General features: G+C 51.6%; 56 protein-coding genes and 1 riboswitch (2 of these 57 cut by a window edge). Of the genes, 25 read left to right on the top strand and 31 right to left on the bottom strand.

The genetic code is table 11. The features are described from left to right. Positions 1-833 carry the 5' portion of a cytosine deaminase gene (locus ACF8OF_RS06460; protein WP_392496082.1) on the bottom strand. The gene continues 472 nt to the left of window position 1, outside the view, so only the first 833 of its 1,305 coding nucleotides appear in the window; it begins with the start codon at positions 831-833; its stop codon lies beyond the left edge, outside the window. Beyond that, positions 826-2,073 carry a cytosine permease gene (gene codB, locus ACF8OF_RS06455; protein ID WP_004241678.1) on the bottom strand — a complete coding sequence of 416 codons (1,248 nt, stop codon included), beginning with the start codon at positions 2,071-2,073 and terminating at the stop codon, positions 826-828. The genes ACF8OF_RS06460 and codB overlap by 8 nt, the downstream gene beginning before the upstream one ends. Positions 2,074-2,764: 691 nt before the next feature. Between codB and ACF8OF_RS06450 the strand changes: the two genes are divergently transcribed. From ACF8OF_RS06450 to ACF8OF_RS06440, 3 genes are all read left to right on the top strand, one after another. Further along, the gene (locus tag ACF8OF_RS06450) at positions 2,765-4,117 is read left to right on the top strand and encodes an APC family permease (protein WP_262860836.1); all 1,353 of its coding nucleotides are present in this window, start codon (positions 2,765-2,767) and stop codon (positions 4,115-4,117) included. A gap of 27 nt (positions 4,118-4,144) precedes the next feature. After that, entirely contained in the window at positions 4,145-5,866 is a 1,722-nt protein-coding gene (locus ACF8OF_RS06445) for an amidohydrolase (RefSeq protein ID WP_392496081.1), read from the top strand. 68 nt (positions 5,867-5,934) lie between these two features. Continuing rightward, positions 5,935-6,417, top strand: coding sequence for a hypothetical protein (locus ACF8OF_RS06440; RefSeq protein ID WP_354621366.1), 483 nt, complete (start codon positions 5,935-5,937; stop codon positions 6,415-6,417). 20 nt (positions 6,418-6,437) lie between these two features. On the opposite strand, the gene ACF8OF_RS06435 is transcribed toward ACF8OF_RS06440, so the two are convergent. Continuing rightward, positions 6,438-6,899: a GNAT family N-acetyltransferase gene (locus ACF8OF_RS06435; RefSeq protein ID WP_392496079.1), complete on the bottom strand. Its 462-nt coding sequence runs from the start codon at positions 6,897-6,899 to the stop codon at positions 6,438-6,440. A gap of 12 nt (positions 6,900-6,911) precedes the next feature. Next, positions 6,912-7,487 (bottom strand): TIGR00730 family Rossman fold protein, encoded by a 576-nt coding sequence (locus ACF8OF_RS06430; RefSeq protein WP_072871103.1) that lies wholly within the window; start codon positions 7,485-7,487, stop codon positions 6,912-6,914. A 248-nt stretch (positions 7,488-7,735) separates the two neighbouring features. On the opposite strand from ACF8OF_RS06430, the gene rhtA reads away from it, so the two are divergent. The 5 genes from rhtA to ACF8OF_RS06405 all read left to right on the top strand — a co-directional run bounded on the left by rhtA (position 7,736) and on the right by ACF8OF_RS06405 (position 12,855). Beyond that, entirely contained in the window at positions 7,736-8,635 is a 900-nt protein-coding gene (gene rhtA, locus ACF8OF_RS06425; protein ID WP_262862753.1) for a threonine/homoserine exporter RhtA, read from the top strand. A gap of 157 nt (positions 8,636-8,792) precedes the next feature. Further along, positions 8,793-9,296, top strand: coding sequence for a DNA starvation/stationary phase protection protein Dps (dps, locus tag ACF8OF_RS06420; protein ID WP_046024221.1), 504 nt, complete (start codon positions 8,793-8,795; stop codon positions 9,294-9,296). A gap of 388 nt (positions 9,297-9,684) precedes the next feature. Then, a complete protein-coding gene (locus tag ACF8OF_RS06415) occupies positions 9,685-11,328 on the top strand; it encodes a colicin E5-related ribonuclease (protein WP_392496078.1) in 1,644 nt (547 codons plus the stop codon). Beyond that, positions 11,328-11,663 (top strand): colicin transporter, encoded by a 336-nt coding sequence (locus ACF8OF_RS06410; protein WP_392496076.1) that lies wholly within the window; start codon positions 11,328-11,330, stop codon positions 11,661-11,663. The genes ACF8OF_RS06415 and ACF8OF_RS06410 overlap by 1 nt, the downstream gene beginning before the upstream one ends. A gap of 487 nt (positions 11,664-12,150) precedes the next feature. Beyond that, on the top strand, positions 12,151-12,855 hold the full coding sequence (locus ACF8OF_RS06405; protein ID WP_392496075.1) for a molecular chaperone: 705 nt from the start codon (positions 12,151-12,153) through the stop codon (positions 12,853-12,855). Positions 12,856-12,871: 16 nt separating this feature from the next. Here the strand turns inward: ACF8OF_RS06405 and dinG are convergent, their stop codons facing one another. After that, complete coding sequence (gene dinG, locus ACF8OF_RS06400) at positions 12,872-14,980, bottom strand: ATP-dependent DNA helicase DinG (RefSeq protein WP_392496074.1); 2,109 nt, start codon at positions 14,978-14,980, stop codon at positions 12,872-12,874. A 187-nt stretch (positions 14,981-15,167) separates the two neighbouring features. On the opposite strand from dinG, the gene ACF8OF_RS06395 reads away from it, so the two are divergent. Both ACF8OF_RS06395 and sseA read left to right on the top strand, forming a co-directional pair. After that, on the top strand, positions 15,168-15,317 hold the full coding sequence (locus ACF8OF_RS06395) for a hypothetical protein (RefSeq protein ID WP_004235712.1): 150 nt from the start codon (positions 15,168-15,170) through the stop codon (positions 15,315-15,317). A gap of 32 nt (positions 15,318-15,349) precedes the next feature. After that, positions 15,350-16,189: a 3-mercaptopyruvate sulfurtransferase gene (sseA, locus tag ACF8OF_RS06390; protein WP_262862755.1), complete on the top strand. Its 840-nt coding sequence runs from the start codon at positions 15,350-15,352 to the stop codon at positions 16,187-16,189. Positions 16,190-16,245: 56 nt separating this feature from the next. Here the strand turns inward: sseA and ACF8OF_RS06385 are convergent, their stop codons facing one another. The 3 genes from ACF8OF_RS06385 to rhlE all read right to left on the bottom strand — a co-directional run bounded on the left by ACF8OF_RS06385 (position 16,246) and on the right by rhlE (position 18,882). Then, on the bottom strand, positions 16,246-16,494 hold the full coding sequence (locus ACF8OF_RS06385; RefSeq protein WP_045138128.1) for a GlsB/YeaQ/YmgE family stress response membrane protein: 249 nt from the start codon (positions 16,492-16,494) through the stop codon (positions 16,246-16,248). 84 nt (positions 16,495-16,578) lie between these two features. Then, the gene (gene dusC / locus ACF8OF_RS06380; RefSeq protein WP_392496073.1) at positions 16,579-17,523 is read right to left on the bottom strand and encodes a tRNA dihydrouridine(16) synthase DusC; all 945 of its coding nucleotides are present in this window, start codon (positions 17,521-17,523) and stop codon (positions 16,579-16,581) included. Positions 17,524-17,535: 12 nt separating this feature from the next. Next, the gene (rhlE, locus tag ACF8OF_RS06375) at positions 17,536-18,882 is read right to left on the bottom strand and encodes an ATP-dependent RNA helicase RhlE (RefSeq protein WP_392496071.1); all 1,347 of its coding nucleotides are present in this window, start codon (positions 18,880-18,882) and stop codon (positions 17,536-17,538) included. 214 nt (positions 18,883-19,096) lie between these two features. Here rhlE and cecR point away from each other — a divergent pair, with 214 nt between their 5' ends. From cecR to ACF8OF_RS06340, 7 genes are all read left to right on the top strand, one after another. Then, entirely contained in the window at positions 19,097-19,783 is a 687-nt protein-coding gene (gene cecR / locus ACF8OF_RS06370; protein ID WP_279798217.1) for a transcriptional regulator CecR, read from the top strand. A 38-nt stretch (positions 19,784-19,821) separates the two neighbouring features. Beyond that, a complete protein-coding gene (gene hlyD / locus ACF8OF_RS06365; RefSeq protein WP_349467873.1) occupies positions 19,822-20,820 on the top strand; it encodes a secretion protein HlyD in 999 nt (332 codons plus the stop codon). Between the two features lie 9 nt (positions 20,821-20,829). After that, on the top strand, positions 20,830-22,575 hold the full coding sequence (locus ACF8OF_RS06360; RefSeq protein WP_392496069.1) for an ATP-binding cassette domain-containing protein: 1,746 nt from the start codon (positions 20,830-20,832) through the stop codon (positions 22,573-22,575). Continuing rightward, positions 22,572-23,708 carry an ABC transporter permease gene (locus ACF8OF_RS06355; protein WP_392496067.1) on the top strand — a complete coding sequence of 379 codons (1,137 nt, stop codon included), beginning with the start codon at positions 22,572-22,574 and terminating at the stop codon, positions 23,706-23,708. The genes ACF8OF_RS06360 and ACF8OF_RS06355 overlap by 4 nt, the downstream gene beginning before the upstream one ends. Positions 23,709-23,718: 10 nt before the next feature. Continuing rightward, entirely contained in the window at positions 23,719-24,816 is a 1,098-nt protein-coding gene (locus tag ACF8OF_RS06350; protein ID WP_392496066.1) for an ABC transporter permease, read from the top strand. Between the two features lie 156 nt (positions 24,817-24,972). Then, positions 24,973-25,701 (top strand): hypothetical protein, encoded by a 729-nt coding sequence (locus ACF8OF_RS06345; RefSeq protein ID WP_392496064.1) that lies wholly within the window; start codon positions 24,973-24,975, stop codon positions 25,699-25,701. Between the two features lie 85 nt (positions 25,702-25,786). Next, positions 25,787-26,662, top strand: a complete 876-nt coding sequence (locus ACF8OF_RS06340; protein WP_392496063.1) for an aminoglycoside phosphotransferase family protein — start codon at positions 25,787-25,789, stop codon at positions 26,660-26,662. Between the two features lie 57 nt (positions 26,663-26,719). Here the strand turns inward: ACF8OF_RS06340 and ACF8OF_RS06335 are convergent, their stop codons facing one another. From ACF8OF_RS06335 to ACF8OF_RS06310, 6 genes are all read right to left on the bottom strand, one after another. After that, positions 26,720-27,430: a Bax inhibitor-1/YccA family protein gene (locus tag ACF8OF_RS06335; RefSeq protein WP_262860820.1), complete on the bottom strand. Its 711-nt coding sequence runs from the start codon at positions 27,428-27,430 to the stop codon at positions 26,720-26,722. A gap of 200 nt (positions 27,431-27,630) precedes the next feature. Beyond that, a complete protein-coding gene (moaE, locus tag ACF8OF_RS06330; RefSeq protein WP_262860819.1) occupies positions 27,631-28,086 on the bottom strand; it encodes a molybdopterin synthase catalytic subunit MoaE in 456 nt (151 codons plus the stop codon). A 3-nt stretch (positions 28,087-28,089) separates the two neighbouring features. Then, positions 28,090-28,335 (bottom strand): molybdopterin synthase sulfur carrier subunit, encoded by a 246-nt coding sequence (gene moaD / locus ACF8OF_RS06325; protein ID WP_046893745.1) that lies wholly within the window; start codon positions 28,333-28,335, stop codon positions 28,090-28,092. Next, the gene (gene moaC / locus ACF8OF_RS06320; protein ID WP_004235693.1) at positions 28,332-28,811 is read right to left on the bottom strand and encodes a cyclic pyranopterin monophosphate synthase MoaC; all 480 of its coding nucleotides are present in this window, start codon (positions 28,809-28,811) and stop codon (positions 28,332-28,334) included. Before moaC ends, moaD begins: the two co-directional genes overlap by 4 nt. A 25-nt stretch (positions 28,812-28,836) precedes the next feature. Further along, positions 28,837-29,820, bottom strand: a complete 984-nt coding sequence (gene moaA, locus ACF8OF_RS06315) for a GTP 3',8-cyclase MoaA (RefSeq protein WP_392496062.1) — start codon at positions 29,818-29,820, stop codon at positions 28,837-28,839. Continuing rightward, a riboswitch (molybdenum cofactor riboswitch) is annotated at positions 29,808-29,957 on the bottom strand. Its footprint overlaps the gene before it by 13 nt. 301 nt (positions 29,958-30,258) lie before the next feature. Next, the gene (locus ACF8OF_RS06310) at positions 30,259-30,801 is read right to left on the bottom strand and encodes a GNAT family N-acetyltransferase (RefSeq protein ID WP_279798205.1); all 543 of its coding nucleotides are present in this window, start codon (positions 30,799-30,801) and stop codon (positions 30,259-30,261) included. Between the two features lie 256 nt (positions 30,802-31,057). Here ACF8OF_RS06310 and yvcK point away from each other — a divergent pair, with 256 nt between their 5' ends. After that, positions 31,058-31,966: a uridine diphosphate-N-acetylglucosamine-binding protein YvcK gene (gene yvcK, locus ACF8OF_RS06305; RefSeq protein ID WP_392496060.1), complete on the top strand. Its 909-nt coding sequence runs from the start codon at positions 31,058-31,060 to the stop codon at positions 31,964-31,966. A gap of 5 nt (positions 31,967-31,971) precedes the next feature. On the opposite strand, the gene uvrB is transcribed toward yvcK, so the two are convergent. After that, entirely contained in the window at positions 31,972-33,984 is a 2,013-nt protein-coding gene (gene uvrB / locus ACF8OF_RS06300; protein WP_262860816.1) for an excinuclease ABC subunit UvrB, read from the bottom strand. A gap of 27 nt (positions 33,985-34,011) precedes the next feature. Here uvrB and ACF8OF_RS06295 point away from each other — a divergent pair, with 27 nt between their 5' ends. Beyond that, entirely contained in the window at positions 34,012-34,164 is a 153-nt protein-coding gene (locus ACF8OF_RS06295; RefSeq protein WP_153641938.1) for a hypothetical protein, read from the top strand. Between the two features lie 349 nt (positions 34,165-34,513). Here ACF8OF_RS06295 and bioD read toward each other — a convergent pair whose 3' ends face one another. The 4 genes from bioD to bioB are packed head-to-tail and all read right to left on the bottom strand — an operon-like array spanning position 34,514 to position 38,162. Beyond that, complete coding sequence (bioD, locus tag ACF8OF_RS06290; protein WP_392496059.1) at positions 34,514-35,197, bottom strand: dethiobiotin synthase; 684 nt, start codon at positions 35,195-35,197, stop codon at positions 34,514-34,516. Beyond that, a complete protein-coding gene (gene bioC / locus ACF8OF_RS06285) occupies positions 35,184-35,978 on the bottom strand; it encodes a malonyl-ACP O-methyltransferase BioC (RefSeq protein ID WP_392496058.1) in 795 nt (264 codons plus the stop codon). Before bioC ends, bioD begins: the two co-directional genes overlap by 14 nt. Beyond that, positions 35,944-37,116, bottom strand: a complete 1,173-nt coding sequence (gene bioF, locus ACF8OF_RS06280; protein WP_392496281.1) for an 8-amino-7-oxononanoate synthase — start codon at positions 37,114-37,116, stop codon at positions 35,944-35,946. The genes bioC and bioF overlap by 35 nt, the downstream gene beginning before the upstream one ends. A gap of 8 nt (positions 37,117-37,124) precedes the next feature. Further along, positions 37,125-38,162, bottom strand: a complete 1,038-nt coding sequence (gene bioB, locus ACF8OF_RS06275) for a biotin synthase BioB (protein ID WP_279798197.1) — start codon at positions 38,160-38,162, stop codon at positions 37,125-37,127. Positions 38,163-38,248: 86 nt separating this feature from the next. On the opposite strand from bioB, the gene bioA reads away from it, so the two are divergent. Then, positions 38,249-39,553 carry an adenosylmethionine--8-amino-7-oxononanoate transaminase gene (gene bioA, locus ACF8OF_RS06270; RefSeq protein ID WP_392496057.1) on the top strand — a complete coding sequence of 435 codons (1,305 nt, stop codon included), beginning with the start codon at positions 38,249-38,251 and terminating at the stop codon, positions 39,551-39,553. Between the two features lie 178 nt (positions 39,554-39,731). On the opposite strand, the gene pgl is transcribed toward bioA, so the two are convergent. Beyond that, on the bottom strand, positions 39,732-40,721 hold the full coding sequence (pgl, locus tag ACF8OF_RS06265) for a 6-phosphogluconolactonase (RefSeq protein WP_392496055.1): 990 nt from the start codon (positions 40,719-40,721) through the stop codon (positions 39,732-39,734). 222 nt (positions 40,722-40,943) lie between these two features. Here pgl and ACF8OF_RS06260 point away from each other — a divergent pair, with 222 nt between their 5' ends. After that, a complete protein-coding gene (locus ACF8OF_RS06260) occupies positions 40,944-41,765 on the top strand; it encodes a pyridoxal phosphatase (protein WP_045139041.1) in 822 nt (273 codons plus the stop codon). 86 nt (positions 41,766-41,851) lie between these two features. Here the strand turns inward: ACF8OF_RS06260 and ACF8OF_RS06255 are convergent, their stop codons facing one another. The 6 genes from ACF8OF_RS06255 to ACF8OF_RS06230 form a co-directional block, all read right to left on the bottom strand. Continuing rightward, positions 41,852-42,208, bottom strand: coding sequence for a hypothetical protein (locus tag ACF8OF_RS06255; protein WP_108655106.1), 357 nt, complete (start codon positions 42,206-42,208; stop codon positions 41,852-41,854). Positions 42,209-42,406: 198 nt separating this feature from the next. After that, positions 42,407-43,474: a molybdenum ABC transporter ATP-binding protein ModC gene (gene modC / locus ACF8OF_RS06250; protein ID WP_392496053.1), complete on the bottom strand. Its 1,068-nt coding sequence runs from the start codon at positions 43,472-43,474 to the stop codon at positions 42,407-42,409. Continuing rightward, a complete protein-coding gene (gene modB / locus ACF8OF_RS06245) occupies positions 43,468-44,163 on the bottom strand; it encodes a molybdate ABC transporter permease subunit (protein WP_025153428.1) in 696 nt (231 codons plus the stop codon). Before modB ends, modC begins: the two co-directional genes overlap by 7 nt. Before the next feature lie 23 nt (positions 44,164-44,186). Then, complete coding sequence (gene modA, locus ACF8OF_RS06240) at positions 44,187-44,957, bottom strand: molybdate ABC transporter substrate-binding protein (RefSeq protein WP_262860809.1); 771 nt, start codon at positions 44,955-44,957, stop codon at positions 44,187-44,189. A 196-nt stretch (positions 44,958-45,153) separates the two neighbouring features. Then, positions 45,154-45,294 carry an AcrZ family multidrug efflux pump-associated protein gene (locus ACF8OF_RS06235; protein WP_025153430.1) on the bottom strand — a complete coding sequence of 47 codons (141 nt, stop codon included), beginning with the start codon at positions 45,292-45,294 and terminating at the stop codon, positions 45,154-45,156. 114 nt (positions 45,295-45,408) lie between these two features. Then, positions 45,409-45,993, bottom strand: a complete 585-nt coding sequence (locus ACF8OF_RS06230) for a hypothetical protein (RefSeq protein WP_279798191.1) — start codon at positions 45,991-45,993, stop codon at positions 45,409-45,411. A 200-nt stretch (positions 45,994-46,193) separates the two neighbouring features. On the opposite strand from ACF8OF_RS06230, the gene modE reads away from it, so the two are divergent. Then, positions 46,194-46,979, top strand: a complete 786-nt coding sequence (gene modE, locus ACF8OF_RS06225) for a molybdenum-dependent transcriptional regulator (RefSeq protein ID WP_279798190.1) — start codon at positions 46,194-46,196, stop codon at positions 46,977-46,979. 51 nt (positions 46,980-47,030) lie between these two features. Here the strand turns inward: modE and ACF8OF_RS06220 are convergent, their stop codons facing one another. Both ACF8OF_RS06220 and ACF8OF_RS06215 read right to left on the bottom strand, forming a co-directional pair. After that, the gene (locus ACF8OF_RS06220; protein WP_392496049.1) at positions 47,031-48,980 is read right to left on the bottom strand and encodes a bifunctional 2',3'-cyclic-nucleotide 2'-phosphodiesterase/3'-nucleotidase; all 1,950 of its coding nucleotides are present in this window, start codon (positions 48,978-48,980) and stop codon (positions 47,031-47,033) included. Between the two features lie 18 nt (positions 48,981-48,998). Then, the gene (locus tag ACF8OF_RS06215) at positions 48,999-50,927 is read right to left on the bottom strand and encodes a WG repeat-containing protein (RefSeq protein ID WP_392496048.1); all 1,929 of its coding nucleotides are present in this window, start codon (positions 50,925-50,927) and stop codon (positions 48,999-49,001) included. 206 nt (positions 50,928-51,133) lie between these two features. On the opposite strand from ACF8OF_RS06215, the gene modF reads away from it, so the two are divergent. The 3 genes from modF (at position 51,134) to gpmA (ending at position 54,581) form a co-directional block, all read left to right on the top strand. After that, positions 51,134-52,585, top strand: a complete 1,452-nt coding sequence (modF, locus tag ACF8OF_RS06210) for a molybdate ABC transporter ATP-binding protein ModF (RefSeq protein ID WP_392496046.1) — start codon at positions 51,134-51,136, stop codon at positions 52,583-52,585. 186 nt (positions 52,586-52,771) lie between these two features. Further along, on the top strand, positions 52,772-53,590 hold the full coding sequence (locus ACF8OF_RS06205) for a CPBP family intramembrane glutamic endopeptidase (protein WP_392496045.1): 819 nt from the start codon (positions 52,772-52,774) through the stop codon (positions 53,588-53,590). A gap of 238 nt (positions 53,591-53,828) precedes the next feature. Continuing rightward, a complete protein-coding gene (gene gpmA, locus ACF8OF_RS06200) occupies positions 53,829-54,581 on the top strand; it encodes a 2,3-diphosphoglycerate-dependent phosphoglycerate mutase (RefSeq protein WP_004235668.1) in 753 nt (250 codons plus the stop codon). A gap of 80 nt (positions 54,582-54,661) precedes the next feature. On the opposite strand, the gene aroG is transcribed toward gpmA, so the two are convergent. From aroG to pnuC, 3 genes are all read right to left on the bottom strand, one after another. Continuing rightward, positions 54,662-55,714 (bottom strand): 3-deoxy-7-phosphoheptulonate synthase AroG, encoded by a 1,053-nt coding sequence (gene aroG / locus ACF8OF_RS06195; RefSeq protein WP_349467858.1) that lies wholly within the window; start codon positions 55,712-55,714, stop codon positions 54,662-54,664. A 198-nt stretch (positions 55,715-55,912) separates the two neighbouring features. Further along, entirely contained in the window at positions 55,913-56,842 is a 930-nt protein-coding gene (locus ACF8OF_RS06190) for a DUF808 domain-containing protein (protein ID WP_392496043.1), read from the bottom strand. Positions 56,843-56,930: 88 nt separating this feature from the next. After that, positions 56,931-57,513: the 3' portion of a nicotinamide riboside transporter PnuC gene (gene pnuC / locus ACF8OF_RS06185; RefSeq protein WP_392496042.1), read on the bottom strand. It continues 119 nt past the right edge of the window; the window shows 583 of its 702 coding nt (coding positions 120-702); its start codon lies off the right edge, out of view; the stop codon is at positions 56,931-56,933.

The following is a 57,513-nucleotide window of genomic DNA, read 5'->3' as shown; positions in this document are numbered from 1 at the left end:
ACCAGCGGGTTCGCCACAAAGTTAATACCGGACATTTTCAGCAGACGGAACAGACGGGAGGTATAAGCCCCGTTATACGAGTGCATCGCCGTGGTGTGGCTGGCGGTAACACGTGCCCCCATTCCCTCGCGGTGTGCCAGCGCGGCAACCGTTTCCACGAAACGGGACTGTTCATCATCGATTTCATCACAGTGTACGTCGATCAGGCGGTCATATTTCTGTGCCAGCGCAAAGGTTTTGTGCAGGGATTCCACCCCGTATTCACGGGTAAATTCAAAATGCGGGATAGCCCCCGCCACATCCGCGCCCAGACGCAGCGCCTCTTCCAGCAGAGCCTCACCGTTCGGATAGGACATAATCCCTTCCTGCGGGAACGCAACAATCTGTAAATCCACCCACGGCGCAACTTCCTGCTTCACTTCCAGCATCGCTTTCAGCGCGGTCAGGGTGGCATCGGAGACATCAACGTGGGTGCGGACATGCTGGATGCCATTGGCAATCTGCCATTTCAGGGTCTGCCAGGCACGGGTTTTCACATCGTCGTGCGTCAGCATCGCTTTGCGTTCTGCCCAGCGTTCAATGCCTTCAAATAAGGTACCGGACTGGTTCCACGCCGGTTCCCCGGCGGTCTGGGTGGTATCGAGGTGAATATGCGGCTCGACAAACGGCGCGGTGACCAGGCCGCCTTCGGCGTTCAGGCTCTCCGGCAGTGCTTCACCCTCCGGCTGCGGCACAATCGCAGTAATGCGCTGATTATCGATATCGATACGCCACAGGCCAGCACGATCCGGCAGACGGGCATTAAAAATATGTTTTACGGTTTGATTAAGCACGGGTCATCTCCGGGTTGGTTGTACGACGACGGTTAAGTAACGGATTGAGGACAGCATAGCTTAATGCCCCGCCGAGAACTGCGTTCACCGGCACAATCCCCGGCAGCCAGTGCCCGGCAATCACACCTGCCGCCACCGCCAGCAGTGCGCTGACATTCACATCACGCATTTTGCTGCGGTCAAAGGTTTCATAACGGTGACGGTACATCAGGTAATCGGCAATAATAATGCCCCCGATTGGCGGGATAGCAGCGGATAAGAAGGTCAGCCAGCCGACAAAATTATTGTAGAGCCACAGGGCGCACAGTGTGCCGATAAGCCCGTTGACGATAGATAAGGTTTTGCTGGAAAGCCCGGTAATATTGGCAAACCCCAGGCCGGAGGCATAAAGCGCGTTATCATTGGTGGTCCAGATATTCAGACCGAGAACGATAATTGCCGGTAATAACAGCCCCTGAGCAATCATCACATCAGAGATATCCGCCATACCAAGAGATGCCGCCCCGGCGGCACCGAAGATAAACATCAGTGAGTTACCGAGGAAGAACGCGATAATCGCCACCAGCACCGCAATTTTCGGTTTGCGACCGAAGCGGACAAAATCCGCTGTCAGCGTACCGGCACTGACAAACGAACCGACCACCATGGCAAGCGCCAGATTAAAATCAATCGGCTGTGCCGGGATCACATCACGCAGTGCGCTCATGCCGCCCATCCCGGTTACCGCGAGGTAAACCGAGTAACTGCCGAGAATGGCAATCGCCGGCACTGCAATCACCGACAGTACGGTCAGCGCAGAGATGCCGAAGAAAACGGTAATAGTCATCAGCACCCCGGAGATGCCGATCAGCCAGTTGATATCCCAGCCCGTTGCTTTGCCGACCGGAATGGCAAACATGGCCACGCCGACACCGAACCAGCCGACCTGTGTGCCGCCGAGTAAGAATGAAGGGAGCCAGGAGCCTTTAATACCGAAGGAGTAACGCGCGAGAAGATGGGTTGTTAAGCCGGTTTTGGAACCAATGAAACCAAGAAAAGCGGTGTAGACACCAAGAAGAAGATTACCGATAAGAACTGCGAGGAAGAAATCATTAAAACTGAGACCGGTACCGAGAGCACCTCCGGTCCACATACTGGCGGAAAAGAAGGTCAAACCCAGCATTACAAAGGTTAATGCCAGCCCGCCTTTCCGCGCGGATATGGGCACAGGCCCATGACTGTAATTTTTATCCCCGGACACAATTGCCTCCTGTTGCTTTTCTCAGGCCAAAAAAATCTGACGAATTCTATAGCCGCCAAAAACAAAAGCAAACGATTTCGTTCACACTTTAAGAGAATTAACGCATCGTTAATATCCCGGTAAAAACGCATTTTGACCAAACGAACAGGACAAACATGCAGAGAAATCGTTCCTGATTGCTGTACCCGTTATTGTCAGACAGAGAGGCCACACCCGTTATCATGACAGGAACACGACGTGTGATTACTTTATCTTTATTTATCGGTTATCCGCCGTTTATTACGTTATGTCACGTAATGTATTGCCAATAACATTAATTTATTAAATGAAACAGGTATTGCATTGAATTTATTGAAAAATATACCCGATACCAATGTTTTCGGTATCGCTGATAACAGGCCGGAAAAGCACGACCGGTAAGGAGGGTTTATCCTTGTCATTATCCTGTTCAACTTTTATTGCCAAATACAGATAACTCATATATTGTACGCCGCCTGCATTTACCCCAGCGTGTGGTGATGGCCCGTTTATCACTGACGTTTCAGTAAAGTGCGCACGATGCAGACGCAAGGTGCGAGGTTTATTGAAAATAAATGCAGACTGACCGTCATCCGCTGACGGCCGGAGATATGTATTGTGCCCGGATGCGATATCCGCGGCATGTTTCAGGCTATTGGGAAGGGCTGTAAAAATGCAACAGAATACTGTGCAGATGAAACGCGTCTTAAATACCCCCGCGTTGGTTTTCTTCGGGCTCGCCTATATGGTGCCCCTTGGTATCTTCACAACTTACGGACAGGTTACCGTCCTCAGTGAAGGTCATTTACCGGTTGCTTATATTATTACGTTGACAGCCGTCCTGTTTACCGCACTCAGCTATTGTAAAATGACCAGCACACTGCCGCTGGCCGGCTCTGCGTATTCCTATGTCCAGAAAGTCTTCGGCGGGAATACCGGGTTTCTGGTCGGCTGGGCGCAATTGCTGGATTATCTGTTTCTGCCGATTATCAACTATATCGCCATCGGTATTTTTGTGCATGAAGCCCTGCCGTCGGTGCCGATGGAGCTGATTATCGTCTCCACCATTGTGATTGTCTCTGTGCTGAATATTCTCGGGATCAAACTGGTCACGTCGATGAATATGCTGATCATTGTGATGCAGCTGATATTTATCGCGCTGTTCCTGTATCTCAGCTTCAGTTCCGCATTCACCCCGGATAAAGAGGCGCTGCTCGCCCCGCTGACGGTGATGTCCGATCAGGTGTCCGGGCTGTTTGCCGGGGCGGCCGTTCTGTGTCTCGCATTCCTCGGGTTTGATGCCATCTCCACCATGGCGGAAGAGACCAAAGACGCCAAACGGGCGCTGCCGAAAGCGATCCTCTATACCGTGTTTATCGCCGGTACGTTGTTTATCGTTATCTCTTACGCCGCACATCTGAGCTATCCGGCGTGGCGTGATTTCCTGCCGAACACCGACATCGCCAGTATTCAGGTGATGGAAAAAGTCGGCGGCGCACTGATGGCATCCTCCTTTATTACTGCCTATGTGATCGGCGTGTTTGCCTCCGCAATGACATCCCAGGCCAGTATTGTGCGGATTTTCTATGCCATGGGCCGTGAAGGAGTGCTGCCGCGCTCTGTGTTTGCCCGTCTGCATGCCCGGTTCAACACGCCGGTACTGTCGATCCTGTTTGTCGCCCTCGCCTCTCTGATGGCGCTGGTGCTCTCCCTGAGCCTGGTGGCGTCCATGATAAGCTTCGGCGCACTGATTGCGTTTACCTTTGTAAATCTGTGTGTTATCAAACACTTTATTATTGACCGGAAAGAACCGCTGACGGCTGCCGTGATCCTGCGCTGTCTGGTGGTGCCGGCGATCGGGGTGCTGCTGACCCTGTGGCTGTGGACCAGCCTGGATGCTCAGGCACTGACTGTCGGCCTGATCTGGCTGGGGATCGGTGTGGTATACCTCGGTGTGATCACCCGCTTCTTTACCCGCCGTCCGCCGTCAATCACGGAAGAAGAAACTCACTTAATTATCAATTAACTCTGTTGATGAGGATTGGAGAGCATAATGAAAATGACTGCCGCTGATATTATTTATCACAACGGTTATATCTATACTGCGGATGCGGAAAACCGCGTCGCCGGGGCCATCGCCATTGCTGATGGTCGTATTCTTGCCTGTGGTGATAATGATGACATGGCAGCATTCCGTGGTGAGCATACGCAGTTTATCGATCTCGATGGCAAAATGATGATGCCGGGGATTATTGATGGTCATATGCACCCGTTCTGGGGCGGTATTCAGCTGTTCGGCTGCCATCTGAATTATGAATCCCTGACCATTGATGAGATCCTCGCCCGTGTGCAGGCGCATCTGGATAATGATCCGCGCATCGGCGAAAACGACTGGCTGAAAGTGACCGCCTGGCTGCGTCAGGGCATGTTACCGGCCGGTATTGATATGTACCGTGAAGATATGGACAAACTCAATACCCGCCGCCCTGTCGTGCTGTTCTCCAATGACTGCCACACACTGCTTGCCAACAGCCGTGCCCTGGAACTGTTCGGGATCACCAAAGAGACCCCGGCACCGAGTGACGGTAAAATCGGCAAACACGCCAATGGTGAACTGAACGGTATCCTTGAGGATGCCCCGGCCATGCGTGCGGCGGACAGTATTCCGTCCATTCAGGCCGACCGCGCGGTAGATGTTGCCCGTCTGGTACAGAAAGTCCTCAATGAACAGGGCGTCACCATGGTCATGGATGCCCGTGTGGCGGAATTACAGCTGGATGCGTTCCGTGCATTACAGGAACAGGGTGAACTGACACTGCGTGTGCAGGCTGCCCGTGAAATCACGCCGGATGATGCGCCGGATGTGGCATCCGTGCCGCAGGCCGTAAAAAACGCGGTTGCCTTTGCAGAGCGTTATCATCAGCCGGACTGGGGCCCGGAGCCGGGCATTGCGGTAAAAAACATCAAAATGTTTGTCGATGGTGTGCTTCAGTTCCCGACCATGACCGCCTCCCTGCTGAAACCGTACCGCATCAATCACGGCACTCCGGCACAGCCGGACTGGCGTGAGACAGAAAATTACGGTGATCTCTATTTCACCTCAGAGGTGATCGATGCCCTGCTCGAACGCATTGCCGCAGCCGGGTACGATCCGCATCTGCACACTGTTGGTGAAGGTGCGGTTGATATGGTACTCAACGGCATCGAAAAAATGCGGGCTGCGCATCCGGGCAAAGATATCCGTCCGGGACTGGCTCACAATGAGCTGGTGGATGCCAAAGATTACGCGCGTTTCGCCAGACTCGGCACCATTGCCTGTCTCTCTTTCCAGTGGGCGGCACCGACTGCGGAACTGGCAGAATTCACCCGCAATATGATCGGTGAAACCCGTTTTCAGCAACTGGAGCCTATCGGTAAATTTATTGATGCCGGTGCGGTCGTTGCGTTCGGCAGTGACTGGCCGATTGATGATTTTGATGAATGGTATGATCTGAAAGTGGCCGCCACCCGCCGTGGTCATCCGGTTAACGGTCAGCCTGCACCGCGTCTGGACACTGACCGTGACCTGACTGTCACGGAAGTGCTGCGTGCCGCCACGATTGATTCGGCGTATGCCCAGCACCGGGAAGATATTCTCGGCTCCCTGGAACCGGGCAAACTGGCGGACATGATTGTGCTGGATCGCAATGTGTTTCAGATACCTGCGGATGATATCGCCAATGTGAAAGTACTGCGCACCATTGTCGGCGGTAAAACCGTTCATCTGACCAACTGACAAAAACGTCCTTTCGGTATACAGTTAAAGAGCCTCTGTCAGAGGCTCTTTTTATAAGGATATTCACCATGAAACGGATTATCAGAAAAAACCCGTTCAGTTTTTCCGGTATGTTACTCGGCCTGCTCGCCATAGCCGCCTTCTTTTTTGCGCAATATCAGACCGATAAATATATTGAAAGCCGTCCGCCTGCCGAACAGGTGGTTTATAACAAAATCAGTGCAATGAAACAGGCTGCCAAAGCGGCTCTCCGCGGAGATGAATTTCACGCAAAAACCACCCCGGAAGATGAAAAACGGCGTGCGTTATCGGCTTCAGCCCGCAATGCGGGTTATACCGGAACCGCACTGGCACTGCTGGCGCTGTTTTTTGCCGGTGCCGGTTTTATCCGCAAAGAGAATAAAATCACCGCCCGTATTGCCCTGCTGTGCGGCGGTGGCGTGATTGCGGCAGAACTGTTTCTGTTTGCCCTGTCCGGCATAGCGCTTATTGCAGTAATCGTGATTCTGGCAGCGGTAATACTTTCCGCTGATTTTTTCTCACTATGCTGACGCTGCACCAGTCCTGATTATCAGTGCTTAATCGCCAGGGTGTGGATCACCGGCTGATAACCTTCGCGTTCATATAAACGCATGGCACCGGTATTTTCCGGCAGTACGGATAACTCCAGATGCGTATGGCCCTGTGCCTTTGACCAATCTTTAACGGCATCCAGTAATTTTTTCCCCGTGCCCTGCCCGCGTATCGCCGGATCAACCACAATATCAAAGATATAACCGAAACGGCGCGGCACTACACAGGTATAAGGTGAGGTATCCTGCGTCTGCGCAAAGGCGAACCCGGCGATATGCCCTTCCGTTTCCGCCACCCGCAGACAGAATTTTTCATCTGTCATGGCGTTTTCGATAAATCCGCGATCCTGCTCTGCCGGACGCCAGCGATCCGGCTGATATTCCGCCATCAGCAAAAATAGCTGCTGATAAAGTTCAGCAATACGGTCAGTGTCATTCAGTGTTGCAGGACGGATTATCATACTGTTCTCCGGTTAATCGTAAGTTTTGACCGCCGGTGCCTCATAGTCGCGGAAGCGGCGGATAAGTGCGTTACCGTCGGTTTCGACGATGGCCATATGGCGGTATTTTTCCTGCATAAACTGTTCATCGGTCATTTTGCTGATCAGCGACAGCAGCGGGTCATAATAATTATTGATATTCATCAGCCCGACCGGCTTCTGATGCAGCCCGATCTGGCTCCAGGTAAAGACCTCGGCAAACTCTTCCAGGGTGCCGAAGCCGCCCGGCAGTGCGACAAAGCCGTCTGCCAGTTCAATCATTTTGCTTTTGCGTTCGTGCATGGTGCTGACGCGGTGAAGCTCCGTCAGGTTTTTATGGGCAATCTCCCGCCCTTCCAGCAATGCCGGGATCACCCCGATGGCCTTCCCGCCTTCGCGGAGTACGGTATCCGCCACCGTCCCCATGATCCCCACACTGGCACCGCCGTAAACCAAGGTAATTCCCTGCTCAACCAGAATCCGGGCAAATTTCACGGCCTCAAGGCGGTAAATCTCTGATGCACCCGCTGCTGATCCGCAATAGACCGCAATTCGTTTAATATCCCGCATATCTGCCCTGTCCTTATCGTGATGAAATGAAAAACCGGCAGTCAGTATACGCAAGCGGTCTGAAGATAGCACTCGTCAGATTTTGTTATGTTACCCGGCAATCGCTGTCCGCGGATTAATATCCTCTTAAATCAGTAATTGCTATCCGTCAGCCGCCCCGCTAAGATTGCATGACGAGTGCTGCCTTTTGCATGCAATTCAATATAACTAATTGTTTCACCGCATTTTTATTGCTCCCGAGGTTTTTCATGTCTGCGTCTCCCCGCCAGCAAAATGGTTCTCCGTGGTTACCGATCGGCTTATTGCTGCTGTCGATGATCTCTATTCAGAGCGGCGCCTCACTGGCGAAAACCCTGTTTCCGGTTATCGGCGCCCCGGGGGTGACCGCCCTGCGTTTACTGCTGGGGACGGCGATTCTGCTGGTGATTTTTAAACCCTGGCGGCTGCGTTTTACCCGGGAATCACTGCTGCCGATGCTGGGGTACGGCCTCTCGCTCGGGGTAATGAACTATCTGTTCTATCTGGCGCTGTCCACCATTCCGCTCGGGATTGCGGTCGCTCTGGAATTTACCGGGCCGCTGGCGGTCGCCATGTTCGGGGCACGTAAAATAACGGATTATCTCTGGATTATTCTGGTGATTGCCGGTCTGGCCTTTTTGCTGCCGCTCGGTGAGCAGATCGGGGATCTTGAGCAACTGGATCCGATCGGGATGCTGTATGCCCTGGGTGCCGGGGCGGGCTGGGCACTCTATATTATCTTCGGCCAGCGGGCCGGGCGGTTTTACGGCGCAGCCACCGTTTCGGTCGGTTCGCTTATCGCCGCGCTGATTTTTTTCCCGATAGGGGCCTATCACAGTGATCTGAGTGTGATGTTCAGCTGGGCGGTACTGCCGGTCGGGGTGGCGGTGGCCATCTTATCGACGGCCTTTCCGTATTCACTGGAAATGGTGGCACTGACCCGTCTGCCGACACGGACATTCGGCATCCTGATGAGCCTTGAGCCGGTGATTGGGGCAATGGTCGGGATTATTTTCCTGCATGAGCATCTGTCATTCGCACAATGGCTGGCGCTGAGCTGCATTGTCATCGCCTCCATGGGCGCGGCACTGACTATCAAACCAAAGTCAAAAATCAAAGCTGTTGAGTAATCACCCGCCATACTGAAACCGGCCTTGTGCCGGTTTGCCTATCGATTCTATAGTTTTAATCGAATTTAACTATTATCTGTGCTGCCCTATAGTAACCCCATCGAAACAGAAATGTTTAACTGAATAATGTTTAACGGAATAAATAAGGGGAACAATAATGAGCACCGCAAAATTAGTGAAAACCACCGCTTCTCACTTAGTGTACACCCGTAACGATGTCACTGATGATATTAAGCAGGAAACCATTGATGAACTGAATCATCAGGTTCTGCAGTTTATCGACCTGTCGCTGATGACCAAACAGGCACACTGGAATTTGCGCGGACGCAATTTCATTGCTGTACATGAAATGCTGGACGGCTTCCGCGACAGCCTTAACAGCCACCTGGATACTTTTGCCGAACGCGCTGTTCAGCTCGGCGGTGTGGCACTCGGTACCTCGCAGGCGATCAGTAAAGCCTCTGCTTTACCGGCTTATCCGACTGATATCCACACTGTGCAGGATCACCTGAAAGCACTGGCCGACCGTTATGCTATCGTCGCCAACGATATCCGCCGTGCCGTCAGCCGCGTTGAGGATGAAAATACCGCAGATATGTTTACTGCCGCCTCCCGCGACCTCGACCAGTACCTGTGGTTTATTGAAGCCAATATCGAATAAATATCAGAAATACAGCACCGTAACCGGCAGGTTGCGGTCTGAAATTAACATCTCGTGTGTGAGTATGTGTCGCAGACAATAAAAACAGTAAGACTTAGTGAGTCAATCCTACCCTTTATACCGCCTCCGGGCGGTTTTTTTTTGTGTGCTGATTTCGTTCAAAACGAAGAACTGCCTCTGTCATACAAAAAAGGTCCCGTTGGTTTTCCTGATAACGAATCCGTTATCATAATGCCTGCCTTTTTCAAAAAAACACAATTGATTGATTTTATTTAAAAATTATTACAATAGTATGTTTTGATATTTTGGGTTGTGGAATTTTCACCACCAGGAGCCGTGTAAAAACACGGTTTTTTTGGAAAACCTAAAACCCAAAAGGAAATTTACGATGAGTGGCGGAGACGGTAATGGTTATAACAGCGGGGCTCATGATACCGGTGGTAATATCAACGGCGGACCGACCGGTATCGGTGGTAACGGCGGTTCAACAAGTGGTGGCGCAGGTTCCGGCAGTGGTTGGGGAACAACACAACTACCGGACGGAAGAAATATTCGTCATTATGACCCGGATAAATTTGGTAGCCATCGTGATAGCAATAGTGACAATAATAGCTATACAGATTTGAATAATACTCCTGAATCTCTGAATTATATTGATATACCGGGAGCACCGAAAACAGTCTATGTTTCCGCAGATACTATCGGATTAACGTTCAGCTTTGCTCTGTCGGCTTATTACGCCTCACTAAATGAGGCTCAGCTTGCTGCATTAAAAGCATTCTTAACGACTTCCGCAGTTATTGCAGGCCGGGTTCTGGGAATTCTGGGATTATTCTATCCCTCTCAGATAGCACCTGACCCGAAAGTGAATATTTACGTTAAAGATTTCGATATTGATAATCCCTATAATACTGTCATGCTACCTGCCGGAGTGGTAACTTCTGTTCCGCCGGAAGATATCCCCGAAAAGACAAGTGTTCCGGCCAGCGTGATTGCACAGGCAGTGATTGATGAGCTGGCTGAAACCCGGCCTGTCGCCGTCACAGCGGTAAACCCCACTCAGGTGCCGGTTGTCAAAGCACAAAAGACAAACAAGCCGAATGTATACACCGCTCAGGTGGTACCCGGCATGAAACCAATACGAATCAGTGTGAATGATACCGGACTGGTAAAACCAAACACGGCTCCACGGGGACTGAATACCACACCGGAGATAAAACACTACCTGCCGGCGCCGGAAAAAAAAGAAAATGTTTCACATCATGCAATTATCGACTTCGGCGGTGACCATGCTCCGGTTTATATTTCTGTCACAAAACAGGTAAAACCGGAAGAAGCGAAAAAACAGGCTGAACAGGCTAAAAAAGACCGTGCGGCTTTGTATCCGTTGGAAGCTGCACAGGAGCAACTGGATGTTGCGAACAGCGATCTGGCAAAAGCTGCTTCTGACCTGGAAAGCGCACAGAAAAATTACGATACGGTAAAAAATACGGATGTAAACAAACTAAGAGAAGAACTGACCAAAGCCCAAAAGGGATTTGCGTATTTTGAAGCCCGTAATGCAACCAACGAAGCTGGTGCTTATAAAGCACAGATGGGGCACATCGAAGATACTATCCAAAAATACACTCAGGCAAAATATGCAGTGGCAATAGCTGTTGAAAACAGGAAAAATACGGAAGACAGAAAAAAAGCTGCTGAGGATAAGGTTAAAGAAGAAAAAGACAAAAAAGGAAAAACGCCTGAACTCAAATTTGATGAAAAAATTAAAGATCAAATGAATGGCCGGGGCTGGACCGAACAAGATGCCAAAGATACGGTAGCAAAAGGTCCGAAAGGGAAATCTTTTGATAAACGTAGTCCGAAAAAAACACCGCCTGATCACCTTGGGCGTAATGACACGGCTACTGTATACGGTAAACAAGGTGAATATGTTGTAGTTAACGATCGCACAGGCGAAGTCGTTCAGGTCAGTGATAAGACAGATCCTCAATGGATCGATGACTCACGAATTCAATGGGAGAAGAAATAATGGAAGAAAAATTATTTGATCACGGTGTACTATATAACAAAGGTGAAGATTTCTTTAAATTAAAAGGGAATGCTTCAATGAAATTATCACCAAAAGCAGCAATTGAGGTTTGCCAGGAAGCTGCTAAACGAAATTTATGGATTTCAGGTATAGATGGAGGCCACTGGTTTAATCCCGGTTTCAGACCTGATGGTGATGTATCGTGGACATATAATAAACCCAATGACTATAAATCAAAGCTTACTGAAAATAATAAGCTGGCAATTGAGAATATCAAAGATGATGAAGCAGCTGGGTATACAGCATTCCTGGTGACAATAAGTGACCTGAAATAATCTCGATCATCAGAGATGAAATGAATATGCCCCCCGTTGCTTATGCATGAGCAGCAGGGGGTCGTGCACAACAACTGAGAGAGTATATGAGTGTATTCGTCATATTATTATTCACAGAGGAGAATCAACATGGAACTGAAAAATAATATCAGTAATTATATGTAAGATAACTTTTTGAATTTGTTACAAGTGATTTGTAACGCGGAAGCCTCCGGCAAGGATACCATGTCAAAAAATCAGTAAGTCTGATACCCCTTTACCATATTTTTTATAAACTATTCCAATGAATCTATACCTTCATGTTATCAATAAATTCTGCCTTACTACGTAATAAACAAAACCAAGAAAACATACGTATTTCAAAAATAAAAAAAACGCATAAAATCAAATGAAATAAAGGGAATACGTTAATACGTAATCATGGCAGGCGATTATCTCAGTAATAATACCTGTCCGTGTATTCCTTCGTGTGCAACGGGGAAATAGAATGAAATCATATCTGTTATTAATTGTGTATTTTATCAGTGCCTTTTCTTTTGCTGACGGTATCAGTGCGAACAGTACACGGTATATTTATCCGGAAGGTGCTCACGACATTACGGCACGGATAAATAATGAATCCGCCACTGCGGCATTTGTTCAGTACTGGCTTGACCCGGGAGATTCCGACGCTCTTCCCGCGAACCTGCCGGTCACGCCATTTGAACTGACTCCGCCGGTTTCACGTATTAATCCGGGAGCGATACAAAATTTACGTATTCGGCTGACAGATAAAAGCAGTATGCCGTCTGACAGAGAAAGTCTGTGGTGGCTGAATGTTCTGGATATTCCGCCGGTCAGTAAAACGGCTTCACCAGAGGCAAAAGATTCCATACAACTTGCCGTCCGTTCACGGTTTAAAGTCTTTTACCGCCCTGCCGGATTAAGTGACAGAAATGCCGCCACACAGCAGGTTACATTTCAGTCCGGCAGTCATTCAATACGGGTCAATAATAATTCGCCGTACCACATTACCATTACGGAAATAACGCTGGCGGATAAAAAACAAATACTGCATAAATCCTTTATGCTGACACCGAAAAGCCGTTCGGAAATTTCGGTAAAAAGAGCGGTTAAACGCGGTGACCATCTGATTGTCAGTAATATCAATGATTACGGCGGTAATGTGACCTTTACCGCCACGGCAGAATAACCGTTATCCGTTTATATTATTTTTCCGGTTCAATATCCGGACGCACAATCGGAAAGACCGGTAATGCATTAAGCAACCTGCTGCCGTACCGTTTGGTCAGCAGGCGCTGGTCATAAATCACGACATCCCCGTGACACTGATGGCTGCGGATCAGCCGCCCGACCTGCTGGATCAGCGTAAATGACGCGCCCGGCAGGCTCTGTATTTCAAACGGATAGCGGTTCAGGGATTTCAGCCAGTCGTTTTCCGTGATAATCACCGGGTTGGTGACCGGCGGAAACGCGATTTTATGGATATGCACCTGAGTCAGGTAATCCCCTTTCAGATCAAGCCCCTCGGCAAAAGAGTGCAGGCCGATCAGCACACTGTTCTGCCCGTCCCGGATCCGCTGACAATGCGTTTCCACCAGCCGGTAACGGGGCTGATCACCCTGTACCAGCAGTTGCAGACGCAAATCCGTCACATGGGTGAGAAACAGATCCATTGCCCGCTGACTGTTAAACAGCACCAGCATACCGCGGTGTTCACCGGACGCCAGCTGTGAACGGAAATAACGCGCCATTTCTCCGATATGTGCGGCTTCATCTGCCGGTGTCGGCTCATAATGCATTTTCGGGATCACCAGCCGCCCCTGACGGCAGTGATCAAACGGGGAATCGAGTGCCACAAAGCGGTCATCGGCCTTTTCACTCAGCCCGGTCATTTCCTGCAACCGGCTGAAACTGTTGAGTGAACGCAGGGTTGCCGAGGTCACCACAATATTCGGCACATTGCGCCATAACAGGTGACCGAGCTGTTCGCTGACGCGGATCCCCGCACAGTGGAGCCAAAGGTGAGATTGATTTTTTTCATAGCGGCGGCTGAGCCACTTCGAGACCGGCGCGTGTGAAATTTCCGACAGCGCCGCCAGACGCCACAGTTTGGCGCTGTTTTCCAGTGCGCCGAGGAATTTTCCGGCTGTGAGGATAGCCTTGTGCAGACGGACAATATCCTGTTTTGCCGTCTGTTCGTTCAGATCACTGAGTATCCCCTCCACCATGCTGTGCAGGGCATCCGTCTGTTTTGACAGCTGCTGAGCCGCCGCCGTCAGCGGCTCCGGCAGTTCCCCGAGCGGAAACAGATAATGCGGATCCGCCGCCTGCTCCGGCAGCAGCGCCTGTGTGTACATCGCAACATCGCGGTACACATCTGACATCGCATCCAGATGTTTCTGCAGACGGGCACTGTCCGCCAGTTTTGGTGGTTTTACCGGGCGGAACTGTTGCAGATACTGCGTGACAAAGCGGGAAAGGTTATCCAGCTGTGCCTGAAGTGACACCAGCGTGATATCGCCTTCCACTTCCAGAGAATCACGGGCCACATCAGCGATATGGTGACCTTCATCCAGCACCAGCAGCAGTTTTTTGCTTTCCGGCAGAACCGATTCATTTTCCATTGCCGCCATCACCAGCGCATGGTTGGCGACCACCACATCCACACTTTCAATTTCACGCCGCGCCAGGAAAAACGGGCAGCGCGAGTAATACTGGCAATTGCGCCCGAGGCAGCTGAGTTTGTCGGTGCTGATTTTGCGCCACAGACTGTCCGGAATGGAGGTTTTGTGGTGATCGCGCAGGCCGTCCCAGCCGAAAGAAGTAAAATCATTCTGCAGCTGGCGCACGGTATCACGTTCAGAGGCCGTTGCCACATCCGCCTTATCTTCGAGCAGCAGCATCAGGTCAATTTGTTCCCCTTCCGCTGCACCGATCACCGCCATATTGCGCGGACAGACATAGCGCCCGCGCCCGAATACACCGGTAAAACGCAGATCAGGGATAATTTTTGCCAGCAGCGGCAGATCTTTGCTGTAGATCTGATCCTGTAACGCGACATTGGCGGTGCTGATCACCAGCAGCTTTTGCTGTTCCCGGGCCACTGCAATGCCCGGGATCAAATAAGAGAGGGTTTTTCCCACCCCGGTCGGGGCTTCAATCACCAGATGCCGCCCTTCATCACCCGCCATCGTCCGGGCGACTTCCGCAATCATTTCCCGCTGCGGGGCACGCGGAACAAAGCCGTCAATCTGCGCCGGCAGGGCTTTGTACCAGGCGCTGATTTGTTGTTTGACGGTGGCGGACAGGGGCATCTGAAAAACCTATGGATAAATAAACAGGGGGCTATTGTTTCACACTACAGAAAAAAAATCAGCATATCCGGGCCGTTAGCGCTCATTTTCTGCATACGGTTGCTTCAATAGTTTGTTACAATTAATCAACATGGCCCCCGGATTTGTCCGGAAGACAGGCTCCATCAGATAAGACCAGAATACATCTATGAAGAAATTATTGATTATTTTCATTTTTATTTTTGCCTTCGGCTCCCTCGGCGGCGTTTTTCTTGCCGGAATGAATATGTATAATCGTTCGGTTGCCCCTGAGACTCCATCCACGGCGCAGGAAACGACCACCGGTGAAACCCGGTAGCGCTCTGCGTCCTGCTAACGAGGTTAATTGCGATGTACCGAGACTATTTTGTGACCGCAGACTGGCTGCACACGCACCTGAATGACGACAATCTTGTTGTGCTCGATGTCAGCAAAGCGCCGCCCGGTCAGCCCGCCGATTGCCATCAGTTATGGCTTGAGCGCCATATTCCGGGCGCACACTATTTTGATCTGGACAAAGTCGCTGATCTCTCCTCGCCGCTGCCGCATATGCTGCCGTCACCGGAGGTGTTCGCACAGGCTGCCGGTGAATTCGGAATCGATAATGACACCATGGTGATTATTTATGATCAGGGTAACCTGTTCTCCGCCCCGCGTGCCTGGTGGACACTGAAAACCTTCGGTGTGAAAAATCTGCGCATTTTACAGGGTGGTCTGAATGCCTGGGCCGGTGCCGGTTATACCACCGAAAGCGGTGAGCTGCCACTGCCGCAGGCGAAAACCTTTGTGCCGGAGTTTCAGCGTCATAATGCGGTAAATAAAGATGATGTGCTGCTGGCGATTACGGACCCGGAAATTCAGATTGTTGATGCCCGTTCTGCCGACCGTTTTCAGGCACTGGCACCGGATCCGCGTCCCGGCGTACGTTCCGGTCATATTCCCGGCAGTTACAATGTGCCGTGGAATACCCTGGTGGAAAACGGGATCTTCAAATCCCCGACGCAGATTCAGCAGATATTCCGTGATGCAGGCGTGGATTTAAGTAAATACCTTGTGGTGTCCTGCGGCTCCGGTATGACAGCAGCCATACTGCTGCTGGCGCTGACGCTCACCGGCCATCAGAATGTCCGTCTGTATGACGGTTCCTGGGCGGAATGGGGCGGTTCAGACACCCTGCCGATTGAACCATAAAAAAATGCCGGAGCGCGTCAGCTGCTCCGGCATTTTTTAAATCTGTTATGCGGCTGTCAGCCCGCAAACTTCCCGGCGAGAAACAGCACCACCATCGCACCGATCACAGCGACCACAAAGCTGCCGAAATTAAACCCGTCGACACGCCCCTTACCGAAGAAAACACTGATATATCCCCCGACAACAGCACCGACAACACCCAGCACAATCGTCATAATAATGCCAATATTATAGGTTCCGGGCATGATCCATTTCGCCAGCACACCGGCGATCAGGCCAAAAATAATCCAGGACAGAAAATTCATCAGCACCTCCTGCTGTATTAACGGGTTAAGAAAAAATCCGGCTCACCTGTCAATTAAAGTGCGATATGGTAAAAAAAGCAAATTTTATACGCTCTGAGCCCGGGCAATAGCCTGTGCAATGGCGGCAGACTCTTTCAGCGGACGGATCACGGAAAAAAGTTCATCCGCTTCCTGCGGATAGGCTTTATGCAGATAGCTGAACCACTGTTTGATACGTGCCACATGGTAGAGCCCGGTATCTCCCTGCTTTTCCAGCTGTGTGTAGCGGTGCAGTAATGCCACCACGTCCGGCCACGGCATAAAGGGCGCATTGTGTTTAACCACCCGGCTCAGGTTCGGCACATTGAGTGCCCCGCGCCCGAGCATCACTGCATCACAGCCGGTCACGGTCAGACATTGCTGCGCACTCTGCCAGTCCCGGACCTCGCCGTTGGCAATCACCGGAATGGCGAGCCGCTGACGGATAGCCGCGATCGCAGGCCAGTCAATCAGATCCGCGCGATAGCCTGCTTCTTTGGTGCGCCCGTGTACCGTGATCTCGGTTGCCCCGCCCTGTGCCACTGCATCGGCAATTTCAAACTGATGCGCATTACTGCTCCAGCCGAGCCGCACTTTCACCGATACCGGCAGGTGCGCCGGTACCGCCTCACGGATGGCTTTGGTACCCTGATAAATTAGTTCCGGGTCTTTAAGAAGCGTCGCCCCGCCGCCGCTGCCGTTCACTGTTTTGGACGGACAGCCGCAGTTGAGATCCACCCCGTGCGAACCGAGTTCCGCCGCCCGCGCGGCATTTTCCGCCAGCCATTGCGGGAACTGCCCCAGCAGCTGGATCCGCACCGGCGTGCCGGATTCGGTCAGACCGCCGTGTTCCAGCTCCGGACAGAGACGGAAAAACAGTTTCTCCGGCAGCAGCATATCCACCACACGGACAAATTCGGTGATACAGAGATCATAGTCATTCACCGCCGTCAGCAGATGACGGACGAGGGGGTCAAGGACCCCCTGCATCGGTGCTAAAAGAACACGCATGAGCCGGTTCCGTTATTTACCCCGGTTACCCCACGGGCTGCCGGAGTCGCTGTTGCCGGAACGCGGTTTGTGCTGACGCGGACGTGACGGGCGTTTGTCGCCGCCACCACTGTTACCGCGGCCTTCGGCGCTGCGCCCTTGTCCGCCCTGACGTCCGCCGCCGGAACGGCCGCTGCCGCCGCGACCCTGCTTCGCTTTCTGGATAGGCTCGGCTTTGATGGACGGATCCGGATCGTAACCCGGTTCAGCCATCCGCTCGATTTGCTTTTTCAGCAGTTTTTCAATATCGCGTAATAAATCATGCTCATCGACACATACCAGTGATAATGCCAGGCCGGTAGCCTCCGCACGCCCGGTACGACCGATACGGTGGACATAATCTTCCGCCACATTCGGCAGTTCATAGTTCACCACATACGGCAGCTGCTCGATATCCAGGCCGCGCGCCGCGATATCCGTCGCGACCAGTGCGCGGATAGCGCCGCTTTTGAAATCCGCCAGTGCGCGGGTACGTGCGCCCTGGGATTTGTTACCGTGGATAGCGGCAGCTTTGATGCCGCTGCCGTTAAGGAATTCCGCCAGACGGTTGGCACCGTGTTTAGTGCGGGTAAAAATCAGTACCTGCTCCCAGTTATCACGACCAATCAGGTGTGCCAGCAGTTCTGCTTTGCGTTTTTTATCCACCAGGTGAACAAACTGCGTGACCTGCTGTGAGGCACTGTTGCGCGGGGAGACTTCCACCGTCACCGGATTATTGAGAATAGTATTCGCCAGAGATTTGATCCCGTTGGAGAATGTCGCGGAAAACAGTAAATTCTGACGTTTCACCGGTAATTTTTTAATAACACGGCGGATATCATGGATAAAGCCCATATCCAGCATGCGGTCGGCTTCATCCAGCACCAGAATTTCGACTTTAGATAAATCCACGGCATTCTGATGTTCCAGATCCAGCAGACGGCCCGGGGTGGCAATCAGGATGTCCACGCCGCCGCGCAGTTTCATCATCTGCGGGTTGATACTCACCCCGCCGAAGACGACCAGCGAACGGGTGCGCAGATGGCGGCTGTACTCGCGGACGTTTTCGCCGATCTGAGCAGCCAGTTCGCGGGTCGGGGACAGGATCAGCGCGCGTACCGGGCGTCCGCCGCCTTTGCGCGGATTATCCTGTAAATATTGCAGGATAGGTAAGGTAAAACCGGCGGTTTTTCCCGTACCGGTTTGTGCGCTGGCTAATAAGTCATGTCCGGCAAGAACCTGCGGAATGGCCTGCATCTGAATCGGGGTTGGTTGTTCGTAGCCCATCTCTGCGACGGCCTTCTGAATTTCCGGGCATAATGGTAATGATGAAAAACTCATGAATTGTTAAGACTCCGCCCCGGTCTGTTGTCTGCGGGGCCTGCTGATAATTGAATGTCGAAAATTAATCCGTCACTCCGGAAGAAATATCGATAAAATACGTCTGTGATCAATCCGTTGCTTACTGCTCATTTACAACAGATACTGATGAGCATACAGTTAATCATATGATTGATCTCTCGTTTATGCCGACACACCTATAAGGATATACGCCATGTCAGTCAATACGACTAATACGCCGCGAGGCGAACAAGCCAAACTCGCTTTACTGGAAGCCGCTATTGAGATTTTCGGACTGAACGGCCCAAATAGTGCCACTACTCGCCAGATTGCACAACGTGCGGATCAAAATATCGCAGCTATTGCTTATTATTTCGGCTCAAAAGACGGGTTGTATCTGGCCGTTGCACAGCATATTGCCGACATTATCCGTGATGAATTCCGTCCTGTCATTGAAGAAATTGATCTGTTTCTGAAAAACGGGACTGACGAACAGGATGAAAACCGCTGTCTGCAACTGATTGAGCTGAGTTTTCTCGCCTATAATGAACTGGTACTGAAGAAAAGTAACATCAATATCAGCCGGATTATGTCACGCGAACAGTTAATTCCGACCAAAGCTTACACGCTTATCCATGAACAGGCGCTGTCCGCGATTTTTACCCGCCAGGCCAGATTAGTTGCCCGTTATACCGGGTTGCCGGACGGACATATCAATACCCTTATCCACACACACGCCCTGATGGGCGAAATATTGTCTTTCCGTCTGGCACGGGAAAATCTGCTGCGCCAGACCGGCTGGGATAATATCGGACCGAAAGAGTATGACATGATCAACGAGGTGCTGCGGGAACATATCCGGCTGCTGCTCAGCGGATTACAGCAGCATTACCGGAACTGATACACCACTGTCTCTGATAACTCACCAGGAATCCATTCATGAAGCCAATGAAAAAAACCGGGATACTTATCATTATTCTGCTCCTGCTGGCCGGTGCCGGCAGCTGGTACTGGTGGGAGTCGCGCCCGTCGGGGCCTGCTCTGCTGTACGGTAATGTGGATATCCGGACGGTCAATCTTGGTTTTCGTGTCGGCGGTAAACTGCAATCCCTGAATGCGGATGAAGGGGCGGCGGTTCAGCCCGGTGAGCTGCTCGGTATGCTGGATGATACGCCGTACCGTCACGCCCTGCTGAAAGCGGAAGGGGTGCGGGACAGCGCGCAGGCCGCATTACTGATGATGGAAACCGGCTACCGGCCGGAAGAAATCGCGCAGGCAAAAGCCGATGTTGCCCGTAATACGGCAGCGGCGGAATTTGCCCGTCAGTTTTATCAGCGCCAGGCCGGACTGATGAAAAGCCGTGCTATCTCTGCCAATGACCTGGAAAATGCCCGCAATCAGCGTAATCAGGCCGATGCGGCACTGAAAGCCTCACAGGACAAACTGAACCAGCTGGAAAACGGTTACCGCAAAGAAGAGATTGCCGAAGCGCGCGGGCAGCTGAAACAGGCCGAAGCCGCCGTGGAGCAGGCGCAGCTTGACCTGGAGGATACCCGGCTGACCGCACCGGCAGAAGGCACTATTCTGACCCGTGCCATCGAACCCGGCACGATTTTACCGGCAGGCAGTACCGTGTTCACCCTGACACTGACCAATCCGGTATGGGTGCGGGCGTATGTCAGTGAAAGTGAGCTGGGACAGGCACAGCCCGGCCGTAAAGTATTACTGGAAACCGACAGCCGCCCCGGCAAGCCGTATCACGGGCATGTCGGCTTTGTCTCCCCGACCGCCGAGTTTACCCCGAAATCCGTTGAAACCCCGGCACTGCGGACAGATCTCGTCTATCGTCTGCGCATTGTGGTGACGGATGCCGACCCGCTGCTGCGTCAGGGGATGCCGGTCACCGTCCGCTTTGATAATGAAGAACCGCAGCCGTAAGGAGAGACGATGTCAGACATCACTATCTCCCTCAGTGCCGTCGAAAAATGCTTTCCCGGCCTTGATAATCCGGCGGTTAACCGGCTGACCACCACAATTCAGGGCGGCGGTGTGACCGGGCTTGCCGGGCCGGACGGCGCAGGGAAAACTACCCTCATCCGCATGCTGGCCGGCTTACTGAAACCAAACAGCGGGGAAATCCGCGTCGCCGGGTTTGATCCGATTGAAGACAGTGTGGCTTTGCGCGCACAGCTCGGCTATATGCCGCAGAAATTCGGGCTGTATGAAGATCTGTCCGTGATGGAAAACCTCCGTTTATATGCTGAACTGCGCGGCCTGCCGCACCATGAACAACAGGCGGTTTTTGACCGCCTGCTGACCTTTACCGATCTGACCCGTTTTACCACCCGCATGGCAGGCAAACTCTCCGGTGGTATGAAACAGAAACTCGGACTGGCCTGTACGCTGCTCGGGCAGCCGCAGGTGCTGTTGCTCGATGAGCCGGGTGTGGGGGTCGATCCTATCGCCCGCCGCGAACTGTGGCGGATGGTACATTCTCTTGCCGATGACGGCATGCTGATCCTCTGGAGTACCTCTTATCTGGATGAAGCGGAGCAGTGCCGTGATGTACTGCTGCTCAATCAGGGAAAAGTGATTTATGAAGGCAAACCGGCACAGCTGACAGAAACCATGGAGGGCCGCTCTTTTCTGCTCTCCGCAGCACCCGGTGAACGCCGCCGCATCTTACAGGAAGCATTGATTCAGCCACAGGTATCTGACGGTGTTATTCAGGGACGTTATGTCCGGCTGATTGTGAAACCGCAGGCCGATACCCGCGCCCTGCTTAGCGCGCTGAAATATCCGGATACCGAACTGCTGCCCGCTAAACCCCGTTTTGAGGATGCATTTATTGATCTGCTCGGCGGCGGCCCGTCACACCGCTCACAACTGGCGCAGATTATGCCGCAGATCCCGGCGGCACCCGATGAAACCGTGATTGAAGCCGTCAGCCTGACCAAAAAATTCGGCGATTTCGCCGCAACCGATCATGTGGATTTTCAGGTCAAACGCGGGGAGATTTTCGGCCTGCTCGGCCCGAACGGCGCGGGCAAATCCACCACCTTCAAAATGATGTGCGGCCTGATGATCCCCAGCAGCGGCCGCGCCCTGGTGCTGGGACTGGATCTGAAAACCAGCTCAGCCAAAGCCCGCAGCCGCCTGGGCTATATGGCGCAGAAGTTTTCCCTCTACGGCAATCTGACGGTCGCCCAGAACCTGACATTTTTCTCCGGCGTTTACGGGCTGCGCGGCAAAGCACAGCAGCAAAAAATCGGTGATATGGTGAATGCCTTTAATTTCACCCCGATCCTGCGCCAGACCACCGAAGATTTACCCCTCGGCTTCAAACAGCGGCTGGCGCTGGCCTGCGCCCTGATGCATGAGCCGGATATTCTCTTTCTCGACGAACCCACCTCCGGGGTTGACCCGCTCACCCGCCGTGAATTCTGGCTGCATATTAACGGCATGGTGGATAAAGGCGTGACCGTGATGGTGACCACTCACTTTATGGATGAGGCGGAATATTGTGACCGCATCGGGCTGGTCTATCACGGCAAAATCATTGCCGCCGGTACCCCCGATGAGCTGAAAGCCTCGGTGGCGGATGACACCCATCCGGATCCGTCAATGGAAGATGCCTTTATCGGGCTGGTCGAAGAGTATGACAAAAAAAGTGCACAGGAGGCGGCATCATGAGCACACCTTCCGGTTTTTCATGGCGCCGTCTGCGGGCGCTGTGCATCAAAGAGAGCAAACAGATTGTCCGCGATCCGTCGAGTGCTCTGATCGCCATTGTGATCCCGCTGATTCTGTTATTTATTTTCGGTTATGGTATCAATCTGGATTCATCAAAACTGCGCCTCGGGATCCTGGTAAATCAACAGAGTGAACCGGCACGGGAGCTGATCCACGCCTTTACCGGCTCTCCGTTTATTGATGCCACCCTCAGTGATAATCGCCGTGAATTAATCGATAAACTCCAGGCGGGGCATATCCGCGGTATTGTGGTGATCCCGGCGGATTTTGACAAACGTCTGGCCCGTCAGGGCGATATCGCACAGATTCAGGTGATTACGGATGGCAGTGAACCCAATACCGCCAATTTTGTGCAGGGTTACACTAATGGTATCTGGCAGATCTGGCAGCAGCAACGGGCACAGGATCGGGGGATCAGCAGTGAACCACCCATTGATGTCCGGCTGCGCTACTGGTTTAACCCCGCAGCCATCAGCCAGCATTTTATTATTCCGGGGGCTATCAGCATCATTATTACCGTGGTCGGCGCTATCCTGACCTCACTGGTGGTGGCGCGGGAATGGGAGCGCGGCACCATGGAAGCCCTGCTTTCCACACAGGTGACCAAAACGGAATTGTTGCTCTCCAAACTGCTGCCCTATCAGGTGCTCGGCAGTTTTGTCATGGTGTTGTGTATGGTGGTAACCGTGTATGTGCTGGATGTGCCGTATCACGGCTCGCTGTGGCTGCTGGCCCTGGTGACCTCCCTCTATCTCGCCACCGCGCTCGGTATGGGGCTGCTGATTTCCACCGTAACCCGCAATCAGTTTAATGCCGCCATGATCTCCCTGAATGCCGCATTTCTGCCCGCGATTATGCTGTCCGGATTTGTGTTTGAAATCGACAGTATGCCGGTGGCGGTAAAGGTGGTGACCTATGTGATCCCGGCGCGTTACTTTGTGGAAAGCCTGCAGACACTGTTCCTGGCGGGTAATATTATGCCGGTGATTATCAGTAACCTGGTGTTGCTGATCCTGTCAGCGATTGTGTTTATCGGCCTGACCGCCCTGAAAACCCGCCGCCGGCTTGATTAAGGAGACTGCCATGTTTCACCGGATATTCACCTTAATTATCAAAGAACTGCAATTACTTCTCCGTGAGCGGCAGACCCGCACGATCCTGATCGTACCGGTAATTTTTCAGATGATTTTGTTCCCGCTGGCGGCAACGCTGGAAGTCACCAACGCGACTATCGCGATTTATGATGAAGACAAGGGCCCCGCATCCATTGAGCTGACCCAGCAGTTTGCCAAAGCCAGTGCGTTTTCTGATGTGCTGCTGATCCAAAACCGGCATGACGTACAGGATGTGATTGATAACCGCAAAGCCCTGCTGCTGGTGCATTTTCCGCAAAATTTCAGTGCGCAGCTCGCCGCACAGAAACCGGCACAGCTGCAAATCCTGCTCGACGGACGAAACTCCAACAGTGCGCAGATTGCCGCCAATTACGTTCAGCAAATCACCGCACATTATCAGCAGGAACGGATGCCGCAGGCGGTCACCAGTGAGCTGGTGGTGCGCAACTGGTATAACCCGAATCTGGATTATAAATGGTTTATCGTGCCGTCGCTGGTGGCGCTGATCACCACTATCGGCGTAATGATTGTCACTTCACTGTCGGTTGCCCGTGAACGGGAACAGGGTACGCTGGATCAACTGCTGGTTTCACCGCTGACCACCGGTGAAATCTTTGTCGGCAAGGCCGTTCCGGCACTGATTGTGGCCACGGTACAGGCCAGTATTGTGCTTATAATCGGGATTTTTGCTTACCGTATCCCCTTCTCCGGTTCACTGCTTCTGTTCTATTTCACCATGGTAATATACGGGCTGTCGCTGGTCGGGTTCGGTCTGTTAATCTCCGCCCTTTCCGCCACTCAGCAGCAGGCCTTTATCGGCGTGTTTGTTTTTATGATGCCTGCCGTGCTGCTGTCCGGTTATATTGCCCCGGTGGAAAATATGCCGGTCTGGCTGCAACATATCACCTGGGTCAATCCTATCCGCCATTTCAATGAAATCACCAAACAGATTTACCTCAAAGATGCGGATTTCAGTGTTATCCGCCAAAGCCTCTGGCCATTACAGGTGATCGCCGTGACCACAGGAACCGCCGCCTATGCGTTATTCCGGCGAAAAATTGCGTAAATAATAATAAAACTTGAAATTAATATAATTGATTATTTTGACATCTTTATAAAAAAGGTCAATATTAGTCCGGCCAGATATAACAATTATTATAAAAAATAAAAACTATCCTTTTAAAAGACACAACAATCACACCCTATTTATTCGGATAAAAAAATGTATAAAAAATTAATATTTCTGATGTTATTACCCGGTTTCAGTCTCTGTGCTTACTCAGAAAATCAGTGGAATAACAACATTACTGTGTATGAATACAACCCAATTGAACTACGCTATGATCCGGCATTACCAGAATATGCCCCCTATCCAAAAAATAAAAATGAGCTTGCCTCTCTGATTAATAGCACAGAAAGGGGTAATTTAACAAGTCGTTATACATTATTCTCTTTTTATTATAATAACTGCTACCACCTGCAGCAATTAAGTGGTAACACGGGCATTTCAGCACATTGTAATACCGCTGTTTACTATCTGGAAGCGTTACTCTCTTCAGATCCTGAAAACCCACTTGCTTTATTCCACTATGGTTTTATTTTATCCCATGGTTACGGGAAAGAAAAAGATATGAAGAACGCTATAACTTACTATGAAAAAGCGTGTCACATTGGCAGAAACAGATTGATTTCTGCCTGTGATTTTGTATTTTCAGCATTTTTAAATGGTGAGGAAAACATAGATAAAGATATCGATAAAGCAAGAGAACATGTTGCCACCGTCGCTGGCTACGGAAATAAAAAATATCAGAAATATATTGATAATTGGGATTACATCCTATTCAGAATAAATACAGAAAAGGAAGTAAATAATTGTATAGAATCCGGGGGAAATACCGCTGAGTGCATAAAGTCAGGAAATAATAAGATGAAAAGCTATTATATAAAATAAGGACGACAAAAAATAATCATCTCTGCATAGGCTACTGGCTTTGCTATAATATTCCTTATTATAATCTTACAGGAAAGCGATTTCTTTGAATATTGATACACACCTTGCCGCTGCGCTGATAGCGGAACAATTCCCGCAGTGGGCACATCTGCCGGTGATACCGGTCGCGACCAGCGGCTGGGATAACCGGACATTTCACCTGGGTGAAGAAATGCTGATCCGTCTGCCGTCTTCACCGGATTATGCCGGTCAGGTACTGAAAGAACAGCAGTGGTTACCGCGTCTGGCAACAGGACTGAGCGTTCAGATCCCCGCCCCGCTCGGTACGGGTAAACCATCAGAGAGATTTCCGCTGCCGTGGTCTGTGTACCGCTGGATCCCGGGAGAAACGGTTGCGGCACACCCGCCGTCAGATAAAACGGTTTTTGCCCGTGATCTCGCAGATTTTCTGACGGCGTTTCAGCGTATCGATGCCACCGGCGGCCCGGCCGCCGGTGCGCAGAATTTTCACCGGGGCGGTAATTTAGCAGTTTATGACAGTGAAACCTGTCAGGCGCTGGCGAATCTGAAAGATAAAACCTGTGTCCCGCTGTTTCTGCGGGTATGGGAAAACGCCCTGCACGCCCGGCGGACAGCTGAGCCGGTCTGGGTTCACGGTGATATCAGTGCGGGCAATCTGCTCACCACGAACAGTCGTCTGACCGCTGTGATTGACTTCGGGCAACTCGGTACCGGAGATCCGGCCTGTGACCTGGTAATTGCCTGGACCTTCTTTGACAGGGAAAGCCGTGACGTTTTCTTTGAACGACTGCGGTGTGACGCCGGAACCCGCGCAAGGGCAATGGGCTGGGCGCTGTGGAAGGCTCTGATTGTCAGTGCTGCCCCGCAGAATACCAATGTGACGGAAGCCGGGCAAGCCGCCCGGACACTGGAACAGATTATTACAGATTCAGAACAGTAAACGTAAAAAGGCCGGTTTTCACCGGCCTTTCATTGTTACATCCTGTTCTGTCTGTGATTAGCGGCGGTCGCCCATCAGGCGCAGCAGCATCAGGAACAGGTTGATGAAGTCCAGGTACAGCGACAGCGCACCCACGATCGCATAGCGGCGCATGGTGTCTTTATTGTTGCTGTCAATCTGCTCACCCAGTTCACGCAGTTTTTGGGTGTCATACGCAGTCAGGCCGGCAAACACAATCACACCGATATAGGTGATGATCAGAGTCATACCTTCGCTTTTCAGCCAGATATTGACCAGAGATGCGATGACAATACCAATCAGTCCCATAAACAGGAAGTTCCCCATCCCGGACAGGCTGCGTTTGGTGGTGTAGCCGTAGATACTCAGCGCACCGAACATCCCTGCCGTGATAAAGAAGGTACTGACGATAGACGCGTCCGTATACACGATAAAGATACTGGAGAGCGTCAGCCCTGTCAGTGCGGAATAGAGCATAAACAGCCCGGTCGCCATGGACGCACTCAGGCGCTCAACCATGCCGGAGATAACCCAGACCAGTGCCAGCTGAGCAATAATCAGGCCGAAGAAGGTGATTTTGCTGGAGAAAACAAAGCTCATAATCGCCATTGAGTTAGACGAATACCAGGCGACGAAGGCCGTCAGCAGCAGGCCGCATGCCATCCAGCCGTAAACCTGGGCCATATAAGCCTGAATACCGGAGCCCGCCTGTGAAACTATCGAGCCGTTAGAACGAGGAAATCGGTCCATGATGGATAACCCTTTCATCTGTATCAAATTGTTTATCGGATGATAAACGACCAAGGCCTATAGATTATCACATAAAAAGGGTGTTGCCAGCAGGCAAACTGTCAGGAATCCCCCCCTTTTCTTTACAAACAGTAAATATTTTTAACCTGATGTACCACCGCCGGAAAAAATCCGGCGATACAGACGTGATTAGCGGTAAATTACCAGCGTTCTGCGGCTTTTTGGTCGCTTTCTCTGGCATCCACCCAACGGGTGCCGCCTTCCGGTAATGTCTCTTTTTTCCAGAACGGCGCGCGGGTTTTTAAGTAATCCATCAGAAATTCCGCCGCTTCGAATGCCATACCGCGATGGGCAGCGCTGACACCGACAAACACAATTTCATCATTCGGGTATAAACTGCCAACCCGGTGGATCAGTGTCACCCGCTGCAATTCCCAGCGCTCACGCGCCTGTGCGACAATATCCGCCAGCGCCTTTTCGGTCATGCCCGGATAATGTTCCAGCGTCAGAGCCGCCACATTATCACCGAGGTTATGATTGCGGACTTTGCCGGTAAAGGTGACCACCGCGCCGTCATCCGCACAACCGGCCAGCCACTGGTATTCCTCACCAACACTGAAATTGTCAGTCTGAACAGCAATCCGGGTATTATTCATGATTCAGCCTCCGGTGACCGGCGGAAAGAACGCGACCTCGTCGCCGTCAGTCAGCGGCTGCGACAGCGGTACAAAAGACTGATTCACCGCACACAGCAGTTTGCCGGATTCCAGCGCCAGCGCCCAGCGCTCACCGCGCTCACATAACGCAGCCCGTAAATCTTCCGCTGTGGCGTAATCACACGGCAGAGAAAGCTCATCGGTATTCACCAGCTCGCGCACCTGCGCGAAAAACAGTACCTTAATCATGCGTCCGCCTTAAAATGTCCTGATTTCCCGCCGCTTTTTTCCAGTAAACGCACCGGGCCGATAACCATATCCTTCTGCACCGCTTTGCACATATCATAGATCGTCAGTGCAGCCACAGAAGCCGCAGTCAGGGCTTCCATTTCCACCCCGGTTTTACCGGTCAGGCGGCAGCAGGATTCAATACGCACACGGGACGTGTCCGGCTCCGCGCTCAGCTGAACCTCCACTTTGCTCAGCATCAGCGGATGACACAGCGGGATCAGATCCCAGGTCCGTTTGGCGGCCTGAATACCGGCGATACGGGCTGTCGCAAAGACATCCCCTTTGTGATGGTTGCCGTCAATAATCATCTGTAAGGTTTTGGCATCCATGGTGATAAAGGCTTCGGCGCGCGCTTCGCGGACCGTTTCCTGTTTTCCGGACACATCCACCATGTTGGCTTCGCCCGCCGCATTAATATGGGTGAGTTGAGACATGTAAACTCCTGATATGACCGGCGGATCAGCCGCCGATAACGGATAAATTCGGGGTAATACCGCTGTCCCCCTGATGGAGGAAATGGGTTTCGCGTTTGTGCTGCAATGCGCGCTGAAGCCGAGCTTTCAGCTCGTCGTCGTGTCCGTCTTCCGCCAGCAGGTCACGCAGCGTGATCCCCTGCTCGCCGAACAGGCACAGATGCAGATTACCGACCGCCGACACCCGCAGACGGTTACAGCTCTGACAGAAGTCTTTTTCATACGGCATGATCAGGCCGATTTCGCCCTGATAATCCGGATGACTGAACACCTGCGCCGGGCCGTCACTGCGGGCACGCGCCACCTGCTGCCAGCCTGCCTGTAACAGACGGGCGCGGATAACATTGCCGGAGATATGGAAACGGCGGAACACATCACTGCCGTCACCGGTTTCCATCAGTTCGATAAAACGCAGCTGGATCGGGCGGTCTTTGATCCAGTTCAGAAATGCAGGCAGATGGATGTCATTGACATTCTTCATCAGCACCACATTCACTTTCACCTTCTCAAAACCGGCGTCAAACACGGCATCGATACCACTCATCACCTGCATGAATTTATCCTGCCCGGTGATAGCGTGAAACTGGCGCGGGTCGAGGCTGTCAACGCTGACATTCACCGCGCTCAGCCCGGCGGCGCGCCAGTCGCGGATATCCCGCGCCATGCGGTAACCGTTGGTGGTCACAGCAATAGTGCGGATATTCTCATTTTCGCGGATAGCGGCAACAATATCGGTAAAATCGCGGCGCATGGTCGGTTCGCCGCCGGTCAGACGGATTTTTTCCGTGCCCAGCTGAGCAAACGCGCGGGTCACCCGGCGGATTTCGCCGAGGGAAAGAAAGGATTTGTGTCCGTTTGGTTTATAACCATCAGGCAGACAATAGTTGCAACGGAAATTGCAAACGTCTGTCACGGAGAGGCGCAGATAATAAAATTTGCGCGCAAAGGGATCTGTCAGTTGTTCAGTCATAACACCTTTCCAAATACGGGAGATGCGGACATTTCTATCCTGCACCCTGGTGGCACTCGTGAGTGTCACGGCCAGCTCACCCTATTTCCGGTTCTGACCTGAAACGTAGGTGTGAAGGCTAGGAGTTAATCGTTGTCATTAATGCTGTTAATAACCACGCTAAGTGAATTGATTCTAGCGTTGCCCTGCGGGAATTACCATGATAAATACGCTATATACCTTATTATACAACGTGTTACCGTGCCTCCGGAAAAAGGAGCGGATACACCGGATAACGAAAATTTCACACAGTTTTTCAATTAATTAGCAAATCAATTATAAGTCGATGAATAAATAATAAACAGCAAACCGCCGAAAATACGGCGGTCTGACAGGAAAATTATTTACCGCTTTTTTGATCTGACACCGGTTGAGCTGACACAGATATAGCAGGCCCGGTCAGTCCAGTGTAACGTGATAGAAAATAACGGATTTATAATTCATTCTCAGTGTCTCCTGCGGACGGAATCCGTAACGCTCTGCCAGCCGGGCAGAGCGTTTATTCTCAGGAGCAATAATACACACGCATTCATTAATACCGCGCACCTCTTTCAGCCAGTTCAGTATGGCTCCCAATGCTTCACCGGCATAGCCCTTACCGTGTGCCCGCTTTGCAAACACCCAACCTGCTTCCGGATAGTGGCTGATGTCTTTTTCCATTTCACGGTAAAAATCCGCAAAACCGATATCCCCGATATACTCTCCGGTGCTTTTCTCCCTGACCGCCCAGTAACCATAGCCCAGCAGCGGCCACAATCCGAGATACGCCAGTATCCGCATCCAGCTGTCGCGCGGTGTGGAAATCTGTCCTGCCATAATATGATGTGTCACTGCGGTATCCGACCACATGTCAGCCACTGCTGCATGGTCTTCTCTGCGGTGGGCACTCAGGATCAGACGTTCGGTTTCCAGTACCGGAATGGTACACGTCAGGTCATTCATGATGTTCTTCCTGTCACTTATTGATTTTTGTTATTCATGTTTATTTATGATGCTTTCAGTCACCGCATTCACTCATAGCATGACTTCCCCGCCGTTGCCATCTCTGAATCACACGTAAAAGTACGCAGCAAAAAGATAATTCACCTTTATGATTGACCGGAGTTTGATAAATCTCAGTATCGTGACGCGAAAAATTGGTTTTTATGATAGATTACCGCGCAAATAAATATGAAAACTCAGGGAATGCATAAACACTATGGAGAACCGCACACTCACGTCGCTGGAACATGTTGTTGCTTTAGGCGGAGGCCACGGGCTGGGACGGGTGATGTCCTGCCTGAACGGTCTGGGATCGCGGCTGACCGGCGTGGTCACCACCACGGATAACGGCGGCTCCACCGGCCGGATCCGCCGGGCGGAGGGTGGCATTGCCTGGGGGGATATGCGCAACTGTCTCAATCAGATGATCACGGAGCCGTCGATTGCCTCCACTATGTTTGAATACCGTTTCAGCGGTAACGGCGAACTGGCGGGACATAACCTCGGCAACCTGATGCTCAAGGCACTGGATCATATGAGTGTGCGCCCGCTGGATGCCATCAATCTGATCCGCAATATGCTGAAAGTCAAAGCCAAATTGATCCCGATGTCAGAAACGCCGGTCGATCTGATGGCTATCGACAGTGAAGGTCATGAAGTGTACGGCGAAGTGAATGTCGATCAGCTGACCTGCCCGCCGCAGGAGTTACAGCTCTCCCCGCCGGTGAAAACCACCAAAGAGGCGCTGGATGCCATCTGCCGCGCAGAGCTGATTATTATCGGGCCGGGCAGTTTCTTTACCAGCCTGATGCCGCTGATGCTGCTGCCCGATTTCACCAAAGCCATTAATTTTAATCAGGCGCCGATGATCTATATTGAAAATCTCGGCAAAGAACTGAGCCCGGCTGCGGCGTCCCTCAGCCTGAGTGAAAAAATCGCCGTGATTGAAAAACGCATCGGCCGCAAACGGATAGATGCGGTGGTATGCGCACCGCATATCAATACCGGTGACCTCGGCGACCGCCTGATTGTCAGAGAGATCCTCGAGGCACAGGATGTCCCGTACCGCCATGACCGCAGCCTGCTGCTGAATGCGCTGGATAAAACCATCGGCCTGCTGCCCTGACCCCGTCAGGAGTTGGCAATAAACTGCTCACGCAATCCCTGTAATTCATCCCGTACCGCTGCTGCCTGTTCAAATTCCAGATCCTGAGCGTGGCGGTACATCTGCGCTTCCAGTTCCTGAATTTTAACTTCCAGCTCTTTCGGCGACATACGCTGATAATCGCTGCTTTTCGCGGCTGCTTTGCCTTTGCCTTTATTTTTCGCCCCGGCTGACGGCTGGCCGATTTTCAGGATATCACCAATCTTTTTATTCAGCCCTTTCGGCACAATACCGTGTGCTTCGTTAAACGCCATCTGCTTCTCTCTGCGGCGTTCAGTTTCCTCAATAGCCCTTGCCATCGAGTCCGTGATTTTATCACCGTAGAGAATCGCTTTGCCGTGCAGGTTACGGGCAGCACGACCGATGGTCTGGATCAGGGAACGTTCGGAACGCAGGAAGCCTTCTTTATCCGCATCCAGAATCGCCACCAGCGACACTTCCGGCATATCCAGCCCCTCACGCAGCAGGTTGATACCCACCAGCACATCAAACTCCCCGAGGCGCAGGTCGCGGATAATTTCCACCCGCTCCACGGTATCAATATCCGAGTGCAGATAACGCACCCGCTCGCCGTGCTCTTCCAGATATTCAGTAAGATCTTCCGCCATCCGTTTGGTCAGTGTGGTGACCAGCACGCGCTCATTTTTCTGTGCGCGGATGCGGATTTCAGACAGCAGATCATCCACCTGGGTGGTCACCGGACGCACTTCCACTTCCGGATCAAGCAGCCCGGTCGGACGCACAACCTGTTCAACCACATCAGAGCCGGATTTTTCCATTTCATATTTTCCCGGCGTGGCGGACACATAAATACTCTGCGGTGCGAGAGATTCAAACTCCTCAAAGCGCAGCGGACGGTTATCCAGCGCGGACGGCAGACGGAAACCATATTCCACCAGCGTTTCTTTGCGCGAACGGTCGCCTTTGTACATCCCGCCGATTTGCGGAATAGTGACGTGGGATTCGTCGATCACCAGCAGGCCGTCCGCCGGCAGGTAATCAAACAGGGTTGGCGGGGATTCGCCGGATTTGCGTCCGGAGAGATAGCGCGAATAGTTTTCGATACCCGAGCAATAACCCAGCTCATTCATCATTTCCAGATCAAACTGAGTGCGCTGGGCAAGACGCTGCTCTTCCACCAGTTTGTTGTTGTCGATCAGGAATTTTCGCCGTTCCGCCAGCTCGGTTTTAATCCCTTCCATCGCCTCAAGAATACGTTCACGCGGCGTCACATAGTGGGTTTTCGGGTAAACAGTAAAACGCGGTACCTGATAATGGATATGGCCGGTCAGCGGATCAAACAGCGACAGGCGCTCGACCTCATCATCAAACAGTTCCACGCGCAGTGCGTAATCATCCGATTCCGCCGGGAAAATATCCACCACTTCGCCGCGCACACGGAATGTACCGCGCTGAAAGGCCTGGTCGTTACGGGTGTACTGGAGATCGGAAAGCCGGTGCAGGATCGAGCGCTGATCGATGATCATTCCTTCGGTAAGGTGCAGCATCATTTTCAGGTAGCTGTCCGGATCACCCAGCCCGTAGATAGCGGAAACGGAGGCCACCACCACCACATCCCGCCGTTCGAGCAGGGCTTTGGTGGCTGAGAGCCGCATCTGCTCAATATGTTCGTTTACTGAGGCATCTTTTTCGATAAAGGTGTCAGAGCTCGGCACATAGGCTTCCGGCTGATAATAGTCGTAGTAGGAGACAAAATATTCCACCGCGTTTTCCGGGAAGAAATCTTTAATCTCACTGTAAAGCTGGGCGGCAAGGGTTTTATTGGGCGCCATGATCATGGTCGGGCGGTTCAGCGTGGCGATAACATTGGCAATGGTGAACGTTTTCCCCGAGCCCGTTACCCCCAGCAGCGTCTGATGCGCCAGCCCGTCTTCCAGGCCCTCAACCAGTTTTGCAATGGCCTGCGGCTGGTCACCGGCCGGTTTAAAGTCAGAATGCAGTTTAAATAGTTTGCTCATGAGCCCCCCTGCGCGAATAGGGTCACTATGATACTGGATAAAAAACCAGCTTCAACCCCCGGCAGAAAAAATCCGTTATTTTGTGATTTTTTGCTTGCAAAACCAGGGAAAATTTTATTGGCTTTCCACAGTTATCCCCAAAAAAAAGCACTTGCAATTTTAAATTATGCTGAAATCTGACGCCCCTCTGACCAATTGCTATTTTTCACGCAGGAGGACTCTTGATTTTATTTATCTATTTGTTATTTATGTAAAAATCATAAAAGCCCGATTTTACAACAATGTCAGCGAAAGCCCCGTTCCTGCAAGGATGGCGTGAGTTTTCTAAAGTTAATGCACAGGGTTATCCACAGGAATGGTGGATAACTTAATAAAGTCGTTTGCCGGTGCATGGTTGCGTGACATTGTGCAGTCATAAAATTGTCACTTTCAGCACAAAGAGAAAAAATAATTCAGGATTTTTTCCTGATAAAAAACACCCGGCCGGAAGATTTGCCGTGATCCCGGAACGATCCGGCCGGATACAGGATCAGTGCGCGGAAACCGGCAGTGAAAGATAGCCGGATAAGTCCTGATTCAACGGATCCGGCAGATGCGGTAACACACCCAGACACGGCGCCGGGATCAGGTTGTTCAGTGTCGCCAGGTACGCCTGCTGATGCAGACCCGGCGGTGTGACCTCATTAGCCACCCACCCGGCCAGGGTTAGTCCGGCCTGCTGTATCGCCGTCACGGTCAGTAACGCATGATTAATGCAGCCGAGTTTTACCCCGACCACGAGGATCACCGGCATCCGCATGTGTGCCGCCCAGTCCGCATAAGTCTGCGTGGCTGACAGCGGGGTAAACCATCCGCCCGCCCCTTCGGTCAGCACCCAGTCGGCCTGCTGATTTAACGCATGCAGCCCGTCAGTCATCACCGTAAATTCCAGCGGAGTTTGTGTCAGTTCGCTGACAATGTGCGGCGATGTCGGCTCGGCAAAGGTATAGGGGTTAATCTGCGCGTAACTGACCGGCGGCACGGTATGGTGCCACAATGCCAGTGCATCACTGTTGCGCAGCCCCTCCGCCGTCATCTCACTGCCGGAGGCCACCGGTTTATACCCCGCACAGCGGAACCCGGCGTTGCGGGCAGCCTGCAACAGGGCGCAACTGACCACGGTTTTACCGGCATCCGTATCGGTGCCGGTTAAAAACCAGTTATTTTTCAACATGTATGACTCCGTACTGAATAAGATAGCTGAGCGGAAATACGCCGTCTTCGGCGGGATAATGATTCGCCAGCCGAATGAGTTTATTGCGTGTCATCAGCCCGGCAGCACGTCCCTGATGGACATGGGTGGCTCCAATCCCCTTGAGGGAGTGCAGCAGCGCGGGCAGAGAATCAAAGGAGAGCCGGTAACAAACGTCTGACAAGGTATGCCGGTAAGGCTGACAGGCAGCGGAAACCGCCTCACGGCTGAGAAAGCCGTTGGCGTGACGGTTGCTGTCCACCCGGGCAAACGCCTGATTCAGTTCATCCAGCGACCCGCTGAGCAGCGTGGAAAACGCCACCACCCCGCCGGGCCGGGTCACCCGTACCAGACCGGCCAGCGCCTCTGCCAGCGAATCACACCACTGCACCGCCAGATTGCTGAAACAGAAATCAAACTGATTATCCGCAAAAGGCAGCTGTTCGATATCCCCCTGTACATAACGGGTCGCCCGCTGCTGCTGCCGGGCGTGCGCCAGCATCTCAGGGGAAAGATCAAACGCGGTCACACTGCAGCAATCCGTTTTCCACTGTTCACTGAAAAACCCGGTACCGCAGCCGGCATCCAGCCCGTGCAGTTCAGATAATAACGGTGCGGAAAGTGCCTGTGTGGTCAGTTGCCGCAAGTGGTGTCCGGTTTTCTGCTGGAGGTGCGCCACGGTGTCATAGTGTCCGACGGCGCGTCCGAAAGCGGCGGCAACGGCGGCTTTATTCACCGGGGCGGTAGTGACAACAGAATGCATCCAGCGCCTCCGTAAGCTGTGTGATATCGTCGCGGTGATGGGCGCTGGTCAGCGTGATGCGCAGCCGGGCGGTATTCGGCGGCACGGTTGGCGGGCGGATCGCTTTCACCCACAGGCCGCGTTCCTGTAAATAGTGCGACAGCGCCAGGGCAGCTCGGTTATCCCCCACGATCAGCGGCTGGATAGCCGATGCGGACGGCAGTAATTGCAGCGGCAGAGGCGTCACCCGCTGACGGAAGACGCGGATATTTTCCGCCAGTTTATCCCGTAACCCGTCACCGTCACGGATGGCCTGCACCGCTGCCTGAATGGCGCACGCCTGTGCCGCCGGGAAGGTGGTGCTGTAGATAAGATGACGGGCATATTGCGTCAGATAATCTGCGGTCTGTGCATCACACAGCACCGCCGCGCCGCTGACACCGACCGCTTTGCCGAAGGTGACAATCTGAATATCCGGGCGTATTCCCGCCGCATCACAACTGCCCCGCCCTTCACGACCGCAGACACCGATACCGTGCGCATCATCCGCCATCAGCCGGGCGTTATGCTGCCGGGTGAGCGGCAGGATCGCCGCCAGCGGCGCGGCATCTCCGTCCATACTGAAGATCCCTTCCGTGACCACCAGGGTTTTGCCGGTACTGTTTTCAGTCCGGCTCAGACGATTGCTCAGATGCGCGGTATCATTATGATGAAAACGGCTGAATTCAGCGGGTGAATGCATAGCCGCTTCCATAATGGACGCGTGAGCGAGTTTGTCGCAGATAAGGTGGTCGCCGCGCTGCATCAGTGCGGTGATCACCGCCTGATTAGCACTGAAACCGGAGACAAACAGGATCGCCCGATCAAACCCGAGCCACTCCGCCAGCATCTGTTCCAGATCCCGGTGTGCCGCCGTATAGCCGGTGACATGACCGGATCCGCCGCTGCCCACGCCGTATTGCTGGGTGCCGTCACACCAGGCGCGGATCACCGCCGGGTGGCGGCTGAGGCCGAGATAATCATTGCCGGAGAAATTCACGGCGCGTCTGCCGTTAATCAGGAGGGTACGCCCGTCCGCGCCGTCATTAGCGTCACGACGGCGTACCGCATCCTGTTCCTGCGCCTGTTGCAGGCGCTCAGAAAGAAAAGTCTGCCACATGGTACGGCTCACAGGGCTGCGTTATAGAATTTTTCGTCATCATTGTGGCTGATGGCATCCAGTAAAGAATCCGTCTCCTCATTGTCACCCCGGGTAACATGAATGGCCTCACGTTTGATCCCCAGTTTTTTAAACAGGGCGATATCGGTATTTTCTTCCGGGTTGGTGGTGGTGAGCAGTTTGCAGCCGTAGAAAATGGAGTTCGCACCCGCCATAAAGCAAAGTGCCTGGGTCTGTTCATTCATCATTTCACGACCGGCGGAGAGGCGCACATGAGACGTTGGCATCATAATGCGGGCCACCGCAATGGTGCGGACGAAATCAAACGGATCGACTTCCTCATTATCTTCAAACGGTGTGCCTTTGATTTTCGCCAGCATGTTGATCGGTACACTTTCCGGGGCTTTCGGCAGATTCGCCAGCTGCACCAGCATTGCCGCACGGTCACGCACCGCTTCACCCAGTCCTAAAATTCCGCCGGAGCACACTTTGATCCCCGCATCCCGCACATTGTCGAGGGTATCGAGTCTGTCCTGATAGGTCCGGGTGGTGACAATCGAGCCGTAAAATTCCGGCGAGGTGTCGAGGTTGTGGTTGTAGTAATCCAGACCGGCTTTGGCAAGACGCTCCGCCTGTGAGCTGTTCAGCATACCAAGTGTCATACAGGTTTCCATACCCAGCGCCCGTACTTCTTTCACCATGGTTTCCAGATACGGCATATCGCGCTCATGGGGATTCTTCCACGCCGCGCCCATGCAGAACCGGGTCGAACCGGCTGCCCGCGCCTTACGCGCCGTTTCCACCACCTGCTGTACTTCCATCAGCCGCTCTTTTTCCAGCCCGGTCTTGTATCGCGCACTCTGCGCACAGTATTTACAATCTTCCGGACACGCCCCGGTTTTGATGGAAAGCAGTGTGCTGATCTGCACCTGCTGCGGGTCAAAATGCTGGCGATGCAGGGTCTGAGCCTCATACAACAGTTCAAAAAAAGGTTTTTCAAACAATGCATTGGCTTCTTTTAATGTCCACTGACGACCTTGACTCATAACTGTAACTCCCGATAAAAAAGTGTTGCCAGTTTAAATATCAGCATTATCATGTCAACTTTATTTGCATTGAAATGGTTTACATAATGGCTTTTTCAGGGAATATTTCAGGTCACGACTTTTCGGCTGATGATGCGGATTTTGACCGCCGCCACATCTGGCACCCTTATACATCAATGACTCAGCCGCTGCCGGTCTATCCGGTGGTATCGGCACACGGTGCGGTGCTGACACTCGCAGACGGCCGCGAACTGGTTGACGGTATGTCCTCGTGGTGGGCAGCTATCCATGGCTATAATCACCCGGTACTGAATGCGGCGGTGACTGAACAGCTGTCACAAATGTCACATGTAATGTTCGGCGGGATCACCCATCCGGCTGCCGTTGCACTGTGCCGCCGCCTGGTGGCTATCACGCCGGAACCGCTGGAATGCGTGTTTCCTGCTGACTCCGGCTCGGTGGCAGTAGAAGTGGCGCTGAAAATGGCGCTGCAGTACTGGCAGGCACGCGGGGAAAAGCGTCACCGGATAATCACCCCGCGTCACGGCTACCACGGTGATACATTCGGTGCGATGTCAGTGTGTGATCCGCAAAACTCCATGCACTCACTCTGGCAGGGCTATCTGCCGGATCACCTGTTTGCCGATGCGCCGCAGTGCGGATTCGATGAGGAATGGCAGCCGGCGGATCTTCACTCCGTGGAAAGCCTGCTGGCACAGTATCATCATGAGGTCGCGGCGGTGATCCTGGAGCCGGTTGTCCAGGGTGCGGGCGGAATGCGTTTCTACCATCCGAAATATCTGAAAGGCGTAAGATCGCTGTGCGATCACTACAATGTCCTGCTGATTTGTGACGAGATCGCGACCGGATTCGGACGCACCGGAAAGCTGTTTGCCTGCGAACACGCCGGTATATCACCGGATATTATGTGTCTCGGCAAAGCGATTACCGGTGGTTATATGACGCTCTCCGCCACCCTCACCACCCGCCATATTGCGGACACCATCAGTCAGGGGGACGCAGGCTGCTTTATGCACGGCCCGACCTTTATGGGCAATCCGCTGGCCTGCGCCACGGCAGTAGCGAGTATTGATCTGTTGTTGTCCGGAGACTGGGCGGCGCGTGTGAAGGATATCGAAACACAACTGAAAAGTGCCCTGCTGCCGCTGAAATCCCGCAGCGGCGTCCGTGATGCGCGGGTGCTCGGCACCATTGGTGTGATTGAAACGGAAGAGCCGGTCAATATGGCAGAATTGCAGCGCCGTTTTGTTGATGCCGGGGTGTGGATCCGCCCGTTCGGGCGGCTGATTTATATTATGCCGCCATACATTATTACGGCGACACAACTGGAAAAGCTGACGCAGGCGATAGATAAGGTGACGGCAGGATAAAAAAACAGGCGGCTGATCTCCGCGCCGGAGAAGCGCTGATAACGGGCAAAAACGAAAAGTCGCTGTGAATACCTCCCTGTAAGCTCAGGCGCGTCATCCATGACGCGCATGCTTTTCGTTTCGCCTGCCCGTTATCGCTTATTACCTGACCAGCAAACTCTGTATTGAAAAAAACACATTACTTCAGCGTCAGCACTGTCACCCACATCGGACCTTTTCCGGCCGGATAGCGGTTGATAAAGTGCAGTTCGCCGGTAATCACATCAATCCGGGAAACCGCCACATGGTGAGAAAGTTGCCCGGTTGAGATCAGGAAACGCCCGCTGTTATCCACCGCAAAACCGCGCGGCTGAGTTTCTGTCGGATAACGCCCCGCCAGTTGCAGATGACCGCCGTCATCCGACACCCGGTAGTGATTAATCACACTTGATGCCCGCTCACAGGCATAGAGATGATGCCCGTCCGGCGTGACATGAATATCAGCAGCCCAGCGGCGTCCTGAATAATCATCCGCCATCATATCGACAGACTGAATTTCACGGACTTTCACCCATTCGCGGTAAACATTAATGGTCGCATTTAATTCATTCAGACAATACGCCACATGTTTTGCCGGATGAAACGCCATATGGCGCGGCCCGGCACCGGCAGCAACCGTCAGCATATCGGCGTGACGTTCAGTTAAGCGTCCGTCTTCCTCAATCGTGTAAGCGCGGATATGATCTTCCCCGAGGCACGGCACAAACAGTGTGCAGCCATCCTGCGCAATATTAGCGGAATGCGGATTTTTTAACCCCTCAATCACCTGGACTGCACGGGCGGGAAGACCATTATCGCGGATCGGCAGTACCGCCAGATTTCCCTGATGATAAGACGCGGCATACAGTGTGCGCCCCGCTTTATCAAGCGTGATATAGGCGGCAGTGCCCGGGAGCGGCGTCAGGCCGGTTTGTGTGAGTTTACCGTCTTCTGCGATTTTATACGTCACTACCGCATTACCCGGTTTTACCGCAGCATAAAGATGACCACCATCCGGCGCGGTGATCAGCGGCTGCACCTGATCCGGCGTTGATACTGTCTGTAACAGTGACATTTCACCGTGTTCATTCATCTGCCAGACATGAATCTGATGACTTTCCGTACTGGCAACATAAACCACCTGCTTCATTCACGCTCCTTAATATCATCACTTACCCGTTTGATTTTTAACAGGTAATGTAAGCATTTCTGTATAATAATACCGCACTTAGCGTTTATCGCGAAACAATTAACATGCTATATTATCAGTTATCTCCGCCCGGAATCAGCCAGGATGCCGTCAGGGTGCAATAATATTCCCTGATGCCCGCCGTTATTCCGGTTCTGACACTCATACAAGGGGCTCCCTGTTATGTCTTACCGCGTCCTCGCATTTGATCTCGATGGTACACTTCTCGATCCGGATAAACATATATTACAGGAGTCGCTGGATGCTATCCGCGAAGCCCGCCGTGCCGGGGTGCAGGTGCTGATTGTCACCGGTCGTCATCACGTTGCTATCCATCCGTTTTATCAGACATTGCAGCTGGATACACCGGCTATCTGCTGTAACGGTACTTATCTGTACGATTATCCGGGGAAAAAAGTGCTTTCCGCCGATCCGATGAGTGTCAGTGAATCCCGTCAGCTGCTCGAACGTCTGGCACAGACCGATATCGAGCATCTGATGTATATCTCCGATGCCATGCTTTATCACACTGACAGCAGCACCATCGAGCGGACACTGAACTGGTCAGCTTCTCTGCCGGAACACCAGCGTCCGGTGATGCGCAAAGTGGACAACTTCCTTGATGAGGTTGATCGCGCTGACACTATCTGGAAATTCGCCACCTGCTCAGATGATCTGAACAAACTGCGCGAATTCACCGATGCCGTTGAAGCGGATATGGGGCTGTCCTGCGAGTGGTCGTGGATAAACCAGGTGGATATTGCCCGCAAAGGTAACAGCAAAGGCCGCCGTTTACAGGAATGGGTGGAATCTCAGGGAATGTCGATGAAAGATGTGATGGCATTTGGTGATAACCATAATGATATCAGCATGCTTTCTGCCGCCGGTCTCGGTGTGGCAATGGGCAATGCAGCAGACGAAGTCAAAGCACACGCTGATCTGATTATCCGGGATAATACACAGCCGGGTATTGCGCAGGCGATCCGCCGTCATATTCTCAGCTGATCAATACCGTGTTCTGAACTATAAAAAATGCCTTTTAATAAAGGCATTTTTTTAATTATTTCCCGCTGATCCGCAAATAAATTTAGTTATTTATACTTATCAAAATTCCAGTTATTTTTGGGTTTTTCTGCCGGATTCTGATTCGGGAATTTTGCATTTTCGACGATCAGCAGTAATTTGGATCCGTCATAGGTATAGCCCCCCTCAGAATACTGATACGGGAAGCTTTCCGTTGCCACCACGTTATATCCCATACTGAGCAGCTCCGGGATGCGCATTCCGCCCTGCGAGCCGTCGGTGGTGCCGATACACCAGACTTTTAAGTTTTCGATTTCAACGTCTTTGACTTTTTTCAGATAGGTGTAACACATCACCTGATTTGCCGCCAGCGCCTGACCGCCGGAGAAAATACCCAGTAATAAAAAGAGTAATGCTTTTTTCATTTTATCCCTCTGACTCAGTGGTTTTTTATGCAATAACGCACGTCTTACACTTGTTTCCGTGTGCGGAGAATATTCTGTGATAATTCGGCAGGATCAGTGATGCACCGGCGTTAATATATATCGCCGGTGTGTCAGATGGGCAATCGGAATAATATGAATGCCCGCTTTATTAATGAAAAGTACGTATATTCAGGCAGGTTATAATTCGCGACTCAGTGACACACTTTTTACCTGTGCATACACCCACAGTCCGGGTTTCAGCTGTAAATCATCCCGCGCCCAGCCGGTAATCCGTGCCCAGAGGAAATGATTGCCGACCGCCAGCCGTACATCTGTCTGACCGTTGTCGTCATCATACATTTCCGTGATTTTTGCCCGTAATATATTGCGGATACTGCTGCTTTTCGGTTTTTCCAGTACGATTGACACATCATCCGCGCTGACACGCACACGCACCGGTGTATCAGACTCACCGGTAATACGCGGTATCCACAGCACCTGATCACTGATAGCGGCGGCAGTCATGGCATAGCGGTCGTGATGCTTAAGCACCGTGACATTTAATACGCTTGAGAGGCTTTCCTGTGTCAGCCACGGCCGCAGTGCTGCACTTGCCCACACCTCTTCCAGCGGCCCTTGTGCCAGAATGCGGCCTTTTTCCAGAATCACCACATCTTCCGCCAGCCGCAGGATTTCATCCAGGCTGTGACTGACATACAGAATCGGAATACTGATATCCTGCGCCATCTTTTCCAGATACGGCAGCAGTTCGCGTTTACGCGGCAGATCCAGCGAGGCCAGCGGTTCATCCATCAGCAGGATATCCGGTGCGGTCAGCAATGCGCGGCCAATCGCCACCCGCTGCTTCTCCCCGCCGGAAAGCGTCATCGGCAGCCGGTTCAGCAGATGTCCGATACCCAGCAGTTCCACAATACTGTCAAACTGATCTTCCATTTCCCGCGCCATACCGTAGCGCAGATTGCCTCTTATCCGGTAATGGGGAAACAGGCGTGCATCCTGGAAGACATAGCCGATTTTGCGTTTTTCCGGTGGCAGACAGATGCGTTTTTCAATATCCACAAGTGTGTGCCCGTTAAGCTCAATCCGCCCCTTCTGTGGTTTTGTCAGCCCGCCGATCACATTAATAAAGGAGGTTTTCCCTGCCCCGGAGAGCCCGAAGACAGCGGTAATACGGTCACTGGCCAGTTCGGTGTTGATCACCATCGATAAATCACCGAGCTGCTGTTCAAAATCAAGCACTAACATGCGGCAACCCCCAGGCGTTTACGTCCCCAGCGGGTCAGCCATTCTGAAGCCAGCAGTGACGCCAGTGCCAGAACAATAGCGATAATACAGAGCCGTGCTGCATCCATTTCGGCACCCGGTGTTTCAAGCAGGGAGTACATCGCCAGCGGGATAGTCCGGGTTTCCCCCGGGATATTGGAAACAAAGGTGATTGTCGCACCGAATTCCCCCAGCGAACGGGCAAAGGCCAGCACTGTGCCGACAATAATACCCGGCAGCGACAACGGCAGTGTGATAGTAAAAAAGACCCGCAGCGGTGAGGCACCGAGTGTCCGTGCCGCCTGCTCCAGACGCATATCCACCGCTTCCAGCGCCAGGCGGATAGCCCGTACCATCAGCGGAAAGGCCACCACTGCCGCAGCCAGCGCGGCACCGCGCCAGCTGAAGGTAAAACTGAAACCGAACCAGTTATAGAGCCATTCACCGATAAAACCTTTGCGGCCCATACTGATCAGAAGAAGATAACCCACTACCACCGGCGGTAATACCAGTGGTAAGTGGATAAGACTGTCCAGCAGCGACTTGCCCGGAAAACGGCAGCGCACCAGTACCCATGCCATCAGTATGCCGAACGGCAGACTGGCTGCCACGGCGACTGTTGATACTTTCAGGCTGAGGATAACCGCCTGCCATTCATACTCATTCAACATCGCTGTCTGTTAGTCCTTATTTATTACATAGGGCTGAAACCGTAACGTTTGAAGATCGCTTTTGCTTCCGGTGTCTGCAGATAATCGTAGAAACCTTTCACATCGGCATTATTGTGATCTTTCAGGATCGCAATCGGATATTCAACCGGTTTATGCGTATCAGCCGGGAAAATACCGACGACTTTTACTTTATCACTGGCAACCGCATCAGAACCGTATACGATACCCAGCGGCGCTTCGCCGCGCTCCACCAGCGCCATGCCACTGCGCACATTATTGGTACGGGCCAGCATCGGGTCAACCACTTTCCAGGCACCCAGGTTTTCCAGTGCTTCCTGCGCATAAATACCGACCGGCACATGATCAGGATCACCGACAGCCAGACGACCGCCATCCAGTAATTTAACCCAATCAGTCTGCTTATTAATATCTATTTTATCAATCTTACTGTCTTTCGCGGCAATCAGCACCAGCTCATTACCCAACAAGGTTTTACGGGTGTCATTAACGATCAGGTTTTTCTCCTGAGCGTAGTCCATCCATTTCTGGTCAGCAGAAATAAAGATATCTGCCGGAGCACCATTTTCAATCTGACGGGCCAGCGTGGAAGAGGACGCATAAGACGCGACCACGTCACCTTTTTTCTCCTGCTTATATTTTGCCGAGATTTCATCAACCGCATTTGTCAGTGATGCCGCCGCAAACACGGTCACTTTTTCAGCGGCCCACGCCTGACCCATGACAGCCGCAGAGATAACAACGCCGGCCAATAACGTACTGAACTGTTTTTTCATTTTTTCCACCAGGATAGATTAGGATTAACCCGTTGTATATAACAAGATACAGCGTAAAATGAAAGGAGGTTTATCCCACTATCGTCAGTTAAGCGGAAAATACGATAAAATGAGGGAAATTACATCGGGAGTGAGCGGGAAAACAGAAGCAAACACGGATTACCCGCGAACGCAGGTAATCCTGAATACGTCAACATCAGTGCTGCTTTTCGTGGTGCTCGCCTTTAGAAATCAGGTTGAAAATTTCACCTAATCCCCAGATCAGAGCCGCCAGGCCTGTCATCACAACAGGCACCATTAACAGTGCGAAACCTAAACTTTTAACTAACTCAAACATAGCACTTAATCTCTTTATATCAGGCGAAAAGGATATTCAGCGTGACTATCATAACGTCATATTACCCGCCATTCTATATAAATCACGCAGCCGAAAGCATAGCGATTCGTGCGGTCAGGTCTGCATAAAATAAACAACAGCCACAATCACTGCCGCCAGGATGAGAAAACCGACCACCTTTCCGGCACTGCCGGGTGTTTCGACAATACTGTTACCGCTTTCTGTTCTGATACCCGCAGAATCCGCAACCGGAGTTACGGTCTCTTCATCAGTGTCTTCACTATCTTCGTTGTAAAGTATCTGAAGATACGTCAGCAGCGTTTTCAGGGCATCACTGTCCAGCAGTATTGTTTCGTCATCCTCCGCAACGATGCACAGCGTGTAATTTAGTTGCGCGACCATCGTCAGCAAAAAAGCGCCCGGCAATTCCGCATAATCACGTTCAGCGGCGTTCATGTGTTCCGCCACTTCCGGTGGTGGCTCATTACTGCCGTCATCACGCATGTAAGCAAGCAGCACAGGCTCTTTATCATCCTCTCCCTGACAAAATGCCAGCCCCACTTTGCCGCTGCCGGCTTGTCCCTGCGATTCAACCCAGAATGACTGTACTGCCAGTGTACGGGTAAAATCCTCCGTTTCAGAACCGTTGTCCGGATCATCTCTGACAGTCCGGTAAAGACTGAATAAGGTATTCCCCATGATATAATTCCCTGTTTAATAAATCATCGCTATACCATACCTGTTTTTATCCCTCTCACAAATTATTCAGTAAAATTTAATCACCATATTCCCGGATGAAAAAAAAACGCAGTTTGCTACACTAACCGGAAAGCCAAGCCGCACCGGGCGGAGAAACTGCACCGGTGATTCTGTCTGATTACTATACGGGGTATTTTCCGTTGGATATTTTATTAACACTAAAATCAGAAGGTCATTTATTTGCCGATCCACGGCGGATTTCCTTACTCAAGCAGGTCAGAGCCACCGGCTCCATCAGTCAGGGGGCAAAGCTGGCCGGTATCAGTTACAAAAGTGCCTGGGATGCCATCAATGAGATGAACCAGCTTGCCGAGGAAACGATTGTTGACCGGGCCACCGGCGGCAAAGGCGGCGGCGGTGCGACACTCACGCGCTATGGTGAGCGCTTACTTCAGCTTTATGATCTGCTGGCACAAATCCAGCAGAAAGCCTTTGATGTCCTCAAAGAGGATTCACTGCCGCTCGACAGCCTGCTGGCGGCCATCTCCCGCTTCTCCCTGCAAACCAGCGCCCGCAACCAGTTCTTCGGCACGATTATGTCGCGCGACCATACCCATGTGCAGCAGCATGTGAATGTCCTGCTGGCGGATAAAAAAACCGAACTTGCCGTTGCCCTGACGGAGCAAAGCGCCAACCGGCTGGGGTTATCTGTCGGTAAAGAAGTACTCACTCTGATTAAAGCGCCGTGGGTGAAAATCAGTAAATCCGCCGGAAACAGCACCGGTTATGATAATCACCTGAGCGGGCATATCTGTTCCGTTGCCAGAGGTACGGAAAACAGTGAAGTGATGGTGACACTGACCGGCGGCGCACAGTTATGCGCTACCGTGGATAATCAGGATGCTGACAGACAGCAGCTGAAAGAAGGTGATGATGTCACCGCGCTGTTTAACGCCGACCAGGTGATTATTGCCACATTGTGCTGATAAAAATGATGTTAAAAGCCGCCGCTGACGGCGGCTTTCGTGAGTAATTGCTTACTTCGCTGTTAAATCAACCTGATAAACCGCAAATCCCACATCATCCGTACCCACCCGGGTCATCGGGTAATGCGCGTTCTCTTTAATAAACTGCGTGGCTTTATCACCCGGTGAGGTTTCAAAGCGGATATCTAATTTCTTATCCGTTTTCACCGGCACAAACGTCCAGTTTTGCTCAGCCAGTGCCGATACCGCACCTTTTGCTTTGGTTTCCGCTGCAATATAACCTGCCAGCACACTGCGGTTTTCATCCGGTGACGCAAACGCGATATGTTTGTCACCGGTACCGGCAAATTTTCCGCCGTAAGCGCGGTAATTATTGGTAGCCACCAGGAAAACGGCTTTCGGATCAATCGGTTTACCCTGATAAGTCACATTTTTGATGCGGTTGGCCTGCGGATTGACCGTCTGACAGTCCACATCATATTTTGCCGGTTGGGTCAGGTCTATCTGATAATTGATCCCGGAAATGGTATCGAAATTATAGGTTCTGAAACCATCCCAGTTAACCAGGCTTTGCGGTGCCTCTGACTGCGGGTTAATCTGATTGAACATCCCGGCAGAACATTCCAGCCATTCGGTCACTTCCGCCCCGGTCGCTTTCACCACCACCAGCGTATTCGGGTAGAGATAGAGATCCGCCGCGTTGCGGAATGTCATATCCCCTTTTTCCACCTCGACAAAATCCGCCGGGGCATTTTTCCGTCCGCCTACTTTAAACGGCGCGGCGGCTGACAACACCGGTAAATCCGCCAGATCCGGATCACCCTGAATAAAGCGGCGGGTATAATCCGTCTGTGCATTATTCACAATCTGAACAGTCGGGTCGCTCTGCAACAGCGCGAGGTAGCTGTACATATTATCCGGTGATTTGCCAATCAGCTTGCCGACAAAGGTCCGGGTCGCATTGTGCTGTTCATCAATCACAGAAGCCAGTTTGTCATCCCGCGCCACCAGCGGCTTTTTATTCACCTTGTCATAAATCGGACGTGCCTGTGCTTTGGCGTCCGCCACTTTCCATGTACCCTCATCATTATTCAGCACCAGATCCACCACGCCGAGATGATCTCCCCACTGTCCGGGCATCACAGCCGGAATACCGTTAACGGTTCCCTGCTCAATATTAACGCCTTTGATATCCGCAAAATCGTTGCCCGGAAATACGCCGTGCGAATGACCGAACATAATGGTATTAATACCCGGTACTTCACTGAGATAATAAACCGAGTTCTCTGCCATGGCTTTATACGGCTCCTGAGAAAAACCGGAGTGCGGAATAGCGACAATTAAATCCGCACCTTCTGCTTTCATTTGCGGCACAAATTTTTTCGCGGTTTCCGTAATATCATTGACGCGGACTTTTCCTTCCAGATTGGCTTTATCCCAGATAAGGATCTGCGGTGGTACAAAACCGATATAACCGATTTTAATCACATGCGCTTTGCCGTCACGATCTTTCACCGGAGTATCGACAATAATATAAGGCGTAAACAGATTCTTACCGGTTTTTTCATCAATAATATTGGCATTCACGTACGGAAAATCCGCACCGGCAATGGCTTTTTTCAGATAATCCAGGCCAAAGTTAAATTCATGGTTACCGAAATTTCCGACGGTATAGCCCATGGTATTCATCAGCTTATGTGCCGGATGAGCTTCACCGTCATTTAACCCTTTGCTGACCATATAATCCGCCAGCGGACTGCCCTGAATTAAGTCTCCGTTATCCACTAATACCGCGTTGGTGGCTTCACCTTTTGCCGCTTTGATTAAACCGGCGGTACGGACCAAACCAAACTGCTCTGTCGGTTTGTCTTTGAAATAATCAAAATCAATTAAATTACTGTGAATATCCGAGGTTTCCATCACCCGCAGATCCACTGTTGCGGCATTGACCGTTCCGCTGACCAGTAATGCCAGCACTGAATATTGTAATCCTGTTCTCACTCTGACCCCCTCTTCCGGTTAATGTTCTGCTGCTGTTATTTTGTCTGTTTTCACACCGTTTGCGTCCAGTAATTCCTGCATGGTGTAATGCTTATCCTCAATACGGTAAGATATCAGTCCGTTCATGGATGACATGGCATTATGACGGCTGTATTTAAACGGAATAACCACACCGCCCTGTTTATTAATCACACCCCAGTGATCATTTTTTCTCACCAGCGCATAACCGTTATCAAAATCACGGGCATCCAGATAATCCGGAGCGACCATTTCATTTCCTTTTACGTCAGCAAACCCGTATAAATTGTCCTTTTTTACCTGTACCATACCGTCAGTAATTTTACCGGCGTTGTCATAACCTGTTAACGTCAGACGCACTGTTCCGTCAGTGTGAATAAAATAGATTTCATTATCCTTTACTTCTTTATTATCTGTCAGGATGCTATTTCTGACTTTAACGGTATTATCCCCGCCATCCTCCAGCCGGTAATCGGATACAGGCAGAATATGTTCACCTTTGTCATTCAGGATATGCATCCCCCGGCTATCGTCATAATAGAAAAACTCAAAGTGTCCGTCATTTTTGTTAAAAATATCCGCATACAGATTGTTACCGGGGATGATTACCGGTTCCGGATAATGCGTATTAAATATCTGAATGCCGTTATTCTCAGAGATAACAACAGCATCATCTGATAAACTGTATACTCTGCTTGCTTTTATTATATAATTCAGTTTCTTATTCACTGTATCCAGTTTATAGATATGATAATATAATGATTCATACTCTTCGCCATCATCCTCATTTTTTTTATTTTCTGTATGGCGGGTATAAAAATAACCTAATCCTGCACTGTCTATCGCTTTCTTTCCATGATTAATAATCTCATTACCGTTTTGATCGAAGATATAAAACGTCTGTGTCTTCTCATCTTCAATCACTGGATACAAACTGGTATAAAGCGGGAACAGCGTTATTCTTTTTTCTTCACGCTCCTGCTTATTTGCAGTATAAACGGTAACGGATTCCGGCGTACCGTGGTAGGTACATTCGACAAGGTACGTTGCCGGTTCGTCGGTTTCCTGTTCAAAGCGTTCATAATAACCGGCAATTCTTTTTATGAGTTGCTCTTTATTTTTCCCGTATTTATCAGCAACTTTAGCTGATCCATTAATATAACGTTCCAGTTTATCAACGTAACCGATACTGCCTCTGGCACAGTCTGACGATGATAATATTTTGCCCTTTTTGTCAGTAACGTCTTCACCGATAATATTCAGTTCACCTTCCAGTGTGTATTTCAGATAGTTTTTATCCTTTTCTGCCAGCATTAATCTATAGTCACTTTGTAAAATGTCGGGCTTATCCGGTGTGAGATGATAACTACTGAGATCGCTGATATACCTGTATGTGATAGTAATATCGATATTTTTAACCGTTTTCTGTGTATTTAATCTGAACGTATCGTCTGTCTCTCTGTCCTTTATTTCTTCACTGCCATCCATGTAAGTAATTTTTTTAACGCTTATCGCGAGCTGATTGTCTGCCGGCATCACCGGAATGATGAAATGAAGAACAGAATGGCCATATTTAATATGCTGAATAAAGGCAATTTGATTAACGGCTTCATTAAATTTGTTTTTATATTCTTCCGGTGTAAGAACAGAAAATGCATTTTTATATTCTTCATCTTCAGATAAAACTGTCTTCCTCTGACGATAGAGATCCTCTTTTCCTCTTATCCCGAGATAGAAGTCAAAGTTATATTTTTGCATCTGTACTTTTTCTGCTGCTTCTTCGGGAGTCAGGCCGTTAAATTCTTTTGTTATATAATCCAGTGTTTTCTGTGATGGTTCCGGTAAGGTCTCTTCATCCCCGAAAGATCCGTATATCATTCCCGCAGCAATAACCAAAAGCGCGGGGATTGCGATAACCTTTTTTTTCATCAGTATATCCCTTCCGTATGATTTCCATGATGCCGTCATAGCTGTAACAAAAAGTATAACAAAAACAGCAGACTGAATAATGGCGTTTCTGTGAAGCAGATCTTCTTTTCATGATACGAAATGTAACACCGTGACCCTATCTTGACATCCCCGGCGGTTCCGCTTATTTCTGGGGAATAATTAAACTAATAATAAGGCTGTTTACTATGGCACATCTGCACATCACACAAGGGATTTTCCGGTCAGGCGCGGATAAAACACTTTCTGTTCCGTCATTACAGCTGGAAAGCGGCCAGCATCATGCTTTTATCGGCACCAACGGCAGCGGGAAATCCACCCTTGCCCGGGCGCTGATACAGGAGCTTCCGCTGCTTTCCGGGGAGATAAATACCTCTTTCCGCCGTCCCGTTCTGGTCGCGTTTGAAAAATTGCAGGCACTGATTGATGAAGAATGGAACCGCAATAATACCGATCTGATGGACGGGGATGACACCGACAACGGGCGTACCACTGCCGACATTATTCAGGCAGAACACCGTGATAATGAACGCTGCCTGCAGCTGGCGGCGCAGTTCGGGATTTCTGATCGCCTGTCACGCCGTTTTAAATATCTTTCCACCGGTGAAACCCGCAAAGCGCTGCTGTGTCAGGCACTGATGGCAGAGCCGGATTTACTGGTGCTGGATGAACCTTATGACGGCCTGGATACCGATTCCCGCCGTATGCTCAGTGACATGCTGGCAGAACTTGTGGCAGACGGACTGACGGTTATTCTGATCCTCAACCGTTTCAGTGATATTCCGGACTTTATCACCCGCGCCGGGCTGCTGACAGACTGTGTACTGGCACCGGCAGATACCTTATCCGCACTGTTACAGGCGCAACTTGCCCGCAGTGAGCAGACAGAGCATCTGACGCTGCCGGAGCGGGATGACCCGTCCGCAGAGCGCCCTGCGCCGGACATTCCGCGGGTGATCCTCAATCACGGCTGCGTCAGCTATAATGACAAGCCCATCCTCAATGATCTGACCTGGCAGGTGCTGCCCGGTGAGCACTGGCAAATCACCGGCGAAAACGGCGCGGGCAAGTCCACACTGCTCAGCCTGATCACCGGTGACCACCCGCAGGGCTACAGCAACGATCTGACGCTGTTCGGCCGCCGCCGTGGCAGCGGTGAAACGGTGTGGGATATCAAACGCCATATCGGGTATGTCAGTAACAGCATCCACCTCAGTTACCGTGTCAATATAAGTGTGCGTAACACGCTGATTTCCGGTTATTTCGATTCTGTCGGGCTCTATCAGAAACCGTCAGACCGGCAGATAAAACTGGCGGATGAGTGGCTGGCGCTGCTCGGTCTGAAGGCGTACCGTGACGCCCCGTTCCACAGCCTGTCGTGGGGGCAGCAGCGGCTGATACTGATTGCCAGAGCGCTGGTGAAACATCCGGCTCTGCTGATCCTCGATGAGCCGTTACAGGGGCTGGATACACTCAACCGTCTGCTGGTGCTGCGTTTTATAGATATTATGATAAGCCGTGGTGATACCCAGCTGCTGTTTGTCAGCCATCACAGCGAAGATACCCCCGCCTGTATCAACCGGCGGCTGGCATTTATTCCTGATAACGGCAGTTATCGTTACGAAATCAATACGTTGTGATTTTTTTATTAAACGGCTGTTTTACTTTTTTACTGCACCGGAAACAGCCGTTATTTTCTGAATATATTCAGCCTGTTATTAAGAATAATCCGATTAAGAATTATTATCAGTCCGCTTTTTTGCTGGCACATCACTGATTTCTCTTTTACCCTGCGTACTCCTTTTCTGATTTTCTGACACAATTCCATGACCTGGCTTTTACTTGCATTATCTCTGCTGTTATTACAATTTCACCGGACGCTGTCACTGACAGCACTTCTGGCTGCCACCCTCAGTGCCCTGTTCAGTGGTGTGATGGACTGGTATGCGCTGATCACATTGTGGTTTGCTGTCCTGCTGGCTGTTGCACGGCCTTATACTGCACCGCGCTCATGGCAGCGCGTGCTGCTGACACTGCTGGTGATCACCGTCGTGCTGGGTCTGGCTTTTCACCTGTTGCCGGGATTTCACAATCTGCGCTGGATGCCGCCGGAAGCCGCCGGACCGCACAGCCCGCCCTATTCATTCTGGTTTAATGCCGATAAAGCACTGCTTCCGTTTGTGCTGATCATCATTATTCCGCAACTGTTTGTCACAGCACCACTGCGCCGGGTCACCCGCCTGCACTGGCTGTTACTGGCTTTCTCCGTACCTGCGCTGTTGTTACTGGCAACAGCTCTTGGCGGTCTTGGGTTTGAACCGCATCTGCCGCGCTGGCTGCCGGCGTTTATGCTGGCGAATCTGTTTTTTGTCTCCCTTGCGGAGGAAGCGCTGTTCCGGGGGGCTATTCAGCAGATGCTTTCCCGGTATCTGCCGCCGTATGCCGCGTTGTTTATTGCTGCCGCAGTCTTCGGCCTGGCACATATTGCCGGTGGGCCGCTGCTGGTTGTCTTTGCCGGTCTGGCAGGGGTTATCTACGGGCTGGCCTGGATGTGGAGCGGGCGGTTGTGGGTGGCAACAGGATTTCACTTCGCGCTGAACCTCTGCCATTTGCTGTTTTTTACCTGGCCGTTTAAGGTGGCGTAAAAAAACCGTTTTTTCCTGTGTATCACACTTTGCGTAAACATTTATAGCGGAATCGATTCAGTTTTGGTATACACTATCCGGTAAACAGGACGGAATTGATCGCTTCCGCACAGACCCCGGCGGAAATACCTGCGCGGAAAGTTTGCCGAAAGGCGCCGGTGACCAATATAATGGGCAATGTGCCGGGTCTGTTTCAATTCTGAAACCCCCTATCTGAAACACAACAGGAGTTTACGCTATGGCAGTAACTAAACTGGTGCTTGTACGTCACGGTGAAAGTGAGTGGAACAAAGAGAACCGCTTTACCGGCTGGACTGATGTTGAGTTATCTGAAAAAGGCCGTGCTGAAGCACAAGAGGCTGGTCAGTTACTCAAAAAAGAAGGCTTCTCTTTTGATTTCGCCTATACCTCGGTACTGAAACGCGCTATTCACACACTGTGGAATATCCTGGATCAGGTAAACCAGCAGTGGCTGCCGGTGGAGAAAAGCTGGAAACTGAACGAACGTCATTACGGCGCACTCCAGGGTCTGGATAAAGCGGAAACCGCGGCAAAATACGGTGACGAGCAGGTCAAACTGTGGCGTCGCGGTTTTGCTATCACCCCGCCGGCACTGGAAAAAAGTGATGAGCGCTTCCCGGGCCACGATCCGCGTTATGCGAAACTGGCAGAAAGCGAACTGCCTGCCACTGAAAGCCTGGCGATCACTATCGATCGCGTTGTGCCTTACTGGACTGATGTTATCAAACCACGCGTCGCGTCCGGTGAGAAAGTGATCATCGCTGCACACGGTAACTCCCTGCGTGCGCTGGTGAAATACCTGGATAACATGAGCGAAGATGAGATCCTCGAGCTGAACATCCCGACCGCTGTGCCGCTGGTGTATGAGTTTGATGAAAACATGAAGCCGCTGCGCCGCTATTACCTGGGCGACCAGGATGCGATTGCTGCCAAAGCCGCTGCTGTTGCTAACCAGGGTAAAGCGAAGTAATCCGCTTTCTTTGGTGAAAAAAAACCCTGACACTTCATGTCAGGGTTTTTTATTTTCAGTGCTCCGGGCTTCTGGTGCTATCAACCGCGGCGGGCTTTTACCGCATCTGCCAGCTGACGCAACAGAGCTTCAGTATCTTCCCAGCCGATGCAGGCATCAGTCACACTTTTGCCGTACACGAGCGGTGCATCACCTTCCAGGTTCTGATTCCCTTCCTCAAGGTGGCTTTCCACCATCACGCCCATAATGGCTTTCTCACCACCGGCGACCTGCTGTGCCACATCGGTGCTCACATCCATCTGACGCTTATACTGTTTGCTGCTGTTAGCGTGGCTGAAATCGATCATAATACGCGGTGCCAGCCCAGCCTGTGCCAGCCCTTCTTTTACCGCACTGACATCTTCCGCACTGTAGTTTGGTTTTTTACCGCCGCGCAGAATAATGTGGCAGTCACCGTTACCGGTGGTGTTCACGATGGCTGAATGTCCCCACTTGGTCACGGACAGAAAACAGTGCGGCGACCCGGCGGCGTTAATGGCATCAATGGCGACTTTGATGGTGCCGTCTGTGCCGTTTTTAAACCCGACCGGGCAGGACAACCCGGAGGCCAGCTCACGGTGCACCTGGGATTCCGTGGTGCGGGCGCCGATAGCACCCCAGCTCATCAGATCCGCCAGATACTGCGGAGTGATCATATCCAGGAATTCACCGGCTGCCGGTAAGCCTTTGTCATTGATATCCAGCAGCAGTTTGCGGGCAATACGCAGACCATCATTGATGGCAAAAGAGTGGTCGAGGTGCGGATCGTTGATAAGCCCTTTCCAGCCGACCGTGGTACGCGGTTTTTCAAAATAAACGCGCATAACGATTTCCAGTTCACCTTTCAGTTCATTGCGCAATGTCAGCAGGCGATCCGCATATTCAACTGCGGCTTTCGGGTCGTGAATTGAGCATGGCCCGATAACGACCAGCAGACGATCATCCCGGCCTTCCAGGATTTCGTGGATTGCATGACGGGTGCGGCGAACGGTGTCTGCGGCAGTCTCAGTCGCGGGAAATGACTCTAATAACGCCACTGGCGGTAATAATTCCCGAATTTCTTTTATTTTTACATCATCGTTCTGATAATTCATAACCCGTCTCTTCCGGTGTCCTGTTTCATTATTGTCGTTATTTTAATCTAACTGCTTGTCAACACGCTGTAAACAATTAGCTGCCGTCGGAATTGAAATTAATTTTTCACCCCGAAAATATTCAGATCAACAGAACAAATTATTATGAATCAGAAGGAAAACAGCGGCTTCATCAGCCGCTGCCCGTGAGAAGGGTATTTATGCCGCTAATCCCGTTTTAATACGCTTAACAGCGGTAATCAGCGCAACAAACACCAGACCGGCGACAAGCCCGAACAATAAATTGGCAACCGGCGGAGTGATAAAGTGCAGCACGCTGCCGAATGCCGGAAGCTGTGCGCCCTGCTGAGCCAGATTTTCAATCAGGTTATAAATAAACGGAATACCGTGAGTCAGAATACCGCCGCCAACCATAAACATGGCCGCAGTCCCGACGACTGACAAGGTTTTCATTAAATACGGCGTCGCGTGGATCAGCCCGTCTCCCAGTTTTTTCAGCAACGCTGCTGATTTTTTCTGCAGGTAAAATCCCAGATCATCGAGTTTGACAATTCCCGCCACCAGACCGTATACCCCGATAGTCATAATGACCGCAATCACAGACAGCACCACGAGCTGATTAACAAAGGGAGAGGTGGCCACAATACCGAGGGTGATAGCAATAATCTCCGCCGATAATACAAAATCGGTGCGGATAGCGCCTTTGACTTTGCGTTTTTCGAATGCCGCCAACGCTTCCGGTGTCTGAATATCGTCTGCCGGTGCCGTTTCTCCGGGCTCATCACCGGCTTTATGCAGAAACTTATGCGCCAGTTTTTCCGCGCCCTCAAAACAGAGAAACGCCCCGCCGACCATCAGGAGAGGTGTAACCGCCCAGGGGGCAAAGGCGTTGATCAGCAGTGCGAGCGGCACCAGAATCAGTTTATTGAGAAAAGAGCCCTTCGCCACTGCCCAGACCACCGGGATCTCCCGCTCAGCGCGGACACCAACGACCTGCTGAGCATTCAGCGCCAGGTCATCCCCCAGGACACCGGATGTCTTTTTGGCGGCCATTTTGGTCATCACAGAGACATCATCCAGTACGGTTGCGATATCATCGAGTAGTGCAAGTAAGCTGCCACCGGCCACAAGCGTTTCCTTTTATTGCTGATTAATGAGAATCTGATTGTTGTCAGACTCTCATTATAATCACCGGATTATTGTGCGGAAAATAGTTTTACGGCTGTTTCGCCGCTTTTATCCACATCCGCGAGCCGTTAAGTGCCACTCCCAGCAGGATGATATATTCCAGCGACAGCGCGTACACGCCCTGAAGGGCATAAATCACAATACTGATCATATTGATAACCACCCACAGCAGCCAGTTTTCCACCAGCTTACGGGTCATCAGGATCATCGCCACCACGGACAACACGGTCATTGCCGCATCCCAGAACGGGAAGGCATCCGGCAGCAATACCGGCATCGCCAGATCAGCCCCTGCGACATTCAGTATACTGACCATACTCTGTGCCAGCCACGTAAAGACCGGGTCGATAAAACGCGCCAGCAGTAAAATCGCCGCCAGAGAAACCGCCGCAATGACAGCCGTCTGCCGCAGCGGCATCCAGCGGATTTTCAGCTCCGCTTCTGCTTTCTCATTTTGTCTGCTCCAGGCATACCAGCCATAAATATTGGCAGCGAAAAAGAAAATCTGCAGCAGCAGATTGGCATAGAGCTGGATCTGAAAGAAAATCACCGCAAACAGCGTGACGTTAATCAGGCCAAACAGATAATTGATTGTTTTTTCCAGACTTGCC

The organism is Morganella sp. TYF_1 (assembly GCF_043105645.1).
GTDB classification, from domain to species: domain Bacteria; phylum Pseudomonadota; class Gammaproteobacteria; order Enterobacterales; family Enterobacteriaceae; genus Morganella; species Morganella morganii_B.
This window is presented reverse-complemented; position numbering and strand designations above follow the sequence as displayed.

Bases quoted from the DNA above. Each gene is read 5' to 3' on its own strand.
- modA (WP_262860809.1), bottom strand. From the start codon at position 44,957: ATGAAAAAACAGTTCAGTACGTTATTGGCCGGCGTTGTTATCTCTGCG.
- ACF8OF_RS06410 (WP_392496076.1), top strand. From the start codon at position 11,328: ATGGAAGAAAAATTATTTGATCACGGTGTACTATATAACAAAGGTGAA.
- ACF8OF_RS06435 (WP_392496079.1), bottom strand. From the start codon at position 6,899: ATGATAATCCGTCCTGCAACACTGAATGACACTGACCGTATTGCTGAA.
- uvrB (WP_262860816.1), bottom strand. From the start codon at position 33,984: ATGAGCAAACTATTTAAACTGCATTCTGACTTTAAACCGGCCGGTGAC.
- ACF8OF_RS06445 (WP_392496081.1), top strand. From the start codon at position 4,145: ATGAAAATGACTGCCGCTGATATTATTTATCACAACGGTTATATCTAT.
- ACF8OF_RS06405 (WP_392496075.1), top strand. From the start codon at position 12,151: ATGAAATCATATCTGTTATTAATTGTGTATTTTATCAGTGCCTTTTCT.
- bioA (WP_392496057.1), top strand. From the start codon at position 38,249: ATGGCTTTTTCAGGGAATATTTCAGGTCACGACTTTTCGGCTGATGAT.
- rhtA (WP_262862753.1), top strand. From the start codon at position 7,736: ATGTCTGCGTCTCCCCGCCAGCAAAATGGTTCTCCGTGGTTACCGATC.
- dusC (WP_392496073.1), bottom strand. From the start codon at position 17,523: ATGCGTGTTCTTTTAGCACCGATGCAGGGGGTCCTTGACCCCCTCGTC.
- bioD (WP_392496059.1), bottom strand. From the start codon at position 35,197: ATGTTGAAAAATAACTGGTTTTTAACCGGCACCGATACGGATGCCGGT.
- ACF8OF_RS06205 (WP_392496045.1), top strand. From the start codon at position 52,772: ATGACCTGGCTTTTACTTGCATTATCTCTGCTGTTATTACAATTTCAC.
- ACF8OF_RS06230 (WP_279798191.1), bottom strand. From the start codon at position 45,993: ATGGGGAATACCTTATTCAGTCTTTACCGGACTGTCAGAGATGATCCG.
- modB (WP_025153428.1), bottom strand. From the start codon at position 44,163: ATGTTGAATGAGTATGAATGGCAGGCGGTTATCCTCAGCCTGAAAGTA.
- ACF8OF_RS06360 (WP_392496069.1), top strand. From the start codon at position 20,830: ATGTCAGACATCACTATCTCCCTCAGTGCCGTCGAAAAATGCTTTCCC.
- hlyD (WP_349467873.1), top strand. From the start codon at position 19,822: ATGAAGCCAATGAAAAAAACCGGGATACTTATCATTATTCTGCTCCTG.
- ACF8OF_RS06395 (WP_004235712.1), top strand. From the start codon at position 15,168: ATGAAGAAATTATTGATTATTTTCATTTTTATTTTTGCCTTCGGCTCC.
- moaD (WP_046893745.1), bottom strand. From the start codon at position 28,335: ATGATTAAGGTACTGTTTTTCGCGCAGGTGCGCGAGCTGGTGAATACC.
- ACF8OF_RS06415 (WP_392496078.1), top strand. From the start codon at position 9,685: ATGAGTGGCGGAGACGGTAATGGTTATAACAGCGGGGCTCATGATACC.
- sseA (WP_262862755.1), top strand. From the start codon at position 15,350: ATGTACCGAGACTATTTTGTGACCGCAGACTGGCTGCACACGCACCTG.
- aroG (WP_349467858.1), bottom strand. From the start codon at position 55,714: ATGAATTATCAGAACGATGATGTAAAAATAAAAGAAATTCGGGAATTA.
- ACF8OF_RS06255 (WP_108655106.1), bottom strand. From the start codon at position 42,208: ATGAAAAAAGCATTACTCTTTTTATTACTGGGTATTTTCTCCGGCGGT.
- ACF8OF_RS06345 (WP_392496064.1), top strand. From the start codon at position 24,973: ATGTATAAAAAATTAATATTTCTGATGTTATTACCCGGTTTCAGTCTC.
- modC (WP_392496053.1), bottom strand. From the start codon at position 43,474: ATGTTAGTGCTTGATTTTGAACAGCAGCTCGGTGATTTATCGATGGTG.
- ACF8OF_RS06310 (WP_279798205.1), bottom strand. From the start codon at position 30,801: ATGAATGACCTGACGTGTACCATTCCGGTACTGGAAACCGAACGTCTG.
- bioC (WP_392496058.1), bottom strand. From the start codon at position 35,978: ATGCATTCTGTTGTCACTACCGCCCCGGTGAATAAAGCCGCCGTTGCC.
- ACF8OF_RS06450 (WP_262860836.1), top strand. From the start codon at position 2,765: ATGCAACAGAATACTGTGCAGATGAAACGCGTCTTAAATACCCCCGCG.
- moaC (WP_004235693.1), bottom strand. From the start codon at position 28,811: ATGTCTCAACTCACCCATATTAATGCGGCGGGCGAAGCCAACATGGTG.
- ACF8OF_RS06430 (WP_072871103.1), bottom strand. From the start codon at position 7,487: ATGCGGGATATTAAACGAATTGCGGTCTATTGCGGATCAGCAGCGGGT.
- moaE (WP_262860819.1), bottom strand. From the start codon at position 28,086: ATGAATAATACCCGGATTGCTGTTCAGACTGACAATTTCAGTGTTGGT.
- ACF8OF_RS06385 (WP_045138128.1), bottom strand. From the start codon at position 16,494: ATGAATTTTCTGTCCTGGATTATTTTTGGCCTGATCGCCGGTGTGCTG.
- modF (WP_392496046.1), top strand. From the start codon at position 51,134: ATGGCACATCTGCACATCACACAAGGGATTTTCCGGTCAGGCGCGGAT.
- cecR (WP_279798217.1), top strand. From the start codon at position 19,097: ATGTCAGTCAATACGACTAATACGCCGCGAGGCGAACAAGCCAAACTC.
- pgl (WP_392496055.1), bottom strand. From the start codon at position 40,721: ATGAAGCAGGTGGTTTATGTTGCCAGTACGGAAAGTCATCAGATTCAT.
- bioF (WP_392496281.1), bottom strand. From the start codon at position 37,116: ATGTGGCAGACTTTTCTTTCTGAGCGCCTGCAACAGGCGCAGGAACAG.
- moaA (WP_392496062.1), bottom strand. From the start codon at position 29,820: ATGACTGAACAACTGACAGATCCCTTTGCGCGCAAATTTTATTATCTG.
- gpmA (WP_004235668.1), top strand. From the start codon at position 53,829: ATGGCAGTAACTAAACTGGTGCTTGTACGTCACGGTGAAAGTGAGTGG.
- ACF8OF_RS06440 (WP_354621366.1), top strand. From the start codon at position 5,935: ATGAAACGGATTATCAGAAAAAACCCGTTCAGTTTTTCCGGTATGTTA.
- yvcK (WP_392496060.1), top strand. From the start codon at position 31,058: ATGGAGAACCGCACACTCACGTCGCTGGAACATGTTGTTGCTTTAGGC.
- dps (WP_046024221.1), top strand. From the start codon at position 8,793: ATGAGCACCGCAAAATTAGTGAAAACCACCGCTTCTCACTTAGTGTAC.
- ACF8OF_RS06215 (WP_392496048.1), bottom strand. From the start codon at position 50,927: ATGAAAAAAAAGGTTATCGCAATCCCCGCGCTTTTGGTTATTGCTGCG.
- ACF8OF_RS06350 (WP_392496066.1), top strand. From the start codon at position 23,719: ATGTTTCACCGGATATTCACCTTAATTATCAAAGAACTGCAATTACTT.
- ACF8OF_RS06295 (WP_153641938.1), top strand. From the start codon at position 34,012: ATGATACTGGATAAAAAACCAGCTTCAACCCCCGGCAGAAAAAATCCG.
- dinG (WP_392496074.1), bottom strand. From the start codon at position 14,980: ATGCCCCTGTCCGCCACCGTCAAACAACAAATCAGCGCCTGGTACAAA.
- ACF8OF_RS06355 (WP_392496067.1), top strand. From the start codon at position 22,572: ATGAGCACACCTTCCGGTTTTTCATGGCGCCGTCTGCGGGCGCTGTGC.
- bioB (WP_279798197.1), bottom strand. From the start codon at position 38,162: ATGAGTCAAGGTCGTCAGTGGACATTAAAAGAAGCCAATGCATTGTTT.
- ACF8OF_RS06335 (WP_262860820.1), bottom strand. From the start codon at position 27,430: ATGGACCGATTTCCTCGTTCTAACGGCTCGATAGTTTCACAGGCGGGC.
- ACF8OF_RS06260 (WP_045139041.1), top strand. From the start codon at position 40,944: ATGTCTTACCGCGTCCTCGCATTTGATCTCGATGGTACACTTCTCGAT.
- ACF8OF_RS06235 (WP_025153430.1), bottom strand. From the start codon at position 45,294: ATGTTTGAGTTAGTTAAAAGTTTAGGTTTCGCACTGTTAATGGTGCCT.
- rhlE (WP_392496071.1), bottom strand. From the start codon at position 18,882: ATGAGTTTTTCATCATTACCATTATGCCCGGAAATTCAGAAGGCCGTC.